Raw genomic sequence first — 43,973 nt, 5'->3', positions numbered from 1 at the left:
TGAAATGAGTTCTCGATAGCATAGAACAACTGAACAAGTGTGGCTGAGTCTGGTTGATTTAGTAAGAAGCTTATATCAATTTCAGCCACACTGTAGACTTTAAAGTACCTTTGTGTGTTGCTTGAGTTTATGAGTTTTACGTCCAAATCCAAATATGAATATATGATGATTTGCTTGAAGGGATGATGGCTACTGTTACCTCAAAACTGTATAAGTCAATTATTTCTTCCTCAACGGTTTGAGCAGTTTACTTGTAACTCCCTTCTCATGTTTCAAAGTGTAAACACCGTGAGCATGCAATACCCTATACCATAATCCTGCTTGCACTCCTGTAGAAAGCATTTTTCCGACATTCGTTTTGGCAGTCTTAAACTGCTCTGGTGTTAATTTATTTCCATATAAATCACGTACAATGGCGTCAATATGAAAATGCAGATCCGGTCGCCGGCGCATCAAAATTAAGATGGCATTTTGTATGGAGTATTCTTGGAATTCACGCAATAGAGGCAGAGTTCCAGGTTTTCTGGGGACACTCAACTTGGGAATGTCAGAGATATCTGGTTCTTCTTGTGTAGAGGTAGTCAGTTCGGTATTTGGGATTGAGGTAGATTGTGGTGTGCTTAATGAAGGATTTGTCTTATGCTCAAATTCTGATTCAGTTTCCAATTCTTGGTCTAGAGTTTCCAATTCCTCTTGTTCAACAGAGTGAGTTCTATCCTCCAAGAGCACTTGTATAGAAGATTCAGGCAGACGTTTGTAGGTATGATTAATTTTTTCTTCTAAAACATACTTTGGGATTAGAGCTTCTAATGCGTGGATCTGATTCCGAATAAAAGACAGACGACGCTCTAAATCAGCAGCTTCTAAGACATAGCGATCTCGCTCTGCTTCGAGTAACCTAAGAATCTCAGATAAATCAGCCATAGCAATTTCGTTTTCTTTGAAAGGAATAAACAGTGGAAAGTAAGGAAGTTTTTGTCAAGGCTCACGTTCGCATCATTAAGCAGAGAGTCTATCGTTTTGTGTGTAAAGGATGCAATAAAGTGGTAGAACGCACTTGCTATCCTTCAAGACCATTATTCTGCGATCGATGCCGACCGCCGAAAATCTATGCCTCAAAAGCTCAATTAGCGGTAACTAAAGGTAAATCAAAGACTTCAAGCAAGTCAAGTAAAAAACAGAAAACACGTTAGTACCTATGTATGTAATGTAATAAGTTTTTACGACATACCCTCCTAGTATCTGAAATCATTCCCATTTGATAGCATTGGTATTAAGGTTGTCAAAATTCAATAGTCTTGGTTCCTCATCTCACTTTGCCTAAGTGTAGAAAGAGGACTTAACCAGAGAAGGGAGAATACATGACTGTGTATCCCTTCTCACAGAGCTTACACAGATATTTCTCAATTAAAATTAAACCCAGCAAAAATTCTATAATACTAAACTCTGAGGTCAAACTTCGTCTATGTGGAGATGACTTTGAAACAAAGTCAGACTGGAGTTGACGACAAATAAAAAGTGAGATCATTCACACAAAGGATAACCAGAATTTGTTAATTTATTTCTTGTGTAAGTATGTTAAGAGCATCATCCCACTTCTCAAAAAAGCTAAATTATCTGGTTTCTTACTTAATTTTATCCTTTGCTCTTCAATTTTCAGTACGTTATCACATCCTGTAATTAGTCCTTGTAAGCTTCCCCGCTCTAAAGAGACGGGGCTTTCAGTAGCCCTGAGCTATCCGTGCGCTCGTTTACAACACAAATAACCCGAACCTCCAGGCAGGCTAACAGACTGCCCCAATAAAGAAATCATTTTTGCGCCATTCAAATCAGCGTCGCCATGCCATCCACAGTTACCACACTTGAAGCGCTGATCAGACCTCAACCCAATGTGCAAGCATTGGTGGCAGGTTTGGCTTGTGTAGGCAGGTGGCACTGCAATCACCTCGACTCCTTCGTTGATACCTTTGTATTCAAGGAAAGAACGCAATTGATAAAACGACCAAGAATTAGACCGTCTGCGCTCAACCTTATTTCTTGGTTGCTGGTTGGTATGCTCTCTAATCCCAGTCAAGTTTTCGATAGCAACACTTGCACTTGTGGATTTGGCTTGTTGAATAATCCGGTAACTGATTTGATGGTTAAGCCATTGTTGAAACCTTCTCTCTCTCCCCGACAACCGTTGCAAAATCTGCCTTGCCCTACGGCGAGCAGACCTTGTGCCTTTCGAGGCTTTTTGCTGGAGAGATGTTCTTACCCTGGCAAACTTGTCTCGAACATCTTTTATCTGTTTGCCGTCCCACTTATCGCCATTACTGGTTACGGCAATGTCCCGCCTCCCAAAATCTACACCAATAACATTGGTGGGTTTGAGTGGATCGCGAACTTCTTCTTTGATTTGAATATGAATGTAGTAGGAGCCATCCCGATGTTTACACAACTGCGCCGATGTTGGTTTGTTGCCTTTGAGTTTGCCTCGCTGGTAGTTGCCAATATCCAATTTCATATGTTCTCTACTTTCGGAGAGAGTAAGGCTAACAGTCCAGTCTTTCTCCCTAAAAGCAAAAATTCTAGCGTCGTAGTCGGCGCTAGTTGGCTTAAAGTCTTTAACTGGCTTGCCTTTTTGTTTGGCAGTTTTGCGGTTAGCCCCCACTCTGGCACAAGCCCTGACTGCCAAATTAGCAGACAGTCCAAACAATGAGCGCAAGTCTTGATAAACCAAATTTTGGATAGTAGTTTTGCTCGTTATTTGGGGTTTAACCTGCTCGTTGGCATAGTTGCAAGCATCTGCAAACGCCTTCAATGTTGCCTCGATTTGGGCAACTTGCTCAGGAGTGGGGTTAAGCTTGCAAACCAATGTCAGTACTTGTTCCATAAGATAATTTATATCACATGTGACGGCTATTAAAATAGCCGAGTCGTGTTTCCTCCGTGGTCTAAAGACGCACGGCTTCCACACTCCCGTGAGGTTTTAGGTGACAAAATTAAAAGCTAATCTACCTTTGCATATAGAAATTAGACAAATTCATCTAACTCAACCCCGTCATTAATTGCCAATAGTTCAATAGGTGACGGAGTAACTTAGGTAAAATTTCGATTCATTGGTAATAATATCTTTTTTAAGAGCAAGCCTGTATTGGTTGCATCCTTTGCTCAAATACCTGCGTTTTGAGAAAGTGCCTTACTAACCGTATCTGTAGTTATTGTCGCAAATCAGCATTATAACTGAGGAGTCGTCGAATTGATGCACCAGTCCCTCAGCTATCAGGATTGTTTAGTAGAATCAAGCAAAATAAAAATAATTTATATGCGACGAATGTTTCACCTACTTGAAATTATTTTTTGTCACTGTGGAGAAGATAGTTTAGCTCCATTGCTAACCACTGCTGAAAGATATGATTTAAAACATCTTGATAGCTTTGGGCATTTAATTCCGCCGGAATGAACTCTTCAACCATCAAAAGAGAATATCCTTCCTTGACTGCAAGTGGTCCAAATACCTGTCCTGGCGTTCCACTAAATAAGACTGTTGCTATAGTTGATTCTATGTTCCAGCGATATATCTTTCCTTCATAACCAAACTGATGTCTGCGTCTTTCATCAATATCATAGAGGTGAGCAGCTTCATAGAAACTAACTTGCTTTGCTTCAATTTGATATAAAACTTCTTTAGCAATTTCCACAGAAGGAACAACTATTTTATAAATTAAGGCTTGATCAAAATCACTAGCATTTAAGTTGAAAAACATCTCAACCCCCAAAGCAAATAAATGATTAGCCAATTTTTTAGCCAAGAGACGATTACGAATTCCAGTTTCCCAATCTTCTAAATCTATTATTTGATTTGCTAGCCAAATATAAATGTCTGATTTTTTGCTTAAATGCATTTCACGATATAAATGATTTTCTTCAGCTTGAACTTCAGCTTTAGTAACTGTTAAACCCTTCTCATAAGCAGCAGTCTCAATAATTCTTTGATATAAAACTTTTTGACATATTTCCTTAACTTGAAAATTTTGTTTTAGAAATTGAACTATTTCATTTACTTCTACAGGTATTCCAGAAAAATCAACTGTATGATGCATATGAGTCATAATTAATGATTGTAATTTAGAACAAAATAGTTAAAATCCTCACACTTAATGTCTCTCAAAAGGCAATATTATTGACGAATTTTACAAAGTTCTATGATTGCAAATCAAAATTAAACACTCACCATTGCAATAAAACAACTTCTTGAGAAAATCCAGGACCAATACCTATAACCAAACCATAAGCTCCCGGCGCAGGCTTTTCTTCGGAGATGGTTGTATCCAGCGCACAGAGCACTGTGGGAGATGAAAGATTACCTACTTCCACTAAGGTTTTGCGACTTAACTTTAGCGCTGGCTCATCAAGACCAAACTCCTGTTCCAGAGGCTGGATTGCTCCAGGATGAACCATCCAGTAAGAAATCTGGTCAATTGATATACCGTACTCAGTAAGCAATCTATCGATGGCTTGGCGCAATCCAATTTTTGTAAATTCACCTACTACTGAAAGCTTCCAAATATTTCTAATGCCAGTATCAACAATATCCATCCCCAAAACGTCTTCGGTATTGGGGATAAAATGTGACTGAGTGCCAATCACCTCAGGTCGTCCAGATTGGGCTAACGGATGGTCGCGACCAACCATCAAAACAGCTGCTGCTCCATCACCAAATGATGCAGCAGTAAGTATTGTGGTAATAATTTCACTATATAAGTGTGGTTCTTCTGACAGATGGCCGATCATGTAGCGCAAATCTCCTTGTAGAGAACCCTGCCAATAAAAGGAGGCGAGTTCGACGGCAAAAAGGATTGCTGCTTCTTGAGGATGTCCCTTTAAGTAATCTGTAACTCTAGATAGACCGATCGCCCCACCTACACAACCTACACCACCTAGAGGTGTTCTTTTTAAATTGGGAGAAAATGGAATCCGATTCATCAACCGGGCATCTAACGAAGGAAGTGTAGTAGTGATACTCACTGAGGTCATTTGTGATACCTCTTTAGGGTCAAGGTTGGTTTGCTCTAGCAATTTACGCACAGTTGTTTCACTAAGATCTACAGCTGCTTTGATTGCAGCTTTGGAACTCTCTTCTATCGTGGGAGGATCGTAAAAAGACTCAAGAGGCAGTGCAAAGTAACGGCCCTTAATCTTGATATCGGTAAAGATATGGTCGATAGTATTTAGATCAAAATCCAAAGCCATACTCAAGCAGTACTTACGCACTAAATTAGCCAGTGCTTCTTGAGAGTAATAGTTGGGGGGAAAACCAGTGGATGTTGCAACAATAAAAGCCATAGTTGTTCTGAGTAAAAGGCAGGAGGCAGAGGAGCCATTGCGGTGAAGCAGCCCTCCAGAAAGGTGGTCTCCCTCCGTCACTTAGACGCGGAGCGGCTTCCCGCCAGGGTACCCGTTTTCCCGAAGGGTAGGTTGCGGAGTTCATAACGGCTACTTATTTAAAGAGCCCAGTAGTAAGAAAATCTCTTTTCCTAGCCCCTAGTAGCCCCTATTTTCAAGACAAACTCCCACGGGCAATTGCTCACAATGAGGGAATGTAAAATCTTACTTCTTCTGCCTACCTGCGGAAGCCGTACCTTCGGAAACCGCTCCGCGTCTACTGTCCTCTGCCGTCTGTTTTATTTTCAAGTTAGACTCCTGAATTTCTTGAGCTATGACCTGTAACACTAGCTTGCGATCGCTTTCACAAAAGAAATGGTCACCAGGAAACATACTCAGCTTAAATTGATTAGTCTGCTCGCTCCAAGCAGCAAGCTCATCTTTGCTTACTTTGGTGTCTTGCATCCCTCCGAAAGCGCATATGGGATAATTAAGCGGTTTTTCGTTAGCATATAAAAAAGTTTCTAAAATCGCAAAGTCTGCTCTGAGAGTTGGCAAAAGCAGTTTCATCAGTTCTTGATTTTGTAAAACTTTTTCAGGTATACCGCGAATTGTACGTAATGTCTCAACAAAAAGAGGTTCAGGAAAACGATGAATGAGAAAACCTGTATCTAGTATTTGAGGTGCGCGGCTGCCAGAGATAAATAGCATCACAGGAGAGGGTAAATCTCGCCTGCGGAGTTCACGGGCTAGTTCAAAGGCTATCAGCGCCCCCAAGCTGTGACCGAACAAAGCAAAAGGAAAATCTAGATAGGGATTGAGCAGGGGTACTAATGCCTGAATCAGGGGTGACAGGCGAGTAAATGGCGCTTCTTGCAGTCTATTTTCTCGTCCAGGTAATTGAATTGGACAAACCTCTATTTCTGGTGGTAGCTCCTTTGCCCAGGTACTGAAAATTGAAGCTCCAGCTCCAGCATAAGGAAAGCAGAATAGACGTAAGTGGGCTTTGGGATTTGAATGTAGATTTGTGATCCACAGATTCGCTGGAGCCATCTGTTGCTGTAGATGTGTGGCAACGTTAGTAGAATCAAAAGTGGAATCGCTAGCTTTACTCTCAACTAGCAGAAGAATTTGCGTTACACACTGAGCAATATTAAGACCAGCGAAAATTTCTAGGGGTATAACTACATCTAAATCCTTCTCAATTTTTTTTCTCAATTCTATAGCCATTAAAGAGTCGAATCCCAAACGATAAAGAGGCTGTTGCAAATCTAGATTAGTGGTAGACAAACCTGTCACTTGACCAAATAGCGCGCTCATATAAGTCTCCAACAACTGAGTACGCTGTTGTTTTGATTTCACAGCTAACAGTTGAGTGCGGTTAAGACTTAATGCTGCTTTTGGCTCAACATCAACAGTCGAGGTTTGGGGATCGCCTGTGTGGGGATTGCTGTCCAACCACAACGGTGACTTCGTCGTCAACAAAAAGTCTTCCGGATTTTTTGCCTCCGCCAGGTGCACATAGCGATCGCTCTTACTAGTCTCAACAATCGGTCTTGGAATCTGGCTATAATCTTGTTCTAACCAGTAACGCTCTCGCTGCCAGGGATAGGAAGGCAAGGACACACAGCGATTTTTGGATGGATAAAGTCGGCTCCAGTCTATGGGGTAGCCTTGAGTATAAAGGACACCCAGAGATTCCAGCATGACAAATTTCTCCCCTTCCTGACGCCGCAACGAAGGCAACACAATTTCCTTCTTAGAACGAGCGTGCAGACACTGGGATATGTTCATACCTAGAACTGGATGGGGGCTGAGTTCTACAAATAGGTTGTGCTGGGTTTGCACCAGTTCGTCCACAGCAGACGCAAAACAGACTGGCTCTCGAATATTACGTGTCCAATAGGTGGCATCAAAATTCTGCCCTGGTTCTGTCTTACCTGTAACTGTGGAAACAATCGGAATTGAGGCAGCTTGGGGATTGATATCCTGGAGCGATCGCGCCAGTTCATCTTGGTATGGTTCCATTTGCGGGCTGTGGAAAGCATTATTTACCCGTAACAACTTACAGAAAACCTGCCGCTGTTCCAATGAACGGGTTACTTCTTGTAGTACTGTTGTCTCACCTGATAAAACTATGGAATTAGGACTATTAATGGCAGCAACAGAGAGACGATCCACATACTCAGGGAGCAGACTTTCCAATTTTTCCACAGACAATGATACAACTGCCATCCGTCCTTGACCGCTTCCTTGCTGCATTAAGCGGCTGCGATGAAAGACAATCTGCATTGCATCTTTCAAGCTGAAAACTCCAGCGACATGAGCAGCTGCTACTTCTCCTAAACTATGACCAACGACTGCACTAGGCTCTACTCCCCACGAGCGCCACAGGTTAGCTAAACCAACTTGTAGGGCAAAAATCGCTGGTTGGGCAATTTCAGTTTCCTCCAAGCGGGAGTTTGACTGATCAGCTGTGAGTTCTGCCATCAGCGACCAGTTAGCTAAAGGATAAAGTAGGTCGTCACATTGTTCAACCGTGGTTCTAAACACTGGTTCACAGGACAAAAGCTCGCGCCCCATCGCCCACCATTGCGACCCTTGACCGGAAAAGACAAAAACTAGCTTTTGATGACGGTTTCTTTGCTTGTGTCTGCAAGACACACCAACACGATTTTCATCTTGTAAAAATGCTGTTAGGGATTGAGTAAGTTCCTGATGGTTACGAAAAACCAGAGCGAGACGGTGGTCGTGATGACTACGTTGAAGACTGGCAGTGTAACAAATATCCGCTAACGGTAGGGTAGCACCCAAACCGGGTGGTACTAAAAACTCCTGGTATGCTTGTGCCAGAGATTTGAGGGCTTCTGGGCTGCGAGTAGATATCGGTAAAAGATAGGCGGGAGAGAGCAAATCTTTCTCGCCCTCCTGCTCTTGAGGCAACTGGGGAGCCATCTGTAAAATTGCGTGAGCATTAGTGCCGCCAAAACCGAAGGAACTCACTCCAGCTAGAGCCGGGGCAGGAATCAAGGGCCAAGGTTCTAGGCTCTGCTGCACCCGTAGGGGAATTTTATCTAAGGGGATATAAGGATTGGGTGTTTGAAAATGCAAGCTAGGTGGAATCTGGCGATGCTGGAGTGACAATGCTACCTTAATTAGACCGGCAATACCTGCTGCGGCTTCCAAATGACCGATATTGGTTTTGACTGAGCCAACAGCACAGCGACTATTAAGGGGGCGATCGCTATTTAGCACAGCTGCCAATGCTTCTGCTTCAATTGGATCTCCCAAGGGAGTACCCGTGCCGTGGAGTTCAACATAGCCGATTTGAGACGGTGCCACCCCAGCGTTAGCTAATGCCTGGCGAATAACTGCCTCTTGAGAGGGGCCGTTGGGGGCGGTAAGTCCGTTACTACGACCGTCTTGATTAATGGCGGAACCTGCGATCAGCGCAATGACTCTGTCACCGTCTCTTTGTGCATCTCTGAGGCGCTTGAGGACTACGATTCCACAGCCCTCGCCCCGTACATAACCGTTGGCTTTGGCATCAAATGTTTTGCAGCGCCCATCAGGAGCCATCATCCGTGCTTGAGACAAGATAATTGTCAACTCAGGGCATAAAAGTAAATTCACTCCACCAGCCAAGGCTAGGTTAGATTCTCCACAATGCAGGCTTTGGCAAGCAAGGTGAACGGCTACTAACGATGAGGAGCAGGCTGTGTCAACTGCCATACTCGGCCCGCGAAAATCAAAGAGATAAGAAATACGGTTCGCTGCAATACTTAAGGCGTTCCCCGTGCCTATATAGGCATTGCTTGGGACGGAACTAGCTCTTAGATGTTGCTGATACAACAGCTGTTGATAATCGTTAGTTGAGATCCCAATAAATACACCTGTGTTGGTGCGGGCTAGCTTTTCTGGTACCTGAGCAGCATTTTCTAGAGCTTCCCATGCTACTTCTAACAACAGCCTTTGCTGGGGATCGATGTAACTTGCCTCTTTAGGTGTAATCCCAAAGAATTTGGCATCAAACCGATCCACCTGCTCTAAAAAGCCACCCCAGCGAGTGTTCATTTTTCCGGGGCTACCTGGGTTGGAGTCGTAGAAAGCATCTACATCCCATCGTTCTGAAGGTACAACAGTGATCGCATCGACTTTGTTACACAAAAGCTGCCAAAATGCTTCTGGATTATGAGCACCAGGGAAACGACAGCCAATACCAATAATTGCGATCGGTTCCATGCTTACTCCTCCTTTTGTGTGGCTACTTCAGTTTCCTCGGCTAAACGTTCAGCGAGGGTTGCAATCGTAGGATAATTCCACACTATGGTTGGAGATAGCGATCGACCCAACCATTTCTCTAGCTTGTTCAAAAGAGCCAATGCCTCGTTTGAATTCAAATTGTAGTTGTCAAAAGGTAAATCAATATCTAACTCATCTGGTTCAATATTCAACCGCTCGGCAAGCTGAACAACTAACCAATTTTGAATTGCTTCGGCAGTTTGAGACTGCTGAGTAAAATTTGTCATCCGTATACTCCTGATTCGAGAGGAACTGGGCAATACTGGCTGTAGTATGCTGGCATTTGCAATCCTTGCATTTTCAAACTTTGCAGCCGATATAAAAATGCAGATCCAGTCATAATGTGGTGAGCAACATCAACCACCCTCCGATTGTTCGGATTAGCTAGATAAGAACTCTTTACCCAGTTATTAAAAGCGCCCATAGCCGGGCCGCACCAAATTTGGTAATCAATCTCCCGTCCTTTTTCTCCTAAAATTGACCAACGGGATGATAAACCCAGATACCAACGGAAAATTAAAGCCATTTTCAGCTTGGGATTGTTGGCGGCTTTAGAAATTTTCTCAGGATTTCGTTTGGATAAATAAGCTAATGTTTCTTCCCAAATAGATTCAAGGCTGCTTCTAAAAATTTGTTTTTCTAGTTTCTCTCTTTCGTACATCGGAATATCTTCTATTGCGTCATAGCTTTTGTAGAGGTCGAAAAGTTTTTGAGCGCGGATGGGGAAAAGCGTTCCTCTTTTGAGGACTTGAAGTTTTATACCCATTTCAAACATATCTGCTGCCGGAGCCATCATTACATCCGCCATCTCGGCTTGAGCCAGCAGTTGTTTTGTATATTCAGAAGTTCCGGCTTCAAGACAAGACTGGTTAATAGAGCCAGTGACAACATAAGCAGCGCCCATCATAAAGGCGGCTAAAGCTGATTGGGGAGTTGCAATTCCTCCTGCTACCCCAACTCGTACAGGTTTTACGTAACAGTATTTACTTTGAATTTCATCTCTCAATTCCAACATGGAGGGCAACAGACAAACTAAAGGACGATTATCTGTATGACCACCAGAATCTGCTTCTACTGTAATATCGTCAGCAATAGGAACTTTGGCAGCTAGAATTGCCTGCAACTGTGTAATTAGACCTTGTTCAACTAATTGTCTGAGAATCTCTTTAGGGGCAGGTTGGAGAAATTTGGTTGCGACTTCTGTTCTAGAAATTTTAGCAATAACTTTGTTTTTAATTTCTATTTGATTAGCTGCATTAAGATTTAGTCCCGCAGCTCGGTAATAAACGATGTTAGGAGTTAAATCCAAAAATGCAGAAGCTTCTATTGTTCTGATGCCATATTTGAGATATAAATCAACCGCAGCACTTTCAATAGCAGGTTCACTGGGACTGTGAATTAAATTGAAAGCAAATGGCCCTTTTGGTAAAGCCTGTTGAATGCGATGAATAGCTGTTTCGAGCCGGGAAGGAGATAAACCGCCAGCGCCAAAAGAACTCAATATGCTCTGTTTACCTAGAGCGATGACGAGTTCTTCAGAAGCGATGCCACCAGCCATTGAACCACTAGCATATGCACACTTCACACCATGAAAGTCTAGAAAAGTGCGATCGCCTAACTGTTGAATTGCTAAGGGTGGAACAGATATCAATACTTCTATTTGCTTTCTAGCATTAGGTTCTGACTGATACAAATAGCCCTCATTGGTTACACCGATACATCCTTTTAATCTCAGAATGTGGCAAGGTTTATCTATATTCAGCAATTTAGTTTTTATGCCTGCTTCATCAAAAGATACTAAATCTAATGAGCCTTGCCAGTATAGTTTATGACTGTTATGGCCAGAAATTTGAAGAACATCATCATTTTTACTTTTTACCGCTTCTGTACCGATCACGGTTTTTAGCCCTCCAATAACGGTTAATAAATGTTTTTGTTCATACAATATTTGAGAAAGTTATGTATTTTGTGAACTATTTACTGATTATTAGTTATTCATTTTCAGAATGATTTTTATTGATTTCGGCTAAACTTTTTTGATGAAGTAATTTTTGTGAGTAAGCCATTTGCAATTGAATGATTTTGCCGATTTTCCTTAAAATTTCTTGTCTAGTTTGTAAAAAATTAGTATGAGCTTTATGTAGACGATGGATATTTATGTTCTTCTTCTGGAAATTAAAATCATAGAGATGAAAATGTTCTAATTTATTAATAAAATTTGAATTGTCTGTGCAAGCTTTATGACGTTCATATATCGTATTTTCAATTATGTTCTCTTGAAAATTAGAGAAATTAACTGCTTCTGATTGATGAAAAATTTGTGAATTTTGCTGTTGTTGGCTATTTACATCTTGAAAACTTTTTTGATGTTCATCACTTAAAATTGTGTCACTAATCTGGCATCCATCTAAAGTAATTTTTTTAATAATTGACTTGTTGAAATGAAAAGTTTCTTGTACCGGACTATACAATGGTGATAAATCCAAAGAAACTTGGTGACTGACAAGTTTTGCTAGTCCTCTAACAAGAGAAGTATGCTCATCTACACCTCTTTTATTCAGGGATATTGCAAGATGTTCTCTATGTTTAAGATTTTCACTAATCCATCTAGAACAAGTACTGCCAGCCCCTACCTCGATAAATATTCGAGTGCCATCGTCGTAAACTCGATTTATTAACCGAGGAAAATCAAGTTGTTGACATAGACATTTAGCAATATTTTGACCGATAGAATTACTGTCGAGAGTAATTGGTTGGTAATCTGCTGCGGAATAAAAAACGGTATTTGGTACGTTTTGAATAGGTAAAGTGTTTAATTTAACGAGTTCATCGTATTCAGAACGTATAGCCTCGCAATGAATTACATAATTGAAAGGAGTACGAAAAGCATCACAATTTAGCCTTTCAATCACCCTTTGACAGGCTTGAGTGTCACCAGCGATCGCTACTTCTTGTGGAGTATTTATAAGAATTAAATAAACGTGGTTCTCATGTTTGAGAGCTTCCTTGACGAGGGATACCGCACACATGAGAATGTAAGTACTCCAGAACTCAGAGCCTTCTCCATCTTGAATTTGGGGCAATTTCCAAAACCTGCGAACTGCATTTTTAGCCCCCGATAACTCTGTTTTAAACAAAGCAGACGAGTTTAAGCTTTGACTGCCTTCATGAAAATGAGTCCATACACCTTGAGCCAGCATCATGCTAGTTTCACCAAGGCTATAGCCAAAAGCACAATCAGGCTGTAGTTGAAAGTAATGCCTCAGAATTGCACTCAACAATCCAGCAACCCACATTTCAGATTCGAGCATTGCGACTGGATCGTCTATTAATCGTTGTTCTAGGGCTTCTAATTGCCTTTTTGATAATTTGTCTAGGCTGCGGGGATAAAGAATTTTCTCTACATTGGCAAGACGACTGTAAACGCTTTTAATCAGTGGATTGTCATAGATTTTGGGAAATAAGCGGAACAGATTACGGGCAATTCCGATATAAGAACTGTAAGCACCAGGGTAAACGAAGGCGACAGTGCCTTTTTTACCCAGTGGTTTTGGCGTAAAATAGCTACCGACAGGAGTTTGCCAGTCTTTACCTGTATCAAAAGCATCAACTATGCCCTTGAGAGCACGCTGAATCTCTCGTATCAATTCCTCTTGATTACGCCCAACAATTGCTAGTGCGTAAGTGGCTGGAGAGTTCTTTTGAAAAGCGGCAAAGGCAAGGCTGGTGGCAGTGGATAAACAAGAGCAGTCTGCAATAGTTTGTTGTAAAGTATTCAACTGATCTAGTAAAAGCGATCGCTCATTAGCAGCAAGCGGGAAAAGATAGAAAGGCATTTGCTCTAGATACCTACTACTGCGTTCTTTTTGAGTTGCTTCTTCCGACAAAATTAAATGTGTGTAAGTACCATCCAAGCCTAGTCCGTTAATAGCAGCAATTCTGTCAGCTCCTGTTTGTTCTAAAAACCACGGTTTAGATTCGGTAGCTACATAAAAAGGGCTATTTTGCCAGATATCAGGTATTTTGGGAGCAGTCCATTGGGGTACACTGGGAATATATCGGTGATACAAACACAGGGCAGTTTTGATTAAGCTTGCTATTCCCCCAGCAATGTAGGTATGACCGATATTAGCCTTGACACTGCCGATCGCACACTTTAAATTTCCTCCGGCAGATTGATAAGCTCGCACCAATCCCTCAATTTCAGACTCGTCTTGTCGCTGTACACCACTGCCAAAAACTTCTATATAATCGATGTCGGCAGGTTTAACTCCTGCTGCCGCGAAAGCCCTTTGACATACTTGGGTGATGGTATTAGCTTTTATGTTTTCTGAATTAGCAGACTCCTGCACAAAACTGATGGCGTTGATCACCGCATAAATGCGCTTTTGCTCTTGCTTGGCTGTATCCAGGCGCTTGAGAACAACAGATCCAGCACCTTCACCTAACATCCAACCATTGACGTTTTGATCGTAGGAAAGGGTATTCTTACCTGTGTTGATTTTCGACGTTTGGTTTCGCCACAAAACATTTTCAACTTTGCCAGCAAGCTCGACTGCACCGACAACAACGGCGTCTACTTCCTTGGCAGCAAGTAACATTTCGGCAACTTCCAAGGCTTTGAATACAGAATTTTCTCCAGTATGAAGTGTGAACGCAGAGCCGATAAAATTCCATAAAGTGGAAATATGGTTAGTGATGTTCTCGACATAATTCAAGTTTTCACTAGCAATTACTATGGCTATGTTTTCGCCTTCACCGATTTCCGCATCTTGAAGAGCGCGATCAACTACCTTGAGAATCAATAATTGTTGTGGGTTGAGTGTTTCTGCTTCCTGAGGAGGTACTTTGATACGTAAAGTATCAATTTCAAAATCTTTGATGTATGCACCCAATGGTGCTTTTCCGTCTTCAAAGCCATGAGCTTTAAGTAATTGCTGCTGTTCTATTTCTTCCCAACGGCTGGAAGGGAGAGTAGTAAAATATTGGCTTCCTTGATAAATACCCCGTTCAAAAGCATCTAAGCCATCACAGGAGCCAAATAAGGCATCCATGCCTACAATCGCCATATTTGTAGTTTTAAGTGACTCAAATACTTTATTTTCTTCAACTTTTTCTATATTCATAATGAAGTTTTACCTGAGTTATCAAATTGTTTTCTGTTATAAATTTTTAGTTATTTAAAATTATTTAAGTAGATGGACATAATTAAACGTAAAATGTCAACTAACAAAAGTCTCTTCTTTAGAGAGTTTTTCCTTCTGCCTTCTACTTAATTAGTTTCAATTTTTCTTTGGAAATAATAGTTCCATTGGTACCATACATATATGAGTATACTTGTCCTTGAAGATTATGTATTTTGATATCGGATATAATACAAGTCTCTGTTTTATATTTAATTTCAGCGGTAACATAAAATTTTTCATTAATTGGAATCTCTGCAAATTGTTCAAGTTTTTGTACTTGTGCAGGTAAACAAATCTGTTGATAAAAATGCTCTAACCAAATCAAAACACAATGTATTTGTATATCAGTAGTGTAGGGATTAAACGTTTGAGTTTGAAAATTTCCCTGTTGTTTTTCTTCAATACCTTGCCAGAGACATTCTACAGTAATTTCTTGAAGATTAATATTTAAAACTCTTTTAACACCTTGAAAACAAGGGCCGTGAAATAATATTCCTTGACCATTTTGATAAAAATCATTATTAACTTGAGTTTGTGTTAAGTTAAATTTATTGTAATTAGGAGATATAGGAATTTGCTTTAACAGTTTTATCTTAGTAGTATAATGGTAATAACAAGGAGCTTTATTAGATTGATTTTTACTGATTATTTTTGCATCAAATTCTATCTCGCTATTAGTTTTACCAGTTTCTTGTAGTTCCAGTATATATTCATTAGCCATATTTTCATTGAAAATAATTCCTTTTAAGATTAGAAAGTTTGTGAAATTAAAAAATTTATAGCCGGGATAGAGTTGTTCGCAGGAATTAGCAATCCATGCCATGGCGCAAGTAGTAGGTAAAACAGGATAACCAGCAATCACATGATCTTGCAAAAATGGATTGGCTGCTAATGTTAGTTTGCGGTGAATACGGTATGTTTTCAACTCTGGTTTTAACTTGCTGACTGTTGGTAATATGGGCTTACCAATGACAACTTGTACTGTTTCATTTTGGACGGTATTTAATTCTTCAACTAACAGTTGTGTTCCAACTCGAATGGGAATAATATCAATATTGCGCTCTTGAAAAATATTTTTTAATTCTGTAGTTACCATCCCAATTTCCCAAGGCCCCCAATTGATGGAAATTACATGGCATTTTGGATAATTTTTCTTGACAAGATAAGCTGATTTATTCAAAATTTCATTGGCGATCGCGTAGTCAGTTTGTCCACTATTGCCATAGAAACCAGCTATCGAAGAAAACATAACTAAATAATCAAGTTGGCTGATATCTACACAAGATAGTAGGTTTTCCAAGCCTTTAACTTTAGCTGCATATACTGTTTCAAAATCCTGTTCTGATTTATTTTCAATCAACTTATCAGCTAAATTGCCCGCTCCGTGAATAATTCCTGCGATCGTACCCAGCTTCTGAACTGCAACTACCAGCTTTTCTTGTAAGGCGATCGCATCAGTTATATCCACACTAATATACTCTGCTTGTCCTCCTGAACTTTCAATACTAGAAAGCGTTTTTTTGATTTCTCGACTAGATGAAATACTATTAGATAACTTTTGTACTGTCTTGGGTGTAGGTTTTTCTCCTAAAGAAAGAAAATATTCTGTAATTCGTTTTTTCAATTCCAATTCATCAAAATAATCTTTAACCCAATTGGGTTCAACTTGTAATAATGAACGACCAAGTAAAATAAATTTGCACTGATACTGTTGCGCTATTTTCAGTACGCATTCTCGTGTAATACCTTTTGCACCACCACTAACAAGAAAAACTGATGAAGAATTAATTCTGGCTTTTTTGCTCATAATTTATTCTAGTTAAATGGATGCTAATAAATTATTCTTCTAGTCATTAATGATTGAATTATTGAATGATTTAATCTTTGAGTTGATTTCGCAGAGGTTGACGCTTTAGGCGCTGAGTCGGAAAGCGACACGCTACGCGAACGTCTTCCCGTAAGGTAGGAACACAGAGCGTTAATCTGAGCTACTTCGTTTTGTGGGATACTTCAGCAACTAGAGTGACTCGTCCGTTTTTGCTATAGCCAACTTCGGTTATTAAACGATTAGGATCGTGAAGTTCAGCAATAATATGTTGTGCAGATTGTTCGGCATCCAAATCAAAACTTAAGTCAATTGCCCGACAAAATACAGATTCCCATTCCAAGTTAAGAGATTTCGTTAATCCAAATAGCCCGGCACTAATAGCACCAAAGTTTACTTTTTGTGTTAAACCAAATGCTCCATCAAGACGAGCAATAGTGCAAAAACAACTGTATCCTTCACTTGCCGCTTGATTAAGTGATTTTTTGAGGTATTTGGCGATGAGAAAGATATGTTTGATGATCGCCTTTTCTACTTCCAAATACTGAATTCCATCATTTGGCTTGGCAACAAATAAGGGATTGAGATGAATGAAAGCGCCAATTGCGCCATAAGTGTTGGCGATCGCTGTTAACTGTTGTTTTAAATGTTCTTCACTCATATCTTCGAGCGCAATCCGAGTAATTTCTGCGGGTAAAGGCGATTGTTTGGCGATCGCTGATGGGGGAAAACTCAAAACAATAACCTTCCAGCCTTGCTCTTTAAGGAATTGAGCTAATTTAGCAGTCGTTAAGCCACCATCATCGGTAAGTAGGGCAATGTAGTTTTTGCTGAAGGTGAAGTCTAAAAAATCCGGTTTAGGCAGAGATTTTAGTTTGACAGCACAGCGTGGAATATTGCGAGCTAGACTGGGTTGCTGTTGTGAACCTATACTTTCAGCGTTTTTTTTTCAGCCAAGCTTACTAGAGAAAGTTGCAGATACTCAACGATTTGAGCGAGGGTGCGTAGTTGTGCAAGTTCATCAGGATTGGCTTTGGGCAAATCGGGATATTGCTGTTGCACTGCGCCCAGGATTTCGACACGTTTGATTGAGTCAATTCCCAAATCTGCTTCCATATCCATCTCTAGCTCTAAGATTTGAGCTGGATAACCCGTCTTTTGGCTAACGATGTTGAGTAGGGTTTGACTGAATTCGTCAACATCAATACTTTGTGTTGGGGGAGCGATCACTACCGATGATTGGGTTTGTTCATCTGCCTCTACAATCTCCTGAACTAACTCCAAAGCGTTGCTGGCAGTAGGATAGGAAATATTTAGATCGCGTTCGTTGAAAGACTGATTGTTTGGGTTGACAGAGACATAACCAGAAGCGGGAACGCGGATATATTCTGATGATAAGTCATGAGCTGGACTTGATATAATCTGCGGTTGTTCAAAATCAGCTGTAATAGATATGGGCTGAGTGCGATCACTTTCTGGTACTAAAGTTTTGATATGCTCAACAATCTGAGCGAGGGTGCGTAGTTGTGCAAGTTCATCAGGATTGACTTTGGGCAAATCGGGATATTGCTGTTGCACTGCGCCCAGGATTTCGACACGTTTGATTGAGTCAATTCCCAAATCTGCTTCCATATCCATCTCTAGCTCTAAGATTTGAGCTGGATAACCCGTCTTTTGGCTAACGATGTTGAGTAGGGTTTGACTGAATTCGGCAACATTAATACTTACCTGTGTTGGGGGAGCGATCGCTGCTGTTGACTCAGGTTGTATATTTTGAGGAAAGTCGTTTTCTTGAACTAGATTCAAGCCATGACTAGAACCATTACTTAAAACTGATTCAGGATTTCTTGAATGCCCATTAGTAGATATGGCAACCGATAGATCTGCGAACGAAATAGTACTATCGTGTTTAGTCGCATTGTTTTCTCTAATTGTAGGTACAGTTAGAGGGCTATCACGATTGCCAAAATCTGAAACTTTAGTCGATATCTGGTGATCGCTTGAGTCACTATTGAGTAGAATTTCAAACTGTTGCTGTATTAATTGGTAGAAATTTTTAGCATACTCCTTCTCATGGTTTAAATATTCCTCATGAATGCGTAGAGTTTGATCTTGATAAGCTTGAAATCTCTTGATACTGCGTTCGGAGCTTTCAAGTACGGTTAACTTGGTTTCCAACTGTTGTTGACTAGCGTTCCCGTTTGCAAATAATAAGTTCTGCTGTTCCATGAGCTGGCAGAATATCTTACCAAATTCCATCTGTTGGTTAAGAAATTGTTCGTGGGTACGCAAAATATCATCTTGATGTTGATGGAATTGTTTGAGGCTAGAATCTAAGTTGGCTAAAAGACTTTGATAATTTATATGTGGTGTTTTTTGCATCTTCGGTTCAAGAGGTGGTTGAACAGAAATTGGTGTATCGAATGCGGATAAATTTGAGATAGGAGCAATTTTCATCTCAGATGTAGTGTGAGGGGATTTTAATTGATGCCCGTTTTTCTGTGGATGTCCATTGCTTTGATAAGCTGGTGGAGTTAGTACTATGGAGTCAGTAACAGATTTGATGTCTGAATTACTAGTATTAAATGTGACTTTTTGCCTATCCTGTAAAGCGTTTTCAAAAGCTATTTTTGTTTTTTCTGTTACATAGTTCGTACCGTTTAAACGAACATTCAAAATCTTATTCTCATCAGACTCAACTATTTTCTGCGATTGCTGGTAAGGATCTAGGTTTTTTAAAGGTAAACCAGCAACACGCAACTGCACAACAGCTTCTCTTAATAGGCGATCGCTATCTTTTTGGCTTGTGGCATTTAGGGCTACGGCAAGGTGGGGTTTGTCGCCAAGGGTATCTTTCACTAAGTTTGTTAGAATATTCCTCGGCCCAAATTCAATAAAGATATAGCCACCGTCAGCATAGATATTTTCTATTTCATGCTGAAAGCGTACCGAGTTGATCAAATGCTCTTTGAGAATATTTTTGATAGCTTGGGGTTCGGTAGGATAGCGTTTGCCTGTGACATTGCTGTAAACCGGAATTTTGGCAGTTTTAAAGGTAACTGCTTCAATTGCTTGAGCAAAAGGTTTTTGTGCTCGACTAACAAATGGTGTATGAAAAGCTGCCGATACAGATAATAAAACAGTAGAATAACCTTGCTCATTTAAAATCTGTTGAACTTGAGCTATTTCCGGCTTAACACCTGCTAGTACCACCTGATTTTTGGAATTTAAATTAGCGATCGTAACTTGAGGGAATTTCTTTACTACTTGGTTTACCCCACTCACATCGCCCTTAACAGACAGCATGGCTCCCGCATCAAAATTGGGATCTTTGGGCATTGCCATAGCTTGACTTCTAGCTTTAACTAGAAAAAAATAATCTTTATCACTTAAGACTTCGGCAGCCCAAAGAGCCGTCAATTCTCCAAAGCTATGTCCAGCAACAAAGTCAGGTTTAAATCCGGCTTGTTGTAAAATTTTGTATAAGCCAACGCTAAAAACTCCAATCGCTGCTTGGGCGTGCTCAGTACGCTGCAAAACTTCGCTTTGAGCTTGTCTTGTAGCAGCATCAAATACGGGCGGAGGGAAAACAATATCTGAAATTGGCGGCAAATCATCTTGATGCAAAAGCCCGTTCATATAACTGTAGGCTTGTCGCAAGGAAGGAAAGTTAATAGCAAGTTCCCTGCCCATATTTAAATATTGAGAGCCTTGCCCTGAAAATAAAGCAACTACTTTCCCCTGCAAAGCAATGCCAGTTTTGCGGTAGTAAATTCCTTGGGGTAGATTCCACGATTCATTTTCATGAAATTTCTTGAGCCAATCAATGCTCATCCGCAATGAGTCGCAAGCTTCCGATAAAGAATCTGCGACAAACCCCACTCTGACATGAGTAAGAGGAACTTCTAGAGATTCACTAGATTCAATCAGTTCTAGATAATATCTATCTTTGGCAGTGGATTGCAGTTTTTGCAGAAAGTCTTCACATTGAGCTAACAACTGCTTTGGTGTAGATGCAGACAACAGTATTGATTGGGGAGTGCTGTGTAAACGATAGGCGAAATGATGTTCGCTTTCGTATTCTTCCATAACAACATGATAATTTGTGCCACCAAAACCAAAAGAACTCACGCCCGCTCGTCTTGGCGCTCCCCCGTCGATGCAAAGCCAGGGTTTAGTTTCTGTATTTAAATAAAAAGGTGAAGTTTCTAGATTAAATTTAGAGTTTGGCTTAATAATGTTAATTGTGGGCGGCAATACTTTATGGTGTAGGGCTAGAGCAGTTTTAATTAAACTGGCTGTACCTGCTGCGGCTTTTGTATGTCCTATCTGTGATTTAACACTTCCAAGAGCAATGTGTTGATTTTTAGAGTTATTTTCGCTAAAAAATTCTTTTAAAGCCGTAAATTCTGCTACATCTCCGGCTTTAGTGCCTGTGCCGTGCGCTTCTAGTAAACTAACAGTAAGAGGCGATAAATCGGCATCTTCATAGGCACGACGCAATGCTCTCACTTGTCCTTCTGGACGAGGTGCGTAGATACTTTTATACTTACCATCACTAGAGGTGCCAATTCCTTTAATCACTGCATAGATTCTGTCATCGTCTCGTTCGGCATCTTCAAGGCGTTTCAGTACTATCATGCCAATGCCTTCACCTAGCATCATCCCATCTGCATCATCATCAAAAGGTTTGGTATTCTGGCTTGGGGAGATGGCAGGTGTTTTGCTAAAACACATATAGGCAAGAATCGAGTTGTCGGTATCAACTCCTCCAGTTAGCATCATATCGCTGTGATGTTCGCTCAACTCGCTAACAGCCATTTTGAGAGCGCCAAACGAACTAGCACAGGCTGCATCAACCACGCAGTTGATTCCCCCTAAATCTAGGCGGTTAGCAATTCTGCCACTGACTACGTTAGCTAGCATCCCAGGGAAGGCATTTTCTTCCCAATTTACATATGCTAGTTTCATCTTTTCGACTATTTTTTGAGTATCCTCATCAGACAATCCACTGCTTTTAAGAACTTTTTCCCAAATGGGATACTGTAACCGATTACAGAGTGGAACACTCAGTTGTCTTCCCAAAGCCACACCCAGAATAACTCCGGTGCGTTCTCGATTAAACTGTGTAGATGAACCATAGCCTGCATCTTCTAGAGCTTGTTTTGCTACAACTAAACTTAGCAACTGGGAAATATCCGTAACTTCGAGAATATTGGGGGGAAGCCCAAATTCCATCGGATTGAAATCGATTTCTGGGAGAAATCCACCTCTTTTACAGTAGGTTTTGTCAGGTACTTTGGGATCTGGATCGTAGTAAGACTCTACATCCCAACGTGAAGGGGGTACATCGGTAATACAATCAATTTTGTGAAGAATCTTCTCCCAGTATTCCTGTAAATTTTTAGATTGTGGAAATAAAGAAGCTATCCCAATAATAGCTATAGGACTTTTTTGCAGTTGGGAGTTGAGTTTTCTAATCTCCATTGATTTCTCAAGCCTCTTTTTTTTTGTCTGTATCAGCTGGTTTAGAACTTTCTCACAATTGTTAACCTCTTGTTGCAAATTTGCGAGAGCGGTATTAATTTTAAAAGCAGTCATTTGAACATAGGGAACTCTTAACAGGGAACAAGGAATAGGACAGAGATATTTTCATCCTTGGTTGTGGAATTTTATGTGATTGGATTTATGAAAAATAAGTTAAGTAGCTGATGATTAGTAAAAGCAAATAATTGAAGAATATTATTCTGTTACTCTTAAAGAATGACCATGACTAATAACTAATGACAACTTTAATTAGTTAATTTTATTAGTACTAATCAACTGACCATCTTCCATTTGAATAATGCGATCAGCAATATCTAGAATGCGGTTGTCGTGAGTCACCATTAAGATTGCACATTCTTGTTGTTTAGCTAATTGCCGCATTAACTCTACAATATCTCTACCTGTTTTACTATCTAAAGCTGCGGTAGGTTCATCAGCTAAAATTAATTTGGGATGGCTTACTAAAGCACGGGCAATGGCTACCCTTTGCTTTTGTCCTCCTGAGAGATTGTGAGGGTAGTAATTCACGCGATCGCCCAATTTTACAGCTTGGAGTATGGCTTCTGATTTGCGACGGGCTTCTGTCGCAGAAATTTCTTTATGCAATTCAAGTGAAATTTGGACATTCTGACGAGCAGTTAAAAATTCTAGTAAGTTGTGAGCTTGAAAAATATAGCCAATATGGCGACGTATTTTTACTAATTTGTCATTGTTAGCACCATTTAGTTCTTGATTTAGAACTTTAATACTTCCCTCTTGAGGAGAGCGTAAACCACCAATCAAACTCAATAATGTGGTTTTTCCCGAACCAGATGGCCCAGTCATAATTATAATTTCTCCATATCTTATTTTCAAAGTGATATTAAATAAAATTTGATGCCGTAATGGTTGTTGACCGAAATAGTAATTCAGATTGTCAATAGTCACAACGCACTGGTCTGGAATTGATTGAAACAGTTGCATATATAAAATTAGAAAATATCGGCTGGATCTGCCGCTCTTAGCTTATTCATGGCGAAAAAACCAGATATCGAACACATTAATATTGTTGTTATTAAGACGATTAAGGCTTTGTCAACACTCATAAAAATTGGTAGACGAGTAACATTGTTAGCAAAACTATATATATCTAAAGTAATTATAAATCCTGGAATATAACCTAATAAAGCTAAAACTAAAGATTGTTGAAATACTACTTTTAACAAGTAGTTATTTTTAAATCCTATTGCTTTTAAGGTTGCATATTCAGCCAAATGATTGGAAATATTACTATAAAGAATTTGATAAACAACAGCGATACCAATCGCAAAGCCCATTGTCACCATCAAGGTAAATACAAAACCAATGGGTGTTCGTCTAGACCAAAAATCTTTTTCAAACTGAATAAATTCCTGACGATTAAAAATCTTGACATCTTTTGGTAAGTAAGCTGATAAATTAGCAGCAACTTGTTGAATATCAGCACCAGGTTTAAGATTCAATAAACCTATGTCTATTTCTCCTGCCCGTCTCTCTTGAAATGTCCTTAAAAAAGTTGAATAACTCATAATTAAGTTTCCATCAACTCCAAAGGAAGGGCCTTGGGTAAATAAACCTCCAACTTTTACCATGTAACCTATTCTTTTGTTATAGCCAAATATCTCAATAATTACAAGTTTATTTTGCTCAAAATTTTCAGTGATTGGGCCAAATTCAGTGCGAGATAATCGGTCAAACAAAACAACATTAGGAAGTTGAATTATCTTGAGATTATGATTAACTTCTGATAAGTTAAGAATTGGTTTTCCAGGATCGAAGGCAATAACATATATTGGAAATTTGCGTCCATTAACAGGATTTTTTAACTTAGCAAATTGGAGATATAAAGGAATGACTGATTCTACACCGTTAAAACCGAGAGCCTGATATAAGCGAGAACGAGGAAAACTGTGCTGGGAGGTTAAAGAATTATATTGAGAGCTAATTAAAAATAAATCTCCTCGTAAATTCTCATGTAAATATGTAGCACTTGCATACAGAGCATCTTGTACACCTAGTTGTACAAACAAAAGAATGACGATAAAGGCGATACCACTTAAAGTTACTAGAAAGCGAGCTTTTTGGTGGGCTAGTTGTAGCCAAGCTAGGGGAATCTTAAGAATCATTGTTCAAGTTTTTGAGGGTGGGAATTATAGAAGTGTTAGTTATATGTGAATCATTACTTGCACTTGTAAGTTAGTTAGCCTGGCTACTAGCTGACTATCTTCTGGGTTGGAAATCCGAATTTTCACTTCAACTACTTTTTGATCGGTGTCTGCTGATGGATTGACATCAAAAACATTTTGTTTGCTAACTTGTAAACCAACATGGCTGACTGTTCCTTGAACTTTGCCTGGAAAAGCCACGCTAGAAATGGTAGCCTGTTGACCTATACGTACTTTTTTGATGTCTGTTTCATATATTTCTGCCACTACATACATCTGGTTAGTTTTACCAAGCTCGGCAATGCCTTGATTGCTAACAATTTCTCCAGCGCGGGTATGAATTTTCAAAACCTTGCCATTTATGGGAGAGCGCACGTAGGCTAAATTGTAATCTGCTTGCGCTTGTTGAACTTGAGCGATCGCATCATCAACTTCTGCTTGAGCTAATTGCACATCTTCAGGACGAATCTCTACAATTCGATTGAGAGTCGCTTTAGCTTGAGCGATCTGCTCTCGATAACTTCCTACGGTACGCTTTAGAGTTGCTTTGGCTTCATTGAGCTGCTGTTGAGCTGTTTCCATTGGTAGTCTTTTGCTGTCTCTAGCAGAAGCTGATATTGCTCCAGTTTGGTATAGTTCCTGATAGCGTCGGTTCTCTGCTTCGGCATTGCTTAACTCGGCTTCTAAACGAGCGATCGCTGCTTGTTGAGCGGCAATTTCTCCACGCGATTCAGCCTCTAAGCGAGCGATCGTTGCTTGTTGAGCAGCTATTTCTCCTGTTTGAGCACCCGCTTTTACCTTTGCTAGACGAGCTTTGGCGATTTTGACTTGTTGTTTGGCTCTATTTAAGGCAGCTTGGCGAGATTCATAACTATCTAAAATTGCAATTATTTGTTCTAATTGCACCTTATCTCCTTCCTTTACCAAAATTCGCTCCACTCGTGTACCTTGGATTGAAGTCGGAGCAGATAGATGAATCACTTCTCCTTCTGGTTCTAAACGCCCTAAACCTGTAACACCAATAATGGCGGGGTTACTCTTTTGAGCAACTGGTGTAGAATTTCTAGAACTAAATCGAAATAGCAAAAAATTGGATAAACCTGTGGCAACTAATAAAATTAACAGTATCTGACCGATACGTTTTATTAATGAATGATTTTCGTTTTGTTCTTTTATCATTTCTGCTTCAGTAATCAATGTGGCAGAATCTATCAATATTTAATTCTTTTTGGATTGTTAAAACTATTTTTTAGTTGCTTAACACATCAGTTTGCATGAAGTCAAAATGAATATTCAGCTAGCTATCAATCAATATAAACACTTATTTACACTATTTACATAGCATTTTTACCCAATAAACTAGGTAAGGTTACGTATATTATTACTAGTTAGTAAATAAATATTTAATTAATATAACAACTAGGTTAAATTTCAAACCTACTTATAAAAATCCCGGCTTCTTAGAGGAGCCGGGTTTTATATTTGAATTTATTTATATTGAATTGATTATAATTAATTATACAATACAAAAATAATATATTTTCAAAATAATATTAATTATATATAACTAAGAATTTTGTCTTTAATATAAATTTGATTATTAAAATTCTATAGTAGTTCAAAACCTCTATTAAATAAATACCACACTCATAAATCAATAATTAATTATTGATTTATTAAATTATTTCTCATGGCAAATTGTACAAGCTCTAATCGATTATTTGTTCCAGTTTTACCTAGTAAATTACTAACATATTTCTCTACAGTTCGACGACTGAGATATAAGTTAGTAGCAATTTGGGAATTTGATTTACCCTGTATCAAAAATCTTAAAACCATTCTTTCTCTGCGAGTCAAAAATATTTGGTCTATTGAATTTACCTGGGGAATTTGTTCTTGATTTCCTAAAGAAATCTGATATGTGAAATCAACTGAAGTAATTTGCCTTTCCATACTTTGCTGTTGCATTCCTAAGTGCCACTCCCATAGCATTAGTTGCGATCGCTCTAGTAAATTGCGAATTACAGCATATAGTTCATTTAATTCAAATGGTTTAGGTAAACACGCGTCACCCCCTAGCTGATAGCCTAAAATTCGCTTTTGAGCATCTACTCTTGCTGTCAAAAAAACTACAGGCAATATACGAAATTTTGGATGCTGGCGCACCCAGCGAATTAACTGATAACCATCTAACTCAGACATACTAATGTCAGTGACGATTAAGTTAGGATGGTACTCTTCAATGATATTTAATGCTTCTTGCCCATCCTCAGTAGTAATAACTGAGTAACCGAACTCCTCTAGAGAAGAACTAGCTTCATAACGAACTGTTGGATCATCATCGACAATAAGAATTAATAAGGACATAATACAACAATATTTTCTGGCTAAATTGGCATTGCTAATAATGAAAAAGTCGAAGTCATAAAGTTGTAGCACGAAGCTATAGAATAAAATGCTCTACTTAGTTCAGTTGCACCGCCTGCCAGAGATGTTTGCTCCTCAAAGTTATTGAAAATGTTTAAGCTCTGTGTTCATTTGCCGCTTGACTACCTTATGAATTCAAAAATTTACTTGTCAGCACTTAACCAATCTCTATCAAGCATTAAAGCTTTGATTCAACTTCGACTTTAAAGTTGAAGTTTGACTGCATATGCAGCAAGGCAAGTAGGATTGTGACTTTAACAATCTTTAAAAGAAGTTGGACAATGAAGTTCTACTCTACCTCTCCTCCTGATATCAACAATTGCAACAGTAAGAATTACATATTGCCTTATAAACTCAATATATTGAATCAGCCCCACATTGTTGCCAACTAATGTTGTGTTTATCAACACTAAAAAAGAATAGCCTATTATCTAGACAGATGATGGTTATTTGCCTTGACTTTAGGTTGGGTAAGTATATAGAGCAGGGGAAGGTGATTGTGAAGAAGTCATTGCAGTTAGTGAAAAAAGCAATCTTTTGTTACTAAATTCCCAAAATGAAATGTATTGTTAGGGTTGCCCTAAAGCTATTTAATTGTTAAAAGTTTTACTAAATTTGCTTTGAAAAATATAATATCTTACATAAATTAATATTTAAATAAATAATGCATTATATAATGTAAATTCTATATCTCTCAAAAGTTTTGGGTGAAATTACAGCGGATTGCAAGTTAATGGAGTACACCCCTCCCTAACCCTCCCGCAGTGCTGGACTCACCGCAACGCGCTGGCTCTTCTTAGTAAGAAGGGGGTAGCCGATAGGGTAGGTGGGGTAATATACTTCATTTAGATGAAATGCGCTGTAACTTTATGTAAAGTAGCCCACTTCATCCATTGATATCTATTGTTTCAATGCCGAATCTTCCACTTACTCTCAATCCATGAAGGGCAAGCCCGTGCAGGATCAGGCTAAGACAAAACAACAGTTAATAGATGAAATTGTCCTCCTACGGCAGGAATTAGCAAAGTTTAGAATTGACAAACAAACATTGGAGGAAAATCTCTTTCATCCAAAAGCCGATTCTGCAAAAAGTATAGATTGGGATTGCAATGTTGACGACAGTGCAAGCAAAGATGGCTACAACAGCGTAAAAGCGCCGTTAGGAAAACTCTATAGAAAGCTCAAAAGTTCGGTGAGTGCTGTTGGAGTGGCAGCTATTCTGCAACAAGGCACACTACGTGCGTCTATGCTGCTAGCAAAAATTTGGAGAAGATTTGCCCCTGCTGCACTAGTCACAGATAATCGTGAACAAGTGGAAGTTGCTCTGCAAGAAAGCCAACGCGCTCTTTCAACCTTGATGAGTAATCTACCTGGCATGGCTTACCGATGTCAGATAGATGAAAACTACACCTTTGAATTTGCCAGCGAGGGGTGTTTAGAACTAACAGGATATTATCCTGCTGATTTTTACCAAGGTGGGAGAATTGCATATGTTGACATTATTCATCCAGATGATAGGGAGCGTATCCGCAAACAAGCAATAGTAAGTTTGCTAGAGCGGCGAGAACGTCTCACTGTGACTTATCGCATTATCACGGCGAATGGTGAGGAGCGATGGTTGTGGGATCAAGCGGTTGGAATTTACTCGCCAGCAGGAGACTTAATCGCAGTTGAGGGATTTGCCACCGATATTAGCGATGCCTCAGGGCAAGCCGCGACGCGTCTACGCAAAAATGCAGAAACAGCATTGCAACGCTCTCAGGAAACAACTCAGCAACAATTGGCGGAAATTGAAACAATCTATGCAACTACTCCAATCGGATTGTGTTTTTTGGATCTTAACTTTCGATTTGTTCGCTTGAACGAACACTTAGCACAAATCAACGGTTTACCAGTAGCTGCTCATATTGGGCAAACTATCCGAGAGATTCTGCCAGAACTTGCTGACAAACTCGAATCTATCTACAACCAAGTTATTCTATTTGGCTTACCAGTTTTAGATGTTGAAGTTCACGGTGCTACACCCGCACAACCAGGAATAAAACGAGATTGGTTAGTTAGCTTTTACCCGCTTCAGGATAGTAATAATTACATCCTGGGGATCAACGGCATGGTACAAGAGATAACCGAGCGCAAACGCCTAGAGCGAGCCTTGCAAGCCTCTGAATCCAAGATGAGCGATATTGTTAATAGTGCGATCGCTGCAATCAACAGTACACGAGTATATGCCGATCAAGATTTACTAAACTATGAATATGAGTATGTTTCTGCCGGATGTGAAACAATCCTTGGCTACACGCCTGAGGAACTAATGGCAGATCAATCATTGTGGCGCTCATGTATAGTTTCGGAAGACTTGGAAGCTATATTGCCACAAATCAATGAGGCAATCTTTAGGGAGCATACTATTACTTTCGAGTACAGATTTCACCATAAAAACGGCTCTGTGCGATGGCTTTCAGCTACGTTAGCATCCCGCAGGGATGAAGCAGCCAATTGTTGGATCGTTACGACAATTACAACCGACATAACTGAACACAAGTTAGCAGAAGAACGGATCAAATTTCAGGCTAATGTTTTATCTCAGGTGAAAGAAGCGGTAATTGCGATTGATCCTGAATTTCGCGTTACATATTGGAATCAAGCAGCAGAGCAGCTGTATGATACCAGGGTTGAAGAAATACTTGGTCAAAAATTAGAAACATCTTATCAGTATCGCTGGCTGAGGGAAGAAGATGAGCAGGCTGCGCATGATTCCTTGGCGACATTAGGCTTCTGGCAAGGGGAAAATATCCATATCAAAAAAAACAAAGAAGAAATATACGTCGAGGTATCAGTTAGTGTACTGAAAGATGAAAATGGCGCACAGACTGGTTTACTCGCAATTATTCGTGACATTAGCGATCGCAAACTAGCTGAACAGGAAATTAGCTTTCAAGCAAACTTGCTCAACCAAGTTTGCAATGCTGTAATTTACACAGATATGGAGGGGCGGATCGCTTACTGGAATCGTTTTGCCGAAACCCTTTACCAGTGGACGGCAAATGAGGTAATAGGTAAAAAAATTATAGAAGTTTTAACACCTCCTGGACAGGAGCAATTGCTGGCACAAACTTTTGCATCCTTAAGACAAAATTGTCGAGCTGATGCAGAAGTTTTGCTACAGCGCAAAGATGGCAGTCTGATTCTTGTCTGGGCATCTACAACTATGATGAACGATGAGCGAGGAAAAGCGATCGGCTTTGTGGGAGTATCCTTCGACATTAGTGAACGCAAACGCTCAGAAGAGAAAATCCGCGAACAAGCAGCCCTACTAAATATTGCAACCGATGCGATCGTTGTGCGCGATCTAGAACACCAAATCCTGTTTTGGAACCAAGGAGCAGAGAAAATTTATGGGTGGGCAGCAGCAGAAGTAATCAGTAAAAACGCTAATCAGCTTTTGTATAAAGAGGCTACACTACAACTTGAAGCAGTTAAGAAAGCCCTAGCTAACAAAGGAGAGTGGTGGGGCGAGTTACGCCAAATTGCCAAAAATGGAAAAGAAATCATTGTTGCTAGTCGGTGGACATATATATATGATCAACAGGGTTTGCCAACATCAATTTTAGTTGTCAATACCGACATTACAGAAAAAAAACAAATCGAAGCCCAGTTTTTGAGAGTTCAACGCCTAGAGAGTCTTGGTAATCTCGCCAGTGGCATCGCCCACGATCTCAATAATATCTTGACACCAATTTTAGCAGCGTCTCAACTTTTGTTATATAAACAATCTAATTTAGATGCACTCAATCAAGAACTGCTGGAAATAGTTGAAAATAATGCCAGACGGGGAAGCGATTTAGTCAAGCAGATTCTATATTTTGCACGTGGCGCAGAAGGAGAAATGACTCTGCTACAAGTCCGGGATATACTGTTAGAAATTGAAAAATTCCTAAAGCAGACGTTTCCAAAATCTATCAAAGTTCATACGGATATCCCCGAAGAACTTTGTGCAGTTTCTGCTAATGCTGCCCAACTGCATCAAGTATTCATCAACCTCTGCGTCAATGCTTGTGATGCTATGCCAAATGGTGGTAGTTTAAGTTTTTCTGCAAAAAATATTTTGATTGATGAAAACTATACGCTCATGAATATGGAGGCTAAAGCTGGCTCCTACATTGTGGTAACTGTTGCAGACACAGGAAGTGGTATTCCTCCAGAAATTATAGATCGAATTTTTGAACCATTTTTTACAACTAAAGAGATTGGCAAAGGAACAGGATTGGGACTTTCGACTGTAATGGGTATTGTCAAAAGTCATAGCGGTTTTATCACCGTGTCGAGCCAAGTTGGAGAAGGTAGCCAATTTAAAGTATTTTTGCCTGCGGTGAATACGTCTGTAGCCTTGCCAGTGGAAGACTTAAAATTGCCTACTGGGGCAGGGGAATTAATTCTTGTTGTTGATGATGAAGCTCCAATTCGAGAAACTACTAAAACTTTACTTGAACAACATAACTATAAAATTCTCACCGCTAGTGATGGAATAGAAGCGATCGCCTTATACATTCAGCATAAGAATGACATTAAGGCAGTGTTAATGGATATGATGATGCCGGCTATGGATGGGCAAAATGCGATCCAAATGCTCAAAAAAATCAATCCAGAGGTTAAAGTAATTGCTTCTAGTGGATTGATAATGAATAGCAAACTTGCAGAAGCTGCCCATGCCAGCACATTTTTGGTTAAGCCTTACACGGCTAAAGAATTACTAGACACTTTACATAAGGTACTCAGTTGAAAATAGGGAACAGGGAACAGGTACTTTCATCATAGGCTTAAAACTGCTCAAGAATTTACCCAAATCATTCACCAATCCGAGTGCGCTGGGATCGTATTGGACTTCTTGTGCTTGGGCAACAGACGGAATACTAGGAACACCTATTGCAGCGATCGCGATCGCAAGAGTTGATAATCCAATCAAATTTTTCATCACATAGATATTGTGTTCAATTTGTGCTCTGACAGTGTTTGAAAACACTCATTTTTCATGCTTTTATACCTGCAAATTAGGAAAATTGAGAGTCATGCTTGCTGCTAAGTATTGGAGAGAATGCAGCAAGCGATCGCTCACGGAGGTGAGTTGGCTACTGACTTCTGACTCCTGAATTCTGTTTGATAAAATTGGATTTTACATTCAATCTATTATTTGCTGTGACTCAAGGTGAGTTTGGCTAATTTACATTAGACGTAACTTGGAAACCAGTAGTAAAACGATAATATTTATGTGGATTTGCCGCTTGGTAGTTCTCGTTACCAGGTTGAACCTGGTAACGAGGGTTTCGAGGCTTTGCCTCCAGGCTGTTGGATTTGTCGCTTTGTCTGAGTGTGAAGAGAGTAATTTCAGGCGGGCAGTTAATCCGTATTGGTATGATACTGAAACCAATTCCTCGATTCACGTAAAGATGGTTTCCCAGCTGTCCATACCCATCGATCCAACCATCGGCATGAACTTCATCCTCCTTAGTAAAAGTTAACCATGACCATTCTGGGGTGAATGGCAGACGAATTTGCCCCCCGTGGGTATGCCCTGCTACAGCCACAGGTGCGGTGTTGGCAGGAAATTCAGCAAAGGACTCAGGATGGTGCATCATTATAAATCTGGGTGCTGTATCTGGTACTTGTGCCAGAGCGACTTGGGGTTTATCTTTATCAGCCCAATGCGAACCAATGCCTACCAAGTATAAAACTGCTTGCTCATCTAGCTTAGTGGATGATGCCAAGGTTACAGCTTGATTTTGCAACATTTGTACGCCCACAGTTTCCAGAGATGCAGCTAGTTTAGTCGCTTGTGCTACATCGGGGGAAGCATGCTTAGATTTCATGCCATAGTCATGATTACCTAGAACGGCATATGTAGGAATACCAGCAGCGGTTAATGGACGAACCAACTCAATTGCTTGATTAATTTCCGCGCTGGGGTTATCGCCTGCTTTGTATATAAAGTCACCAACAATCAGCACTGCGCTCGGACGTTCTTTAACTAATTGCGCGACAATTCTGCGGATGGTAGGGGTGTTTGCCAGCCACATTCCTACTTGCCAATCACCAATCACTGCTATTCGTTGCCCTACCCATGCTGCGGGAAGACCGGGTATTACGGCGACTTGTGGTTCAATATCAATAAAATAGGGTTCGATTAAGCCGTAAATTAGAAGTGCAGCAATTAAACCCAATAAACCTAATAATCCCAATAAAAAGTATTTGATTTTCTTCATAGTTAGCTTGCAAATTCTATTTTTGCCTGTTATTGAGCGATCGCCTCACAACTACTACCGAATTTGGGGCAAATGCCTAGATAAACCCATACGTGCAAACAGTGCTGGTGCCAAGAACGCAATCCACAGCGCCGCAAAGCCAGATGTCACAGCCTCACGCACCAATCCACTGCTAATCATGAGGCGAAATACAAGTACGAGCGTTACCAAACTGTTGCTAAAAGCACGGCTCCAAGTAAGCCATAGGCAAGTCGTCGTCCCCAAACCCAGAGTGCTAAAGCAAACATCACTGTAACAGCCTTAGCTGTCCCAAATTGTGAGAGAGCCTCAAACAACCAATTCCAACTGCTATCAAACAAGCGCTGAATAGTAATAATTGGCTCAGGACTCCAAAGTATGTCAACCGCCATTTTCCTCAGAATTATTTTTAGATTTACCCTCGTTACCAGGTTCAACCTGGTAACGAGAACTAGAGCCTCTGGCTCCTCATCAGTTTACTCATTGGTTCGTCTCAAAGAGCCGAAAACGAACCTGCTGAAAGCGGTTGCACTCCAAAACTTTCCTCTGACAGTCAACCTCTGTACCGTCCACTCATGCTTGTTCGGCTGCCATACCATGAAGGTGTTCAATTACACCTTCATAAGGAAAAGCATAATTTCCCTGTTCTTCCCAAGTTAGCTCCAGGCTGTCGGAGTTCCGTATCATTTGGAATTGATCCAATCGCCACTCACCGTGAAATACAACACTGAATCTAGAAGATCATGCCAGACACTTTATTGCGGAATTGCTGAAGGATACACCTCATCAGCAATTAATACGGGTTTGTTGCTGTATTCTGCCTCTAGCTGCCGCCTCACGTTCAAATCCCAAGTCAAATTGTATTCCCGTTCTAAATCGGCAACAATAAACGGACGTAACACGCCCGTTACTGCAACCTTCTCATTTTCAGTCACCTTTGGTTGTGGTTTGGTATGCAAGACTAGTAAGTCTTGTCCTCCAAACAACTTGTCTTCATCGAGTGTAAATGAGTTCACACCTGTAATATTTTCAACTTCACCTGTTACCGCTAGCCTTTTACCGTAGTATTGTTTGGGATCTGTAGTAATTTCACCAGGTTTGGGTGCTTGCGCTAGTGACTGTGCAATAATTGCAGGTTTATTTTCGTACTCTACATATAACTCTGGCTCCAAGTCCAAATCAAATTCTCGTTCAATATCTGCCAGTACAAAATTGCGAACCGTTCCTGTCACTTGAATCGGTACATCATCGTCGGCTGGTAAGGCAAAAGGTTTACCTGTAGCATTTACAACTAGGATGGGTTCACTACCAAAAAATTGCTGATCGCTAATTGTAAAAGTTGATGGAGCGATTTTTTTGATCGGTTCACTTCTGACAGTTACGGTTTTACCAATCAGTTTATTTGTACTATCAGCGACTTCCTCAGCAGTGACATTAGTTTCTGGTACTGCTGCCTCTCGTTCCAAGTTGTTGGTACAAGCTCCAAGCACCACAGCCGAGAGTACTAAAGCAACAGCTGTATTAGCCTTCCATAGCTTTTGGATAAAGTTGCCATTTTGGTTAAATTTACTAATCATTAAGAAAATCTCCTTAAATTTGCTGATAATTTTGCTAAAAAGTGGTTCAATTAGTTACCTCGACCTAATTTAAAAAGACTTGACCATCGCTTTGAATTCTCAATACACCCTGATTGTCATCTAGCCTAGTCTCTTCATCCATTGAAACTGCTAGCATCCCTGACTCTGTGGCAGCTACAGGTATGAATTTCAGCAGTCCTCCATCTTCACGCACGGCTGTAATCGTGACAGGCGTTGGTAAGTCTTGCAGAACAATTTCTTCCCCACCTGCGAGGATTCGAGGCTGGGTATGCGCGATCGCTTGATAGGTAATACGGGCATTAGTATTATTTTTCAATCTCACATCCACTGTGCCTGCTGTTGGCGTGACGGTAGCGATGGGGTTTTGTCGGGTTTCTGGAGCGGGTGTTGGTTGGCGATTAACAGGTAAACCCTCCGGCTGTACCACAACTCCTCCTTGTCCTCTTAGTCTGAGAGTTGCAGCATTCGGCGGACATCCCTCTGGAACCAAAACTCGATGATTATGTGGTTCTTCATAGTAAATGCGAGGACAGGGATTGAGTGCAGAGGAAGGAGCTGCGTTGGCAGCGAGGGGGATAGCTGGCAAACCAATTAATAAACTTCCAAAAATGCTTCCTAATAACTCAGTCTTTTTTATATTCGTCTGATTTTGCTGACTCATAAATACCTCATTTTGTTAATAAAAAATTGAAACTTTCTCAATTATTCTGATATTAAAAAATCTCTTTATTGAGTTTTTTGTGAAATACTCAATTGAGTTTCAATCTAATTCAGTATTAAATTGTCTGCCACTCACTACACTCTTATTTGAATAATTTTTTATTGGCAGCTAGCCATTCTTCTTGCAGTTTTAATCTTGGATGATCTGTGTCATTAATTTCGTACAAATTTGGATAATGATGGTAGTTATAAGTAGCGCGAGCCTCAACAGCCTTGTCCTCTTCTTCTGAGGAAATACAAGGCTTATTAACTCCCATTGGTTCATTTAAAATAGCAACTTGATTGATTGCCATAGGAGAGTATGGCACTATCGGTACTATAGGATTAACATAAGAATAAGTAGGTGGATTCATGCTATAAAAATTTCTGACCAGATCCTCATAGTCGTAATCAATTTTTAGATCATCACTAAACTCAGGCAAATTTTTTGCATTCTCTTCAGTAAGACCTTTAACATAAACTCGCTTATCAGAGAAATGAATCTGTGAAAGCCCAATTGGTAACAACACTTTTTTACCAAATATCCAAAAGCCCAAGTCAATAATTAAATACCGGAACTTAGCTTCTTTCTCATCAACTAGAATGTCATTAACAGTACCAATTTTCTCGTCAGTAAGATTTGAATAAATACTAAAATCAATAATGTTCTCTTTACCAAATATCTCACGGTAATTTGGAACAATATCTGTGAGTTTTAACAGAGCCATTTTATTCTCCAAAATTTCTTAGATGTGTAATTTGAGAAAAAGTTGAGCCGCTCAACTGTTAGAGGAGCTATGATTAACCAGCTGTAGTTTGAGCTTAAGCTTAAATAGTGGAAATCTAGTGAATAATTCAAGCTAATTTTTAAAATTAATGCTGAAGATATAGTGTTCTATTCTCAGTGGAATAGTTAACTACATAGAAATAGAATCAATACCTCTATCTATTACTGCTCTACCCATTCAAGTAATCCAAGAGAGGTAACTCCACCAAAAAAGTGAGCGCCAATCATATTTATATTTGCCAGCATTACAAAAATATCTAGCGAACGAATGACATTTTCCGGGTTATAAACTGCTACTCCTTGCGGTTGGGCTAAAGCTTTCGCCAGTACAACAGCAACTGTCTCTTCAGATCCAATAAAAGCTATTAATAACCCTACTAGACTAACGATTAATCCAAATCTCAAAACCCGAATTATATCCTCTTTTTTTGGATGGATTTGAGGATTGGGGGCTTGTAAACGTTTAGCTAAACGTCTGTAACGGAAAGCCCAGTAAACCCGGAAGCACAACAGCAAAATTCCAATAATAGCTAGAAATATGCCAAAACCGATGCCTGGATTATTCGTTTGGGCAGTGATGTTACGGCTAAAGGACGCAAATAACAAAGCGAGAGCAGAAATACTACCTAGTGCTAACTGTACCCAAAAGCTAAATCGACTTACTACACGAAAAGTAGCAGCAAATTCTTGTTTAGTTGGTGGTTGCGAGAGAGATTCTAAATTATTTAACATATACACCCTCTTGGTCATTTGTCATTAGTTATTTGTCATTAATTATTGAGCATTAGACAAATAACAAATACTAGGTTAATAGTAGGGTGTAATTGTGGAAAACTAGTGGAGAATACCTAAATTCCAAAAAATTACTACTTAAGAGTTATCTTGAGTATATCGATAGATTTATCTGGTATTTTGAACAAATTGCTATAAACTGTAAAATAAATTTCTGGCTTTATACTGTTCCAATGAGTTAAAACTCTATCCAGTCAATTTTTGAGTAAATTTGGCTTTTACCCTCAATTAAAATTCAAGGCTAAAAATTTTTAAGAGAATGTCTCTTAAGGTAGTAGCGAATATAATTCACATATTTCAGTTTAAAGCTGCTGCTACTTGAGTAGCAAGTTTCTGAGGATTAAAGGGTTTACTGATTACGCCTTTTACACCCAATTGAGTAAACTTATGTGCTTCTTTACTGCGCCCTCTAGCTGTCATTAAAATTACAGGAATATGCTTAGTCACTGGATTTGCTTGTAAATTTTGAAACGTGCTTGTTCCATCCATATCTGGCATCATTACATCTAAAAGGATGGCATCAGGTTGAGCAGTTTGAGCCAATAGCAGTCCTTCAGTGCCACTTTTAGCAGTTAATACTTGCCAACCCCCCATGATTTCCAGGCAAGTTTGAATCAATTTACGGATATCGTCTTCATCATCAATAACAAGGATTTGCTTGGCACTCATCGTTATTTTCTTCCTATGTTTGAATCACCAGATAAAGGCGATCGCTTGCTATTAAAAATCTTCTAGTGTAGGAAAGCCTTTAGTTAGAAAACGAGTATATGTATTTGAAATCAATATAATATTCAAGGCACGGCTGCTGTTAAGCAGCGGAGAGTGTTACTGTCTGCAAGAAGTTACGGTTTGTAGGCGAGAGATATTTAATCTAAATAATTACACTCCACTCAGTTAGACTTTTTGTCACTACTTAAGAGTGCCTTGAATCTATCATTAGCTTGAACAACCAGTTCTAAAGATGTCCTTATATCTGTTGAATATGGGCGTAGAGGTAAGTTGAACTGCTGGGATACAACCTGGTCTAAATCTGCTAGTGAGTTTAGTTGAACAGTTGCAGTACGATATTGTGTTGTTGTTTCCATTTTATACTTGCTTAAATTCTGCTGCAAAAAATCTTATGGTACTCATCCTTAAAGATAGACTTCAAAAGTGGAAATCTGGTGTAGAAATATAGAATTCCCAAGCACCTGAACCTGAAAAGTTTTTGAGTGAATTATCCAGTACACCCATCAAAAATTGGTTACCAGTTCGTACGCTGTAACGCTTTGAAATTGTATAATTGCTCGCGAGGTTAGTTATTAGTCATTAATAACTAAGGACAAATGACGGTCTTAACGAAAAAAAGTGCAATATGTATGCGCTACAGCTTATTATCCTGATGTTATCAAGGAAATAAAGTGGCGTAGCTTTCTGAAGTATTCAATCTAATAAATTTGTTAAAAGTACAGCAATCTAGGGCTGTAGGAGGAAGAATTTTTCTATACAGGCGACATAATGGCAATGATAGATATCTCCTGCCCCAAGTACAACTACGGCGCGACCAAAGAGAAGAGAAAATGCAGAGATTGACGCGCTCCCAGCTAAAACGCTATGGCGTTGCTATCTTAACAGTTTTACTAGCACTGCTACTTACACAGTCGCTATGGCTAATGCATAGGTTTAGCGCTTACCCGCTATTTTTTGCCGCTGTTATGGTTAGCTCTTGGTATGGCGGTTTAGAACCAGGGCTGCTGGCGACTGTTCTGTCTGCTTTAGCTTGTGGATACTTTTTTTTACCTCCACTTTATTCGCTGGCTGTGATTGGATTTAATGCAGTGGGGCTGGTTCAGTTTATCTTGGTGTCACTGCTAATCAGCATACTAAATCAGATGTTGCGTTCTGCCCAACAGCAAGCCGAAATTAACGCACTAGAAGCACAACGCAACTACGATCGCCTACGTCAAAGCCAAGAAAAATTGCACCAAAGCGAACAACGCTACCGTTTGTTTGTAGAAGGAGTAAAAGAATACGCAATTTTCATGCTCGATCCGAACGGATTATTTATCAATTGGAATATTGGAGCAGAACGCATTTTAGGTTATCAGGAAGCAGAAATTATTGGTCGGCATTTCCGGTACATTTTTACACCAGAAGCAATTGAACGCGGACAACCGGAACAAGTACTGAAAACGGCAGTTAGGGAGGGTTTTTCCAAGGAAAATCGTTGGCATATTCGTAAGGATGGCACACATTTTTGGTCGTATTGTGTCATCATTCCTTTACGAGATCGGGACGGAAATCTGCGCGGCTTTTCAAAAATTATGCAAGATTTGACTGAACGAAAACAGGCTGAGGAAGAACGCGAGCAACTACTACTGCGCGAACAAGCTGCACGTGCCGAGGCAGAAGCAGCAAATCGTTCCAAAGATGATTTCTTAGCAGTAGTCTCTCATGAATTACGTACCCCTATGACCGCAATTTTGGGGTGGGTTGGAATGTTGCAAACAGGTAGGCTGGATGAAGCTAGAGCCAAAGATGCGCTTGAGACGATTGAGCGCAATGCTAACTTGCAGATGCAACTGATTGAAGATCTACTTGATATTTCGCGCATTGTTCAAGGAAATCTCTCACTAAATTTTGGCAGAGTTGATTTGGTAGAAGCGATCGCTCAAGCTTTAGAAGTTTTACAACCAGTGGCAGATGCTAAATCTATTCAAATTGAATCAGCGCTTGATACCTCGGTAGAGCCGATTTGGGGTGACTCAGATCGTTTACAACAAGTCGTGTTGAATCTGCTTTCCAATGCAATCAAGTTTACATCCGATGGCGGACGGGTTGAGGTACGGTTGTCAAAGATACTAGGGACTAGGGACAAACAAGAGGACAAGGGGAAGGATAGTGACTCACATCTTCTCCCCTTGTCGACGGACACTTTCCCCAACGGGGGGAACCCCCGCACGGAAGTGTCCTCCCCAACTCACCTTGTCCACGCCAGGTGCTACAACGCGCTTAACCCGCGCAACGCACTGGCTCCCCCATCCTCTTCCTCCGATCCCCGATCCTTAATCTCTAACTATGCCCAAATCCAGGTGAGCGACACCGGTAAGGGTATTAGTCCTGACTTTCTGCCGTATGTTTTTGAGCGTTTTCGTCAAGCAGACAGCACGAGTACCCGATCAAATAAAGGATTAGGTTTAGGACTGGCGATCGCCCGTCATTTGGTAGAGTTACACGGCGGTACTATTGCTGCCCAAAGCCAGGGAATAGGGCAAGGGGCAACATTCACAGTCAAGCTGCCGCTTACAGCCATCCCCTCGTCAGAAGATGCTCAGACAAACAATACAGCCCAGATACAGTCGCCAACGATTGCGGAAGATGCGGCACCATTAGACAATCCTCCAAAACTTGACGGCTTACGCCTGCTGATTGTGGACGACGAAGCGGACACGCGCAAGTGGATTAGCACGGTACTGCAAGAGTGTGGAGCAGAAGTAATTGCCGTTGGCTCAACAGGTGAAGCACTAGCAGCGCTAGAACAATTTAAACCAGATGTGTTAGTGAGCGATATCAGTATGCCAGATGAGGATGGTTACACGCTTATCCGTAAAATTAGGGGGCTTGAACCGGAAATGGGTGGACGCATTCCTGCTGTGGCACTTACAGGGTATGCGAGGGTAGAAGATTACAGACAGGCTATTGAAGCAGGCTTTCAGCTACACGTTGCTAAACCAGTTAGAGCAATCGAGTTAGTTGCAGTCGTTGCTAGCCTTGGCAGAATGTCTGGAAAACTATAGAATCCAAAAGCTTCAAGGATTAATAAACTACGCTACCCTGCCTGACGGCTGAGGGTAGCGTTTTCAGCAGCCCTAAGTACAACATCCTGCAAGGAACAGAATAATGTACTCGAACCTCCAGGCAAGTTTATAAGTTGCCCGATTGTAGAAATATTTTTCGCACCGTTCAAATCGCTATCACCAACCCAAGCACAAGCTAAATTCACACAGCGAAAATGTTTGCCATTTCTATTACCAATTACTCCACAACAATGACAGCTTTTCGAGCTGTAGGCTGGGTTTACAAATACCAGTTTTACGCCGAACTTTATACTTTTATAGGTCAAGTATTGGCGCAATTGGTAAAAGCTCCAATTATTGCTTCTGCGTCTTTCGGTTTTAGATCTAGGCAATTCGTTAGTACGCTCTCGAATGCCCGTAAGGTCTTCGAGTGCAATAGCTTGTTGGTTAGCTTTAGCCTTCTGTACTAAACGGTAGCTAATAACGTGATTGGTGTGACTCTGAAACCTCCGCTCCTTGCCCGACAACCGTTGCAAGAGTCGTCTGCATCTACGCCGACTACTCCTTGTGCCTCTCGCAGCTTTCTGTTGGAGCCTCGCTCTCAAGTCGCTGTATTGATCGCGAATTTTCGTAATTTGTTCGCCGCTATAACTATCACCTTCGGATGTGAAACATATATCGGTTCTGCCCAAATCTATGCCCAAAATCTTGTCAGTTTCCTGCGGTTTTTCTGGAATAGATTCAAGCTGTATGTTCAGATAAAAACTGCCATCTCTGCGCTTTACCAAGGTGGCTGTTTTAGGGTTTTGCCCCTTCAACAAACCTCGTTGGTAGTTACCGATGGCGAGTCTTAATCGCTCCCGCTTACCTAACATGGTGAGGCTAACCGTCGAGTCTTTCTCACGAAAACTAAACGTTCTCACATCATAGGTGGCAGACGTTGGGGCAAAACCTTTTACGGGTTTACCATGAAGTTTCGCCGTCTTGCGATTTCCCGCTACTCGACGGATAGCGTGGATAGCCAACTGAGATGGCAAGCCAAACAACGTCCTGACTTCGTTGTAGACCAACGATTGCATGGCAAGTTCGTTAGCCAGTCCTTCTTTCACTGTCCTGTTTACGTATTCGCAGGCATCCGCAAACACTTTAAGCAAATCATCCAGTTTGGCGACTTGCTCTTGTGTGACTTGGAGCTTGCAGGATACTGTCAGGACTTGCTTCATGACCAAATTATACCTCAATACATGAGATATTTGTTATGGCTCCAAGATTATTGGACGACGGAGGAACGGAGTCGTCCCGCTGTCCCTCCCCACCTTACTTCGTTGAAGGTGTGGACTCCCGCGATTTCGTTGAATGAATTGCTCAATGCTCCACAAGATTTCCACTTTTTAGAGATATTGTCAACAGCAGTGTTCTTTCATCGTTTGGGTGAAGTGCGCGACCGTTCCTTTGAAGATCAATGTCTCTGAGCGAGTGGATTAAATTTAGCGATCGCTTGTCGTTGTAAGCCTACTTGAAAGTTACCTTACCCCGTCTCTCTCATTAATTAAATTGCCCGCAAAGCCTTTGCCAGTCGGTGTACTCCGTCGTGGATTTCATGAACGTCTACAGCAGCATAGCCAAGCAGAAGCCCAGCCTTTGTTTCGGTGATGCTAAATAACGACAATGGCATGGCGTCAATCCCAACAGCCGCAGCTTGCTGTGATGCTAACTTGTCATCCATTCCTGGCGGAAGCCACAGCACAAGATGCATTCCCGTTTCGGGAGCGTAAATCTCAAACTCTAGTTCACGCTCTAATGCTGCAACCAAAGTTGCTCGACGTTGGGCATAAAGCGATCGCATCCGCCGGATATGGCGATTGAAGTGTCCTTCATTCATAAAGTCGGCAAGTACAGCCTGCTCAAGTATTGGTACACGGGTGCCGATAAAATGACGGACAGCAATAAAAGCTTCTACTAAATCAGGCGGTACAACAAGATAGCCTAGACGCAAAGCGGGAAACAGTACTTTACTAAAGGTGCCAAAGTAAATTACACAGTTGCTAATGTCAATTCCTTGTAATGCGGTTAGCGGACGTCCGACAAAGCGATACTCACTGTCGTAGTCATCTTCAAGTATCCAAGTACCATTTTGATTTGCCCACTCTAGTAGCGCTAACCGCCGTGTCAGGCTCATAGTCACCCCAAGCGGAAATTGGTGTGAAGGTGTCACGTAGATTAGACGTGGCTGTGGACACTTTGCTATGCCAGCAGCAATATCAAGTCCTTCTGTATCGACTGGCACTGGTACTAGGTTAGCTCCTGCTCCAATCAGAGCACCACGAGCGCCCAAATAGCCTGGATCTTCCATCCAAACAGGATCACCTGGATCGAGCAGCACTCGCGCTGCCAAGTCAAATCCTCCCTGGAAACCCGCTACCATAATTATCTGATCGGCTGTGCAACGAACTCCGCGTGCTACAACAATATGAGCTGCTATTGCTTCGCGCAATGGGCGATATCCTGCAAGCTCGTGATCGGTGAGTAAGTTTTGCAAAGAGTTCCTAGCTCGACGCGCAATTAGTTGTGACCATAGTTCATGGGGAAAAGCATCAACCGCAGAGATACCCGGTCGAAAGATTCGCTGTTGCTTTCCTTTTGAAGTTTGCAGGGGCTTTGGAATTAAGGGAGTTTTTACTAAGGCTGTACCCCTTTGGGAGAGCCTTTTGTGGCTATACTGCTGATGCTCAAATTGGGGATTAGATTTAGTCTTGGCAGGAGAAAGCAAAGTTTCGGGTAGAACATAAGCTACAGTAGTTCCACTTCCCACTTTACCCTCTACATAGCCTTCTGCCAGTAATTGATCGTAAGCAAGCAGAACCGTGTTGCGAGAAATTCCTAACTCGCTTGCCAGAGAGCGTGTAGAAGGAAGTTGCACTCCGGCTATCAGTTGTTTTGTCAAGATAGCCAAGCGCAGCCGTTCATACAATTGGCGATACAGTGGTGTAGAATCTTGAGGCTGAAGTTCAAGTATATTTGTGATGCCAGACTTTACTTGGTTCGCCATAAATTCTCCAATTACCAGTTAAAAGCGCGAAACACCACAATGGCACCATTAATTGCACAACAATTGGCACTTTTATTCAAACTAATAGCATTATAAGCTGATTGCACAGACAAAGAAAATCTCTCTTCGCTGGTTCCTTACCTCATCATCGCTAAACTCT

General features: G+C 40.6%; 29 protein-coding genes and 1 pseudogene. 3 read left to right on the top strand and 27 right to left on the bottom strand.

Annotation, left to right across the window (positions count from 1 at the left end):
• Positions 1 to 219: 219 nt before the first annotated feature.
• The 15 genes and pseudogenes from U2718_RS20535 to U2718_RS20465 all read right to left on the bottom strand — a co-directional run bounded on the left by U2718_RS20535 (position 220) and on the right by U2718_RS20465 (position 26,777).
• Entirely contained in the window at positions 220 to 924 is a 705-nt protein-coding gene (locus tag U2718_RS20535) for a hypothetical protein (protein ID WP_342002048.1), read from the bottom strand.
• 780 nt (positions 925 to 1,704) lie between these two features.
• A pseudogene (locus U2718_RS20530) lies at positions 1,705 to 2,875 on the bottom strand (RNA-guided endonuclease InsQ/TnpB family protein).
• Positions 2,876 to 3,335: 460 nt separating this feature from the next.
• Positions 3,336 to 4,094 (bottom strand): peptidylprolyl isomerase, encoded by a 759-nt coding sequence (locus U2718_RS20525; protein ID WP_342002053.1) that lies wholly within the window; start codon positions 4,092 to 4,094, stop codon positions 3,336 to 3,338.
• A 118-nt stretch (positions 4,095 to 4,212) separates the two neighbouring features.
• A complete protein-coding gene (locus U2718_RS20520; RefSeq protein WP_342002055.1) occupies positions 4,213 to 5,328 on the bottom strand; it encodes a 3-oxoacyl-ACP synthase in 1,116 nt (371 codons plus the stop codon).
• 264 nt (positions 5,329 to 5,592) lie between these two features.
• Entirely contained in the window at positions 5,593 to 9,609 is a 4,017-nt protein-coding gene (locus U2718_RS20515) for a type I polyketide synthase (protein WP_342002057.1), read from the bottom strand.
• A 2-nt stretch (positions 9,610 to 9,611) separates the two neighbouring features.
• Positions 9,612 to 9,896, bottom strand: coding sequence for an acyl carrier protein (locus tag U2718_RS20510; RefSeq protein ID WP_342002059.1), 285 nt, complete (start codon positions 9,894 to 9,896; stop codon positions 9,612 to 9,614).
• Complete coding sequence (locus U2718_RS20505) at positions 9,893 to 11,518, bottom strand: PfaD family polyunsaturated fatty acid/polyketide biosynthesis protein (protein WP_411813336.1); 1,626 nt, start codon at positions 11,516 to 11,518, stop codon at positions 9,893 to 9,895. Before U2718_RS20505 ends, U2718_RS20510 begins: the two co-directional genes overlap by 4 nt.
• A 142-nt stretch (positions 11,519 to 11,660) precedes the next feature.
• Complete coding sequence (locus U2718_RS20500) at positions 11,661 to 14,795, bottom strand: type I polyketide synthase (RefSeq protein ID WP_342002062.1); 3,135 nt, start codon at positions 14,793 to 14,795, stop codon at positions 11,661 to 11,663.
• Between the two features lie 142 nt (positions 14,796 to 14,937).
• Complete coding sequence (locus U2718_RS20495) at positions 14,938 to 16,662, bottom strand: SDR family NAD(P)-dependent oxidoreductase (RefSeq protein WP_342002064.1); 1,725 nt, start codon at positions 16,660 to 16,662, stop codon at positions 14,938 to 14,940.
• A 181-nt stretch (positions 16,663 to 16,843) separates the two neighbouring features.
• Complete coding sequence (locus U2718_RS20490; protein WP_411813335.1) at positions 16,844 to 17,416, bottom strand: hypothetical protein; 573 nt, start codon at positions 17,414 to 17,416, stop codon at positions 16,844 to 16,846.
• A 191-nt stretch (positions 17,417 to 17,607) separates the two neighbouring features.
• Complete coding sequence (locus U2718_RS20485; RefSeq protein ID WP_411813334.1) at positions 17,608 to 22,167, bottom strand: beta-ketoacyl synthase N-terminal-like domain-containing protein; 4,560 nt, start codon at positions 22,165 to 22,167, stop codon at positions 17,608 to 17,610.
• Positions 22,168 to 22,476: 309 nt separating this feature from the next.
• Positions 22,477 to 23,190, bottom strand: a complete 714-nt coding sequence (locus tag U2718_RS20480; protein ID WP_342002068.1) for a DevA family ABC transporter ATP-binding protein — start codon at positions 23,188 to 23,190, stop codon at positions 22,477 to 22,479.
• Positions 23,191 to 23,198: 8 nt separating this feature from the next.
• Positions 23,199 to 24,371, bottom strand: a complete 1,173-nt coding sequence (gene devC, locus U2718_RS20475; protein WP_342002070.1) for an ABC transporter permease DevC — start codon at positions 24,369 to 24,371, stop codon at positions 23,199 to 23,201.
• A 39-nt stretch (positions 24,372 to 24,410) separates the two neighbouring features.
• Positions 24,411 to 25,589 carry an ABC exporter membrane fusion protein gene (locus tag U2718_RS20470; protein WP_342002072.1) on the bottom strand — a complete coding sequence of 393 codons (1,179 nt, stop codon included), beginning with the start codon at positions 25,587 to 25,589 and terminating at the stop codon, positions 24,411 to 24,413.
• 486 nt (positions 25,590 to 26,075) lie between these two features.
• On the bottom strand, positions 26,076 to 26,777 hold the full coding sequence (locus U2718_RS20465) for a response regulator transcription factor (protein ID WP_342002074.1): 702 nt from the start codon (positions 26,775 to 26,777) through the stop codon (positions 26,076 to 26,078).
• Between the two features lie 1,000 nt (positions 26,778 to 27,777).
• Here U2718_RS20465 and U2718_RS20460 point away from each other — a divergent pair.
• Complete coding sequence (locus U2718_RS20460) at positions 27,778 to 31,617, top strand: PAS domain S-box protein (protein ID WP_342002076.1); 3,840 nt, start codon at positions 27,778 to 27,780, stop codon at positions 31,615 to 31,617.
• On the opposite strand, the gene U2718_RS20455 is transcribed toward U2718_RS20460, so the two are convergent.
• The 10 genes from U2718_RS20455 to U2718_RS20410 form a co-directional block, all read right to left on the bottom strand.
• Positions 31,597 to 31,809 carry a hypothetical protein gene (locus U2718_RS20455; RefSeq protein WP_411813333.1) on the bottom strand — a complete coding sequence of 71 codons (213 nt, stop codon included), beginning with the start codon at positions 31,807 to 31,809 and terminating at the stop codon, positions 31,597 to 31,599. The genes U2718_RS20460 and U2718_RS20455 overlap by 21 nt on opposite strands.
• A 241-nt stretch (positions 31,810 to 32,050) precedes the next feature.
• Positions 32,051 to 33,094, bottom strand: a complete 1,044-nt coding sequence (locus tag U2718_RS20450; protein ID WP_342002079.1) for a metallophosphoesterase — start codon at positions 33,092 to 33,094, stop codon at positions 32,051 to 32,053.
• A 54-nt stretch (positions 33,095 to 33,148) separates the two neighbouring features.
• The gene (locus U2718_RS20445) at positions 33,149 to 33,274 is read right to left on the bottom strand and encodes a hypothetical protein (protein ID WP_342002081.1); all 126 of its coding nucleotides are present in this window, start codon (positions 33,272 to 33,274) and stop codon (positions 33,149 to 33,151) included.
• 23 nt (positions 33,275 to 33,297) lie between these two features.
• Positions 33,298 to 33,504: a hypothetical protein gene (locus U2718_RS20440; RefSeq protein ID WP_342002083.1), complete on the bottom strand. Its 207-nt coding sequence runs from the start codon at positions 33,502 to 33,504 to the stop codon at positions 33,298 to 33,300.
• Between the two features lie 363 nt (positions 33,505 to 33,867).
• Positions 33,868 to 34,689, bottom strand: coding sequence for a hypothetical protein (locus U2718_RS20435; RefSeq protein ID WP_342002085.1), 822 nt, complete (start codon positions 34,687 to 34,689; stop codon positions 33,868 to 33,870).
• A gap of 64 nt (positions 34,690 to 34,753) precedes the next feature.
• Entirely contained in the window at positions 34,754 to 35,371 is a 618-nt protein-coding gene (locus tag U2718_RS20430) for a hypothetical protein (protein ID WP_342002087.1), read from the bottom strand.
• Between the two features lie 142 nt (positions 35,372 to 35,513).
• A complete protein-coding gene (locus tag U2718_RS20425) occupies positions 35,514 to 36,137 on the bottom strand; it encodes a PRC-barrel domain-containing protein (protein ID WP_342002089.1) in 624 nt (207 codons plus the stop codon).
• A gap of 221 nt (positions 36,138 to 36,358) precedes the next feature.
• Positions 36,359 to 36,928 carry a DUF3611 family protein gene (locus tag U2718_RS20420; protein ID WP_342002090.1) on the bottom strand — a complete coding sequence of 190 codons (570 nt, stop codon included), beginning with the start codon at positions 36,926 to 36,928 and terminating at the stop codon, positions 36,359 to 36,361.
• A 357-nt stretch (positions 36,929 to 37,285) separates the two neighbouring features.
• Positions 37,286 to 37,657 carry a response regulator gene (locus U2718_RS20415; protein WP_342002092.1) on the bottom strand — a complete coding sequence of 124 codons (372 nt, stop codon included), beginning with the start codon at positions 37,655 to 37,657 and terminating at the stop codon, positions 37,286 to 37,288.
• 221 nt (positions 37,658 to 37,878) lie between these two features.
• Complete coding sequence (locus tag U2718_RS20410) at positions 37,879 to 38,073, bottom strand: hypothetical protein (RefSeq protein WP_342002221.1); 195 nt, start codon at positions 38,071 to 38,073, stop codon at positions 37,879 to 37,881.
• 474 nt (positions 38,074 to 38,547) lie between these two features.
• Between U2718_RS20410 and U2718_RS20405 the strand changes: the two genes are divergently transcribed.
• A complete protein-coding gene (locus U2718_RS20405) occupies positions 38,548 to 40,764 on the top strand; it encodes an ATP-binding protein (RefSeq protein WP_342002094.1) in 2,217 nt (738 codons plus the stop codon).
• Between the two features lie 32 nt (positions 40,765 to 40,796).
• On the opposite strand, the gene U2718_RS20400 is transcribed toward U2718_RS20405, so the two are convergent.
• A complete protein-coding gene (locus U2718_RS20400) occupies positions 40,797 to 41,987 on the bottom strand; it encodes a transposase (RefSeq protein WP_342002096.1) in 1,191 nt (396 codons plus the stop codon).
• 21 nt (positions 41,988 to 42,008) lie between these two features.
• Here U2718_RS20400 and U2718_RS20395 point away from each other — a divergent pair, with 21 nt between their 5' ends.
• Complete coding sequence (locus U2718_RS20395; RefSeq protein ID WP_411813332.1) at positions 42,009 to 42,236, top strand: hypothetical protein; 228 nt, start codon at positions 42,009 to 42,011, stop codon at positions 42,234 to 42,236.
• A gap of 77 nt (positions 42,237 to 42,313) precedes the next feature.
• Here U2718_RS20395 and U2718_RS20390 read toward each other — a convergent pair whose 3' ends face one another.
• Positions 42,314 to 43,813 carry a PLP-dependent aminotransferase family protein gene (locus U2718_RS20390; protein ID WP_342002098.1) on the bottom strand — a complete coding sequence of 500 codons (1,500 nt, stop codon included), beginning with the start codon at positions 43,811 to 43,813 and terminating at the stop codon, positions 42,314 to 42,316.
• Positions 43,814 to 43,973: the final 160 nt, after the last annotated feature.

This window comes from Chlorogloeopsis sp. ULAP02, from assembly GCF_038404745.2.
GTDB lineage: Bacteria > Cyanobacteriota > Cyanobacteriia > Cyanobacteriales > Nostocaceae > Chlorogloeopsis.
Note: the sequence above shows the minus strand (reverse complement) of the source record. Positions and strands in the feature narration are given on the sequence as shown.

Excerpts from the sequence above, each read along its gene's own strand:
- U2718_RS20420 (WP_342002090.1), bottom strand. The coding sequence starts at position 36,928 with ATGTTAAATAATTTAGAATCTCTCTCGCAACCACCAACTAAACAAGAA.
- U2718_RS20465 (WP_342002074.1), bottom strand. The coding sequence starts at position 26,777 with ATGTCCTTATTAATTCTTATTGTCGATGATGATCCAACAGTTCGTTAT.
- devC (WP_342002070.1), bottom strand. The coding sequence starts at position 24,371 with ATGATTCTTAAGATTCCCCTAGCTTGGCTACAACTAGCCCACCAAAAA.
- U2718_RS20430 (WP_342002087.1), bottom strand. The coding sequence starts at position 35,371 with ATGAGTCAGCAAAATCAGACGAATATAAAAAAGACTGAGTTATTAGGA.
- U2718_RS20410 (WP_342002221.1), bottom strand. The coding sequence starts at position 38,073 with ATGGAAACAACAACACAATATCGTACTGCAACTGTTCAACTAAACTCA.
- U2718_RS20470 (WP_342002072.1), bottom strand. The coding sequence starts at position 25,589 with ATGATAAAAGAACAAAACGAAAATCATTCATTAATAAAACGTATCGGT.
- U2718_RS20425 (WP_342002089.1), bottom strand. The coding sequence starts at position 36,137 with ATGGCTCTGTTAAAACTCACAGATATTGTTCCAAATTACCGTGAGATA.
- U2718_RS20405 (WP_342002094.1), top strand. The coding sequence starts at position 38,548 with ATGCAGAGATTGACGCGCTCCCAGCTAAAACGCTATGGCGTTGCTATC.
- U2718_RS20520 (WP_342002055.1), bottom strand. The coding sequence starts at position 5,328 with ATGGCTTTTATTGTTGCAACATCCACTGGTTTTCCCCCCAACTATTAC.
- U2718_RS20445 (WP_342002081.1), bottom strand. The coding sequence starts at position 33,274 with ATGATTAGCAGTGGATTGGTGCGTGAGGCTGTGACATCTGGCTTTGCG.
- U2718_RS20535 (WP_342002048.1), bottom strand. The coding sequence starts at position 924 with ATGGCTGATTTATCTGAGATTCTTAGGTTACTCGAAGCAGAGCGAGAT.
- U2718_RS20395 (WP_411813332.1), top strand. The coding sequence starts at position 42,009 with ATGAGATATTTGTTATGGCTCCAAGATTATTGGACGACGGAGGAACGG.
- U2718_RS20460 (WP_342002076.1), top strand. The coding sequence starts at position 27,778 with ATGAAGGGCAAGCCCGTGCAGGATCAGGCTAAGACAAAACAACAGTTA.
- U2718_RS20525 (WP_342002053.1), bottom strand. The coding sequence starts at position 4,094 with ATGACTCATATGCATCATACAGTTGATTTTTCTGGAATACCTGTAGAA.
- U2718_RS20400 (WP_342002096.1), bottom strand. The coding sequence starts at position 41,987 with ATGAAGCAAGTCCTGACAGTATCCTGCAAGCTCCAAGTCACACAAGAG.
- U2718_RS20440 (WP_342002083.1), bottom strand. The coding sequence starts at position 33,504 with ATGGCGGTTGACATACTTTGGAGTCCTGAGCCAATTATTACTATTCAG.
- U2718_RS20500 (WP_342002062.1), bottom strand. The coding sequence starts at position 14,795 with ATGAATATAGAAAAAGTTGAAGAAAATAAAGTATTTGAGTCACTTAAA.
- U2718_RS20415 (WP_342002092.1), bottom strand. The coding sequence starts at position 37,657 with ATGAGTGCCAAGCAAATCCTTGTTATTGATGATGAAGACGATATCCGT.
- U2718_RS20390 (WP_342002098.1), bottom strand. The coding sequence starts at position 43,813 with ATGGCGAACCAAGTAAAGTCTGGCATCACAAATATACTTGAACTTCAG.
- U2718_RS20510 (WP_342002059.1), bottom strand. The coding sequence starts at position 9,896 with ATGACAAATTTTACTCAGCAGTCTCAAACTGCCGAAGCAATTCAAAAT.
- U2718_RS20455 (WP_411813333.1), bottom strand. The coding sequence starts at position 31,809 with ATGAAAAATTTGATTGGATTATCAACTCTTGCGATCGCGATCGCTGCA.
- U2718_RS20480 (WP_342002068.1), bottom strand. The coding sequence starts at position 23,190 with ATGCAACTGTTTCAATCAATTCCAGACCAGTGCGTTGTGACTATTGAC.
- U2718_RS20450 (WP_342002079.1), bottom strand. The coding sequence starts at position 33,094 with ATGAAGAAAATCAAATACTTTTTATTGGGATTATTAGGTTTATTGGGT.
- U2718_RS20435 (WP_342002085.1), bottom strand. The coding sequence starts at position 34,689 with ATGATTAGTAAATTTAACCAAAATGGCAACTTTATCCAAAAGCTATGG.
- U2718_RS20515 (WP_342002057.1), bottom strand. The coding sequence starts at position 9,609 with ATGGAACCGATCGCAATTATTGGTATTGGCTGTCGTTTCCCTGGTGCT.
- U2718_RS20485 (WP_411813334.1), bottom strand. The coding sequence starts at position 22,167 with ATGGAGATTAGAAAACTCAACTCCCAACTGCAAAAAAGTCCTATAGCT.
- U2718_RS20495 (WP_342002064.1), bottom strand. The coding sequence starts at position 16,662 with ATGAGCAAAAAAGCCAGAATTAATTCTTCATCAGTTTTTCTTGTTAGT.